This window comes from Halomonas cibimaris (assembly GCF_055379665.1).
Genome location: NZ_AP043828.1, coordinates 1,428,518 through 1,484,102 on the forward strand (window position 1 = coordinate 1,428,518; position 55,585 = coordinate 1,484,102).

Consider the following 55,585-nt stretch of genomic DNA (forward strand, 5'->3'; position numbering starts at 1 on the left):
GTAAAACGGTCCGCCGGATAAGGCGGCCGTTGTGCTGAAAAGCGTGGCTTAACGCGCTATCGACTGCCGCGCTGACTTAAGTGGTATGGCGGTCCGCGCGGTGCTCTTCTACCCTCGTTATCCTGCGCGTTTGGGCGATGTCCGCTCGCGCATCACACACGGATAATAACAAGGGGTTGCCCATGTACCGTTCTGAGCACAGTTCCGAGCAGCGATCTGCATCCATGCCGCCGTTACGGCTGACGCGTCTTTCCCAGGGCGTGCTGGCCGGCGCGTTGATGCTGTCGGCATCGCTTGCCGCGACTACCGCCACCGCCCAGGAGGCGATTCTGGAAGGCGAGCGTTTCCACCCGGTCGAAAGTGCCAAGGGCATGGTGTCTACCAGCCATACGCTGGCCTCCAAAGTCTCTCGGGACGTACTGGCCAACGGCGGCAACGCGGTAGACGCGGCGGTGACCGCGGGCTTTGCGCTGGCCGTGACCCAGCCGCGTTCGGGCAACATCGGCGGCGGCGGCTTTATGCTGATTTCTGATGAGGAAAGCGGCGAGGTGATCGCCATCGACTACCGCGAGACTGCGCCCAGCGGTGCCACCGAGACCATGTTCCAGGACGAGCAGGGCGACGCCGTGACCGAGCGTTCGCGCTACACGCATCTGGCCTCCGGCGTGCCGGGCACCGTGGCGGGCCTTGCGCTGGCGCTGGAAGAGTACGGCACCATGAGCCTTGCCGACGCGCTGGCGCCGGCCATTCGCCTGGCCGAAGAGGGCTTTGCCGTGCCGCCGCGCTTCGTTAAAGGCCTGAACGACACCCGAGAGCGCTTCGAGCCCTGGGATTCCAGCATGGCCAAGTTCTTCAAGGAAGATGGCTCTGCCTATCAGGCCGGCGAGATTTTCCGCCAGCCCGACCTTGCCGCCACGCTCAAGCGCATCGCCGAAAACGGTGCAAGCGAGTTCTACGAGGGCGAAACCGCCCGCCTGCTGGTGGCTGAAATGGACAAGCACGGCGGCCTGATGACCATGGAAGACCTGGCCGGCTACGAGCCCGCCATCCGCGAGCCCAGCCACGGCAGCTACCGCGGCCACGAGATCTACGCCATGAGCCCGCCTTCCTCCGGCGGCGCGCACATCGTGCAGATGCTCAACGTGCTGGAAGAGTACCCCATTGGCGAGATGGGCTTTGGCGCGGCGGACACCATGCACCTGATGGCCGAGGCCATGAAGCGTGCCTACGCCGACCGCTCGGAATACCTGGGCGATACCGACTTTGTCGACGTGCCGCTCGAGGGCATTACCTCGGAAGCCTACGCCGACAAGCTGCGCGAGCAGATCAGCATGGACAAGGCCACGCCCAGCGACGAGATCAGCGCGGGCCAGCCCTCGGCCTATGAGTCCAACGAGACCACGCACTTCTCAGTGGTAGATGATCAGGGCCTGGCGGTCTCCAACACCTACACCATCAACTTCAGCTACGGCTCGGGGATTGTGGTGGAAGGGGCGGGCTTTCTGCTCAACAACGAGATGGACGACTTCTCCGCCAAGCCCGGCGTGCCCAACGCCTACGGCCTGATCGGCGGCGAGGCCAACAAGGTGGAGCCCGGCAAGCGCATGCTGTCGTCGATGACGCCCACCATCGTCAAGAAAGACGGCAAGAACTTCCTGATCACCGGCAGCCCCGGCGGTTCGCGCATCATCACCACCACGCTGCAGGTGCTGATGAACGTGATCGACCACGACATGAACATCCAGTCCGCGGTCAGCGCTCCGCGCATGCACCACCAGTGGCTGCCGGATGAAATCCGCGTGGAAGCCGGCTTCAGCCCGGACACCCTGGAACTGCTGAAGGAGCGCGGCCACACTATCAGTCAGCAGTCGGCCATGGGCGCGGCCCAGTCGATTCTGATCGAAGACGGCATGTTCTACGGCGGTGCCGATCCGCGCCGTTCCACGTCATCGGCGATTGGGCTTTGATCTGAGCTTTACGTGCTTAAAACGGCCGCCCTTGGGCGGCCGCTTGATAAATTTAATCTAATTTTATCGTAACTATTTAGCTCATGCTGCCTGATCCAGCTCGTCCTCTCGCATGAAGGCAGGCACCTCACCGGCAAACAGTTGCTCCAGCGCCGTGTGCGCCGCCAGGCCCTGTTTAACGGCCGTCGAGAGGAAACTGCGCATCCGACAGAAGATCTCCGCCCCTTCCCACGAGCGGAAACAGCCCGAGATCTTCTGCTGGACCTTTGTCATCCGCAGGTCGCGCTCTCCCTGGTTGTTGGTGAAGGGAACGGCAGGATCCTCGAGGAAGCGCAGCACGTCATCCTCATACGCCCGGAGGCGTTCGAGCAGGTTGCGCGCTTTGGTGCGCCTGGTGCGCCCACGGGTTCCGGGGGGTGGCCTGGCCGGTGGCGGACATTCGGCCTCACCCTCCGCCAGGCAGTCCCGGTAGCGAACTCGCCAGCGCTGCGCCTCGTCTGCCGGGAGGCAGCCTCCCGCCTCATCGACGGCGCGATTCATGGCCAACAGCCGATCATGCAGCGACGTCGCCCAGGTTTGCTGGTCGTTGTCCCGGACGCCGGTCAGTTCGCGAAGGTGATGGGCATTGCACAGCGCGTGCCGGCAATCGTGGTAGCGGTAATAGGGCTTCCAATGATCATGCACCAGTACTCCCTGGACGTAAGGCAGGATGCCGATGGCGTCCATGGCCTCCTGGCCGCGCTTTGCATGAGGCGCCAGGTAGGTCAAGGCTTCATTCGAGGCGCAGTGCAGCCAGTAGCGCTTGCCACCGACCTGCATCCCGGTTTCATCGGCATGCACGGTAGCCGCTTCACGTAGCGCCGGGATCACCCACTCGGCAAAGGGCTCGGCTCGTCGGCAGGCCTCCTGGTTGAAGGCAAACAGGGTGCCGGTGCTCAGTGACAGGCCATACTGCGACGTCAGCAGCTCCCGAATGCGCGCATAAGGCAGCAGCTGGTATTGGGAGAGATAGACGGCATGCGCCTTGAGACGCGGGCCATACTGGATCGGGCGGGTCACGCCGTCGGGAAACGGCGCTACATGGCGTTGGCCCCGATCATCCTCCAGCACCTCGGCCTGGTACTCGGTCACCACCGACTGGATCACGATGTCCTGGACCTGACGCTTCTCAACGCCGACCGAGTGATACGCTCTCCCCTTGTTGGGCAGAGTGCGGCGATCGACGCGCAACGATACGACCTCATCCGGGTCGGTAACCGGCTCCAGCGTCCTGCCTTCGTGACCCGGTTGCCCGCCGGGGCGACGCTCGCCCTTTGCCCGGGAGCGGCGTTGGCGGTTGAGGTCCTGTGACGGCGGCTTGCTGCTATTGCGGCTGCTGGTCGCCAGCCGGTCCGCCATCAGCTTGACCAGCAGCATCAGGACGTCGATCGCGGCGCGCAGCGAAGGAGAGACCGTGCGGTCTTCCTTGAGCTGCTGCCGGACCCGCTCGAGGGCCTCGTCGACGTTGATATCTCTGATGGTCATGTTGCCTGCTGGGTGGGGGAGTCGAATGACGGTACTATGCCTGAAGGAACAGCGGGTTGGCGAGTCTCACCCGACGCCACCTGAATAGTTACATTTTATCTATGTTTATTCGGTTTCAGTTTTATAGCCGACCAGCTAAAGTTCTTTGTTCTTCATTTAAAGCGCCTCGCGCAATTATGTCTATAGACGTTGCAATAATATTGAGATTTCCAAATTCAAAATAAAATCCTTCCCATTTGTTCGTTCTTCCTCTTTCGAACATATATCTAAAAGTAATAAATATATCTCTGTTATTTTTCATGACTTGTGATATCTTTACTCCCCTTACTGGCAGTTTTTTTTCTTCTGTAGCGCTTGAGTTACTTAACCTTGCTTTTAAATAAAGGCAATCTTGTTTTTCGTTGCCACCTAAAGAGATATATTTTTTCTCAATTTCTTTCTGTGTTTTGAGGCTTACTTTCTCGTATAGATTATCCAAGTTATGCCCGTGAATATTTTTGTGGCCCTCCATTATTAAAATTGTTTTCAAGTAAAGCTCTATAGAAAGACCAAGGTTTGTAGCGGATGAAAAAATATCGGTCGGACATATTTTTCCAGTAGCGGTGTATTCTCTAATTAATTCTAGGCTGACGTCATGAAATTTTTTGGCAGAAGATAGTGATGTAATAAAATCAGAATTTATCTGATGGTTGTGCTTGCATTAATAGTACCTTTTATCTATTTTTATAGTTTATTGTTTTATGCTAATTTTGACATATACTTATAAAATTTAAAATAGTTAAAATTTATATATTTTTAATGAAAAAATCTGATAGAAGTTAGACTGCTAAGTTTTCAAGGAGTTTTCTTATCTAAGACAAATCTGAGCGGAAGCCCCACCCAAACACAAAAAAAGCCCGCCTTCTCAGGCGGGCTTTTGCTATCAGGCGTGCGCGGCGCGGTTAGCGCGCGGGCTTAACGCCAGCCGACGCGGTCAAAAATGCGCACGGCCTTGGGGTTGTTCTCGCCCAGCACGCTGACGTTGATGTCGTCTTTTTTGAAGTTGCCCCAGGATTCCAGCACCGGGTCTTTGTGAATGCCTTTCACCGCCGGAAACTCGTTGTTGCCGGTGGCGAAGATTTTCTGCGCTTTGTCCGATGCCAAAAACTCAAGGAAACGCACGGCGTTGTCGCGGTTCGGGGCGTTGTTGACTACGCCGGCGCCGCCAACGTTAACGTGGGTGCCGCGGCCGTTTTGGTTGGGGAAGATGATGCCCACTTTACGTGCCGCTTCGCGGTCGGCGTCGTCGTCGGACTTCAAAAGGCGCACGTAGTAGTAGTGGTTGGCCACGGCCAGGTCGCACTCGCCGCTGGCCACGCCGCGGATCTGGTCGGTGTCGCCGCCTTCAGGGTCGCGGGCCATGTTGTCGACCACGCCCTGGGCCCACTGTTCAGCGCCGTCTTCGCCGTGCTCGGCGACCATGGAAGCAAGCAGCGACTGGTTATAGATGTTGTTGGACGAGCGGATGCAGACCTCGCCTTTGAACCTGTCGTCGGCCAGGTCTGCGTAGCTTTCGATCTCGCTTGGGTCGATGTCTTCACGGTTGTAGAAAATCGCCCGGGCGCGCTGGCTAAAGCCGAACCACTGGCCGTCCGGGTGGCGCATGGATGCCGGCAGGCGCTCGTTGAGCACCTCGGACGCCACGTTCTGGAAGATGCCTTCTTCCTCGGCGCGCCACAGCCGGCCGGCGTCCACGGTGATCATCACATCGGCCGGGCTGGCGACGCCTTCGCGCTGAATGCGCTCGATGAGCTGGTCGGAGTCGCCTTCCAGCACGTTGACGTCAATGCCGGTCTCGTCGGTGAACGCCTGGTACAGGCGGTCGTCGGAGTCGTAATGGCGGGCTGAGTAGACGTTGACTTCATCGGCCAGGGCCTGGGTGGCGAAGGCGCTGCCGGCGACAGCGGCCGCCAGGGAAACGGCAATGCGTGCGGATTTCATCGTCGAGCATCCTTGTTGAGCTGAATGATAATAACTAGCATTAGTAATACAGGGCAATGTAAGCGCTTCGCCAAGGCGGCGTCAAGTGTTTCGCATGCCCGGTGCGGCAATCGGCATCGGTTTACCGGCAAGACAACGGATGCATTGCGCGGCGGGACAAAATAGAATGCGAATGGCTTTCAGTTATTTTAGCAGCGGAGCGGGTATCCGCTGCACCAACCACGGTGGGATACGATGATGGCAACCATGACAACGCCCACGGCAACCCGGCACACCACCGAGACTGCCGCCCCGGTCGCGGCGCTTTCACTGAGCGACGTGCACCATCACTTCGGCCGCCATCCGGTGGTCAAGGGGGTGAACCTAAGCGTCGAGCCCGGCGAGGTGGTCTGCCTGCTGGGGCCGTCGGGCTGCGGCAAGACGACGCTTCTGCGCATCGCGGCCGGCCTGGAAGTGCTGCAGGAAGGGCGCGTGGGGCTGGAAGGAGAGACCGTTGCCGCCCCCGAGCGCCGCCACGTACCGCCGGAAAAGCGCAGCGTGGGCCTGGCGTTTCAGGATTCAGCGCTGTTTCCGCACCTCTCGGTGCTGGAAAACGTCATGTTCGGCCTAAAGCCGCTGCCCGTGCCCCGGCGCCGGGCGTGCGCGCTTGAGCGTCTGGAGCAGCTGGGCATGGCCGACTACGCCGAGACCTACCCGCACATGCTTTCCGGCGGCCAGCAGCAGCGCGTGGCCCTGGCCCGGGCGCTGGCCCCGGAGCCGCGGCTGATGCTGCTCGACGAGCCGTTTTCCAGCCTGGACGCGCGCCTGCGCGACCGCATCCGCGACGACACCCTGCACGTGCTGAAAAACGTCGGCGCGGCCACGCTGCTGGTCACCCACGACCCCGAAGAAGCCATGTTCATGGCCGACCGCATTGCCCTGATGCGCGACGGCGCCATCGTCCAGACCGGCACCCCGCGCGAGCTTTACTGCGCGCCGTGCGATCCGTTTGTGGTGACGTTTTTCGGCGAGGTCAACGAGCTTTACGGCGTGGTGGAAAACGGCGAGGTAAAAACGCCGGTGGGCACCGTGGAAGCGGGCTGGCTGCCCGAAGGCAGCGACGCGATCGTGATGGTGCGCCCGGAAGCGCTGCGCGTAAGCGAGCTCGATGAGTGCGGCCTGGCCCACGCCCACAGCCATGTGGTCATGGCCAAGCTTTTGGGCCGCTCCAGCCTGATCCACCTGTGCGCCCACGGCCCCGAGGGCGACGAGGCCCACCTGCACGCCCGGGTGCCGGGCGTGTTTCTGCCCGCCGAGGGGCAGACGGTGGATATCCACCTGGATTTATCCCAGGTCTTCGTCTTCGCCGCGCCGGGAGGCGCTGCCGGGGCGTGAGCGGCGCATCGCCAGGCTCAGGAAAATCACCGGAATAATCCCCACCACCACAATCGCAAGCGAGGCCGTGGAGGCCTCGGCCAGACGCTCATCCGCTGCCAGATTGTGCGCCCGCACCGCCAGCGTATCGAAGTTGAACGGGCGCAAAATGATGGTGGCGGGCAGCTCTTTCATGGCGTCGACGAACACCAGAATGCCCGCGGCCAAAAGGCTTGAGCGCATCATCGGCGTGTGAATGCGCCGCAGGGTGCCGCCGGCGGTCTGGCCGAGCGTACGCGCGGCGGCGTCCATGCTTGGCGTTACCTTGCCAAGACTTGCCTCCACGGCGTTGAACGACACGGCGAGAAAGCGCGCCACATAGGCGTAAAGCAGGATAAACGCCGAGCCGCTGAAGACCAGCCCGATGATGCGGCCGTAGTGTTCGTTGAACCAGACGTTGAGGGCGTTATCCAGCCAGGCAAAAGGAATCAGAATGCCCACGGCCACCACCGAGCCGGGAATGGCGTAGCCCATGGCCGCCACTCTTGAGCTCACCCGGGCAAAGGGCGTGTTGTGAATGCGCACGCCGTAGCTTAAAAGCAGTGCCAGCCCCACGGCGAGCACCGCCGCCCCCACGGAAAGCCCCAGGCTGTTGGCGGCAAAGCCGATAAAGCGCGCGCCGAACAGCGAGTCACCCTCTTGAACGGCCATGTTGAGCAAAATGCCGCTGGGCAGTACAAAGCCCACCAGCACCGGCAGCAGGCAGGCCACCAGGGCAGCGCCGGCGCGCCAGCCGCCCAGGCGATATTCAGGCAGCTGCTGGTAGCGGCTGGTGGTATGAAAATAGCGCCGCTTGCCCCGTGACCAGCGCTCCAGCAGCACCAGCACAACGACAAACGTCAGCAGGCAGGCCGCCAGCTGTGCCGCCGCCACCGGCTCGCCCAGGCCAAACCAGGTGCGATAGATGCCGGTGGTAAACGTGTCCACGCCAAAAAACTGCACCGCGCCAAACTCGTTGAGGGTTTCCATCAGCACAAGCGACACCCCGCCCACCAGCGCCGGGCGGGAAAGCGGCACCGCCACGCTCATGAACAGGTGCCAGGGCCCGCGCCCCAGGGTGCGGCCGACATCCAGCACGCACACCGACTGCTCCAGAAACGACGCCCGGGCCAGCAGGTAGACGTAGGGGTAAAGCACCAGCGTGATCAGCGCGGCCGCCCCGCCCAGCGAGCGCACGTTGGGAAAGTAGTAGTCGCCGTATGCCCAGCCGGTCAGCTCGCGCAGCAGGCTTTGCAAAGGCCCCGCCACCTGAAGAAAGTCCGTATAGGCGTAGGCGATGACGTAGGTAGGCACCGCCAGCGGCAGCAGCAGCGCCCACTCGAAGACGCGCTTGCCGGGGAAGCGACACATCACCACCAGCCAGGCGGTACCGGTGCCGATCACAAGCGTCCCCACGCCGACGAACAGCACCATCCAGAAGGTGTTGGTCAAATAGCGCGGCAGCACCGTAGAGGCCAGGTGCTGCCAGACATCCCCGGCGGGGAAAAACACATGGCTGAACACCACGATCACCGGCAGCGCCACCACCAGCGCAATGGCAAAAAGAATGGCTGCCCAGAGGCTGAACCGCGGCTTGATGCCGGCACGTAGCCGGTGGGCGAGGGCGTGCAGCCCGCGACTGGCGGAATGAGACAAAACCAACCCTCCTTTGCGCCTGGGCTTGGGTAGCGAGACGGTAACAGGTGACAATGCGATAAACTCCCAGCGGCGAATAGTATCATTCGCATGCCGTCGCCTGCATCAATGCCCGCGAATACGCCGTGGCAAAAACACCGCCTGCAAGCTTTATCCAAGGAGACGCTATGCAACCGCCAATTTCGCCGGCGCGCGATGTGCGCGGCTTGCGCGCCCTGCTTGCCCATGCCACTCGGCTTGGCCGCCGCCGCGCCCGCTGTCTTGTTTGGCTAAGCGGCGGGCAAACCGCCGGCCGCCGTCGGGCGCTGGCGCTGTGGCGGGCCAAAGACTGGCACGCCCCGCTGTGGGTCGGCGCGCCGCTGGAAGGCACCACACATGCCCCGCCCGCGCTGCCTGCGGCCAAGGCCCGCACGCGGCTGGGCCAGGAGCACGAGCTGGTGGTGGTAGACGTGGCCGCCGGGCTGGACCCGAACGCGCTGGGGGCGCTGGGCGGCACGCTGACCGCCGGCGGCCTATTGGTGCTGATCACCCCGGAAGGCTTCGGCCGCGCGCCGGACGCCGACTATCGCCGCATCGCCGACTATCCGTATGCCTGGCAGGACCTCAGCGCGCACTATCTCGCCCGGCTGGCACGCCTTCTGGCCGACGATGCCGGCGTGTTGAGCTGGCCGGCCGATGGCGCTGTGCCCAGCGTGCCGGCGCTGGCCCGTACGGCGGCGCGCAGCCGAATGCCGCAGGATGCCGCCTGTATAACCGACGATCAGGCCCGGGCGGTGGCCAGGCTTGAACGCCTCAAGCGCCGCCGGCCGCTGGTGATCACCGCTGACCGCGGCCGGGGCAAAAGTGCGGCACTGGGCATCGCCTGCGCCCGATGGCTTAAGCGCGGCGTGGCGCGTATCGTTGTGACCGCCCCGCGCCCGGACGCCGCCGCGGCGCTGTTTGCCCACGCCGCCGGCGAAGCGGGCGCGAGCCGTGAAAGCCCCGCGCGGCTGACGCTGGAAAGCGGCGGGGTGCTTGAGTTTATCGCCCCGGACGCGCTGAGCGCGGCGGTACAGGCGGGAACACTGGGCGGCGACGGCAGCTATCTGGTGGTAGACGAGGCCGCCGCGATTCCCCCGGCGCTGTTGGGCGAGTGGCTCACTGCCTTTCCGCGCATTGCCTTTGCTACCACGGTGCACGGCTACGAAGGCTCCGGGCGCGGCTTTGCCCTGCGCTTTCGCGCGCGGCTTGATCGCCAAACCCCCGGCTGGCAGGCGCTGACGCTGGCAACGCCGGTGCGCTTTGCCCCAAACGATCCGCTGGAAGCCACGCTCAACCGGCTGCTGCTGTTAAAAGCGGGCGTCACCGATACGCCCGGCGCGGGCAAGCCAAAGGTGCGCTGGCTCAAGCGCCGGGTGCTGGCCCGCAGCGAAGCCGCGCTGGAGGCGCTTTTTGGCCTGCTGGTGCAGTCCCACTACCGCACCGCGCCGGACGACGTGCGCCAGCTGCTCGACGGCCCTGCCACCCGCATCGGCGTGCTGGGGGAGGAGCGAACGCCGGCCGGCGTGGTGGTACTGCGCGAAGAAGGCGGCTTTGACGCCGAGCTTGCCGAGCAGGTGGCACAGGGCGTGCGCCGCCCCCAGGGGCATCTGCTGGCCCAGTCGCTGGCCGCCCATGCCGGCAGCCGTGCCGCCCTCACCGCCCGCTGGCAGCGCATCACCCGGGTGGCCGTGCACCCGCACTGCCGCCGCCGGGGCGCAGGCCTTGAGCTGCTGAATGCAGCCGAGCAGGCAGCGCGCAAGAGCCGGGCGGATCTTGTGGGTGCCACCTTCGGCGCGGACGCCGAGCTGGTGGCGTTTTGGCAGGCGGCAGGCTTTACGCCGCTACGCTTAGGCATTGCCAAAGACACCGCCACCGGCGAGCATGCGCTGATGGTCGCCCGGGCGCTGACCCCGCGCGGCGAAGCCGTCATCGGCTCGCTCAACCGGCGCCTGGCCCGAGAGCTTCCCGGGCTTCTGGCCTTTGAGCTCGGCGGGCTTTCTGCCGGCGTGCTGGTGCCTTTGCTGGCGAGCCTTGCGCCCGTGGCGCTGACTGCCGAGCAGCGCTGCGATATTGCCGACGTGGCAAAGGCCAGACGCGACCCGCGGCTGGCACGGGATGCGCTTCAAACGCTGGCGCGCAGCGCCGCCCAACCGTCGCTGGACGCCCATGCCCGGGAGGCCTGCGCCGCGCTGGCCGGCTGGGCGTATCAAAACCGGCCCCTGGCCGACAGCCACAAGCGCCACGTAAGCGAGCTGCGCCGCGCGGCGGCGCTGCTGGCCGAGCGTGTCGTGTAAGAATCGACAGGTTCCATGGGCTTGCGCTTGGGCACTCAGATGCCCCCAGCCGGGACTCTTTCGCCGTCAGGCGTGGGGGAGTACAGTATTTGCACCTACGTAGAGATCCATTTTCATGAACGAACATCTTGATGCGCTAAGCCCCGCGCCGGTTTGGCGCCACTTTCGTACCCTGTGCAACACGCCGCGCCCCTCCGGCCACGAGGCCGCGCTGGTGGCCAAGCTGGAAGCCTGGGCGGACGATTTGGGCCTGGCCCACGACCGCGATGCCTTTGGCAATCTGCGGATCAAAAAGCCCGCCGCGCAGGGCTGTGAAAACGCCCCGGGCGTGATTGTGCAGGGCCATCTGGACATGGTGGCCCAGGCCAACGCCGAGTGCCCGCACGACTTCACCCGAGACCCGATCAGCACCCGCGTGCAAGACGGCTGGCTGCGCGCTGACGGCACCACGCTCGGCGCGGATAACGGCCTGGGCGTGGCCGCGGCGCTGGCGCTTCTGGAAAGCAGCGACGTGGCCCACGGCCCGCTGGAGGCGCTGTTCACCCTGGAAGAAGAAACCTCCATGGGTGGGGCACTCCACCTGGCCGAAAACTGGCTGGAAGGCAGCCTGCTGCTCAACCTCGACAGCGAAGCCCGCGGCGAGGCCTACATCGGCTGTGCCGGCGGCTGCGACGCGGTGGTTGACGCGCGCCTGCCGCAGACGTCGCTTCAGCCCTACGAGCGCTGCCTGGATATCGCCCTGACCGGCCTGGCAGGCGGCCACTCCGGCATGGATATCCACCGCCCGCTTGGCAACGCCAACCGCCTGTTGGCCCGCGTGCTGCGCCTGCTGGAGTTCGCCGACGCGCGGCTGGTGAGCTATCACGGCGGTACGCTGCGCAACGCGATTCCCCGGGAGGCGTTTGCGCGCATTGCGCTGCCGGCAGACGAGCTCGATGCGGTGACCGCCAAGGTGCAGTCGCTGGAAGCAACGCTGCGCGGCGAACTGGGCCGGGCAGACCGCGAGTTTGCGCTGAGCGTAACGCCTACCGCCGCCGGCGAAGTGCCCACCGAGGCGCTCAATCTGGACGCCAGCGCCATGCTGGTGGCAGCGCTGCATGCCGCGCCCTGCGGCGTGGAACGCATGAGTGCCGCGGTTGACGGCGTGGTGGAAACCTCCAACAACCTCGGCGTTGTGCAGCTGGAAAACGGCCGCTTTCATCTGTGTGCGCTGGTGCGCTCGCTGCACGACAGCGCCGTCAGCGCGCTGGTGGATCGCCTGCGGGCGCTGTTCGGCCTGATCGGCGCCCGGGCCAAGGCTGAACACGGCTACCCGGGCTGGGTGCCCAACGCGCAAAGCCCGCTGCTGGCGACGTTTATGGAAAGCCACGAAGCGCTGCTGGGGCGTGAGCCGGCGGTCAAGGTGATTCACGCAGGCCTTGAGTGCGGCATTCTGGGCAGCAAGTATCCGCACCTGGACATGATTTCTTTCGGCCCGACGATTCTTGGCGCACATTCCCCCGATGAGCGGGTGGATATCGGCTCGGTCGAAGAGTTCTGGGCGCTGCTCAAGGCGCTGGTTGAAGCGCTGGGGCGCAAGCAGGGCGATTGATCCGGCAGGCATGAAAAAACGGCACCCAAGGGTGCCGTTTTGCTTCGTAGGCTCGTTCGAGGTGCTTAGCGGCCGAGGTAGGCGTTGAGCATCCAGATGGTTTTTTCCTGCTCGCGGATGTACTGGCCGGCCTGATCGGCGGTGCCTTCATCGCCTGCGTCTTCGCTTAGCGTCAGCATTTCGCGCTGCAGTTCAATAATGGTCTGGAAGCCCTTGACGACGCCCTGCACGCACGCCGCGCCGTCGCTTACGTTTTTGTCTTCGCTGATGCGCGACAGCTTGACGTAGTCGCTGTAGGCGTGAACCGGCGTGTAGCCAAGGGTGAGAATACGCTCAGCCACTTCGTCTACCTTGGTCAGCAGGTCATCGTAGAACTCTTCGAACTTTTCGTGCAGCTGGAAGAAATCCTGGCCCTTTACGTTCCAGTGATAGCCGCGCACGTTCATGTAGAAAATCTGATAGTTGGCGAGCAGTTCGTTGAGCTTTTCGGCCAGCTGCTCGGCGCTGGTCTTTTGTAGGCCAATGCTGTTGATATCGGTCATGCTGCCTCCTTGGATAAGCCGCGTTGCGCGTTGGCATCCGTCGGCGTTAGCGGGCTTTTACGTACTATATAAGTCGTATCGCATTTGTAAAGCGCTGCGCCCGTTTTGGCAAGGCCGCACGGGCGCCTTCCTGTTTACATGCCGTCGGTGCCGCGTGATTTCAAGGGCGGTGCTGTTGTCTCAGCCGTTTTGGCCGCGCCGTGCCACAGCCGGGCAATGCTTTCGCAGCGGTCGGCAAGCAGCTCGGCGGTGCGAGCCACGGCGTTTTCCAGGGCAAGGGGGCCGTCGGCCAGGGCAAACGCGGCGGTTACGCCTTCGTCGTAGCAGGCCTGCCAGCCGTCGCCGAGCGCGCCGGCGAGCACCACCACGGGTTTACCGGCCGCCTTGCCGGCGCGGGATACGCCGATGGGCGTCTTGCCGGAAAGGCTCTGTCCGTCGAGTTTGCCCTCGCCGGTGATCACCAGATCCGCCGTTGCCAGGCGCTCGGCCATGCCCGCCTGCTCCATGATCATGTCGATGCCGGGTTTTAGTGTGGCCCCCATGAAGGCTCGGGCGGCAAAGCCCATGCCGCCGGCCGCACCTGCGCCGGCCATGTCGCGGTCGTCTTTGCCGAGTACGCTGGCGGCGATATCGGCAAAGTGGCCGAGTGCGGCGTCGAGCGCGTTGACGTCCTCGGGGGAGGCGCCTTTCTGGGGGCCGAACACGGCGCTGGCGCCGCGGCGGCCGAGCAGCGGGTTGTCCACGTCCACCGCCGCTTCTACTTGCAGCGTTTTCAGGCGCGGGTCAAGGCCGCTAAGGTCCAGGGTTTCAAGGTCGGCCAGGGCCGCGCCGCCCGGCGCCAGCTTTTGGCCGTGGGCGTCGAGCAGCTTGGCGCCCAGGGCGGTGAGCATGCCGGTGCCGGCGTCGTTGGTGGCGCTGCCGCCGAGCAGCAGCAGGACCTTTTCGGCGCCGGCATCCAGCGCGGCGCGAAACAGCTCTCCCACACCAAAGGTGGTGGTAATGCGCGCATCGCGCTCGGCAGGGCCAAGCGCCTGCAGGCCGCTGGCTTCGGCAAGCTCGATGTAGGCCGTGCGCGCATCGGCCAGCCAGCCCCAGCTAGCACAGGTCGAACGGCCCAGCGCATCCTGCACGGTGGCCTGGCGGCGCTCGGCGCCGGTGGCCATGATCAGCGCTTCAAGGCTGCCTTCGCCGCCGTCGGCCAGCGGGCAGATTTGCGTGCGGGCCTCGGGCAGGGCGCGCTGTATGCCGCAGGCCATGGCTGCGGCGGCGTCCCGGGCGCTCAGGGCGTCCTTGAAACTGTCAGGGCAGAGCAAAACGTGCATTGTGCCAACTCCTTAAGATCATCGGGTCATCGGGAACATAATACGCAAGGCCTGGCCGGTGCCCTGCGCGAATTGTTTGGCGCCGTTCGCGGCCGGTCATGCCCGTTAGCGTCCGACAGCCGATGATTTTGTCCATGGCGCGGGCAAACGCTGTTACGCTGAGGGTACGCCAAGGCGACGGCCTTGTGCGTTGCGACGTGTACGACCTGACACAAGGAGACGATCATGAAAGCCAATGCGACCTCCAGCGCCGTTCTCAAAGGGCTCGCCCTCAGCGCGGCCGCGCTGCTCATCGCCGGCCTGCTTGCCGGTTGCAACACGATGGCCGGCATCGGTCAGGATGTGGAAGAAGGGGGCGAAGCCGTGCAAGAGGCTGCCAGCTAGGCGCCGCGTCAGCCGGGCTTTTGGGCCCGGCTGGAGCACTTGCTGCCGGCGTCTGCCTGCTTGCCGGCGCTCTGTTTCTGGCGATTTTCAGCGCGTTTGTCGGTGCGTCGGATGTTTTCTGCAATCAGCGTTCGGCCGGGAGCTCCTGCTGGGCGCGCTCCTGGGCCTTTTCGGCTTTTTCGGCCTCTTTGCGCAGCTGCTTGCGCAGCGCGGCTTTCTCGAAGCGCAGCTTTTGCAGCGGCGTTTCCAGGGTCAGCGGCGGCACTCGGGCCGGTTTGCCGTTGTCGTCTACGGCGACCATGCTCAGATAGCAGCTGTTGGTATGGCGAATGAGCTGGCGGCGAATGTCTTCGGCCACCACCTTGATGCCTACCTCCATGGACGAGCGCCCGACGTGATTGACGCAGGCCAGAAACGTCACCAGTTCGCCTACGTGAATCGGCTGTTTAAACAATACCTGGTCGACCGACAGCGTGACCACGTAGTGGCCGGAGTAGCGGCTGGCGCAGGCGTAGGCGACTTCATCGAGACGCTTGAGAATGGCGCCGCCGTGCACCTTGCCGCTGAAGTTGGCCATGTCCGGCGTCATCAGCACGGTCATGGAAAGCTCGTGCTGGCCGCTGTGCATCGTAGAGTAAGAGTCCGCGTTATCGGTCATGGGGATCCTTTCGCTGAAGTTGAGCTACAAATCGGGAGGCCTCTGCCGGGTACGCTGCCTGCCGCAGGCTCACCATAGGCCAATGCCGGGGCGGCGTATAGCGCGGTGCTCTCAACGGCGGTCATGCCAGCGGGTTTGCCGGTAGCGCCGATAGTAGGCGGCCAGCGTCGCTGAGCGCACAAGCATAAAAGCCATAAAGGCAAGCCACAGCCCGTGGTTGCCAAGCGGGCGGGTGAGCCACCACACCGGCAGATACACCGCCAAGGCGATGAAAATGCTGTTGCGCATTTCTCTGACCGCCGTGGTGCCGATGAATACGCCGTCGAAAAAATAGCTCCATACCGCAATCAACGGCATGGCGACCATCCACGGCAGGTAGTCCGCGGCGGTGGCGCGTACTTCGGGCAGGCCGGTCAAAAGCGCGATCAGTGCGTTGCCGCCCAGTGCAAAGCACAGCGCAGCGCCCGTTGCGGTATACAGCGACAGTCGCGCGGTGGCGCCAACGGTGGCGGCAAAGTCTGTCCAGTCACGGCGGCCAAAGGCGCGCCCGATCAGCGATTCCGCGGCGTGGGCGAAGCCGTCCAGCGCATAGCTGATCAGCATGATGAACTGCAGCAGCACGGCGTTGGCGGCAAGCACAGTGTCGCCCTGGCGCGCCCCTTGAGCGGTGAAAAACGCCATGGCAAACAATAGCCCCAGCGTGCGAATAAAAAGGTTGGCGTTGACGCTGAACAGCGCCCGGTAGGCGCCAAGCGCCAGCAGGCGGCGGCGTAAAAACGGCCCCGGCAGGCGGCCCAGCTGGCGCAGCACCAGATAGCCGCCAAAGGCGATGGCCGAATAGTCGGCCAGCACGCTGGCCCAGGCCACGCCGTTGCTGTTCATCCCAAGGCCCACCACAAACCACAGATCGAACACGATATTGACCACGTTGGTCAAAAGCAGAATCCACAGCGTCACGCGGGAATTCTGCTGGCCCAGAAACCAGCCCAGAATGGCGTAGTTGGCCAGCACCGCCGGGGCCGAGAGCAGGCGGATTTCGGCATAGGCGCGGGCCAGCGGCGTGGCGGTGGGGCTGGCGTCCAGCAGCCACAGCCCCAGGGTGATCAGCGGCGAGGCAAACAGCGCAAGCCCCAGCCCGATGACCGCCGCCATGATCAGCGCCTGGCCCAGCAGATTTTTGACCGTCGTGCTGTCCTCGCGGCCGATGGCCTGGGCGGTCAGCCCCGTGGTGCCCATGCGCAAAAAGCCAAAGCCCCAGTATAAAAAGCTGAACAGCGTCGCCCCCAGCGTGACGGCGGCCAGGTAGCTTGCGTCCGGCAGGTGGCCAACCACGGCGGTATCCACCAGCCCCAAAAGCGGCACGGTGACGTTGGAGAGAATGATCGGCCACGCCAGCGCCCAGATGCGCCGGCGGGTGGGAGGCGTTGCGGGCACAGGGCGTCCTTCAGTGGGTCAGCGCGCGGTACTTGGCCATCAGCTGTTCGCGGGTTTCCGGCCGGGCGGGGTCGTCGGGAATGCAGTCCACCGGGCAAACTCGCCGGCAGCGGGGCGTGTCGTAGTGGCCCACGCACTCGGTGCAGCGGGCCGGGTCGATGTGATAGATCTCTTCGCCGTAGGTGATCGCCTCGTTGGGGCACTCGGGTTCACAGATGTCGCAGCTGATGCAGTCGTCGGTAATAAGCAGGGCCATGAAAAACCTCGCAGGCGCAGGGCGAACAAAGATCAGCCGTGATAGCGCGTCTTCAGCGCCTGGGCAACCCGGGGATGCACCAGCGGCGAAATATCGCCGCCGAGGCGTGCAATTTCGCGCACGATGGTCGAAGAGATGTAGGAGTTTTCTACCGCCGGGGTGAGAAACACGCTTTCAAGCTCCGGGTTCTGGGCGCGGTTCATGTTGGCCAGCTGCAGCTCGTATTCGAAATCGGAAACGGCGCGCAGCCCGCGCAGGATCACCGTGGCGTTTTGTTCATGCATCATCTGGGTGAGCAGGCCGGAAAAGCCGATCACCGAGACGTTGGCAAGCGAGGCGCAGGCGTGTTGAACCAGCGCGATGCGGGTGTCGAGCTTGAACGCCGGGTCTTTGCCGGAGCTTGCGGCCACGGCGACCACGACGCGGTCGAACAGGCGTGCGCCGCGTTCGATGATGTCGAAGTGGCCGTGGGTGATCGGGTCGAACGTGCCGGGGTATACCGCGGTGGTCATCACGCCTCCTCGCTGTCCGCGTCGTCGTCAAGCCGGCCGAAAGGGTTGGCCGGGCGCAGCGATACCGGCCGGGCATAGCCGGGGATCTCGATGCGATCGGCATGGATGGCAAGCTCCGGGCCTTCCAGTACCGCTTCACCGAACTGATAGCGCGGCTGGTAGTGGCCCTGGTCGGCCTGCTCAAGGTAGGCCGCGGCGGCGTCGCGCACGCCTTCCCGGCGCGCCCGCCAGGCGCTGACAGCGGCCGCACCGTGGCGTTTTTCCAGCAGCTTTTCGGTCACCCGGGGGGAAAGCACCACGCCGGTGGCGTTGTTGCCGCCAAAGCCCTTGGCGTTGAGAAAGCCGGCGTCGGCGTCAAAGGCTATGGGCGTGCGGGAAAAGCGCAGCCGCTCGCTGTAGACGTCGTCGGCGACGGCGTCAAGGGTGGGGATGCCGGGCAGCATACCGTGGGCAAAGCTGCCCAGGGCGCTGGCCAGCTGGTCACCGGCAGCCGAGCCCTGGGAATGGCCGACAAACGCCTTGATGGCTGCCACCGGCCAGGCGCTAATGCCGTGGGCCCGGGCGATTTCGTCGAACACGTGGGATTCGGTGGTGCGGTTTTTCGGCGTGCCGGTGCCGTGGGCGTGAAGAAAGCTGCGCTCTTTGAGCGCGGTTTCGCCGAGCATGTCGCGCACCAGCGCGGCCGCCTTGCCCAGGGTCACGTAGTTGCCGATGCCGGGGGCGGAGATCGAGCGCTTGAAGCCGTCGGCGTTGACGAACACGTCCGGCACCGCGCCGAGAATCTCGGCGCCTTCTTCAAGCGCCAGGGCGTCGTCCATGAGCATCACGAACTGGCTGGATTCCGCGATGGTGAAACCGCAGTTGCGGGCGAACGGCCGGCAGGCGCGCTGGTAGTCGGCGTCGGTGAGCAGCGTCAGCGCGTCCAGCGCCTTGAGCCCGGCATCGTCGGCCAGCGCTCCCATGGTGCGAAAGCCCTCGACGATCTCGGGGGTAATGGGGGCGTCGGCGGTGCCCACCATGACCACCCGGCGGCGGCCGGCGCGAATATCGTCAATCCCCAGGCGCAGGTTGTACAAAAAGCTGGCGCAGGCGCCAAGCGCTGCCCCGGTGCCGCCGACGCTGCCCAGCACGTAGGCGTTGATAAAGTCGGCGGGCATCTGGCCGTAGCCCAGCGGCATCTGCTTGGAGGTGGCGCGCTGGCCGGTGACCAGGCTTTTCAAAAGCCCGCCCCAGCCCTGGTCGTCGAGCTGGCCGATGGAGTTGCCGGCATACACCGCGATCTGGTCCGGATCGAGCCGGTCGCGCAGGTGCTCCCAGTCAAGGCCGCTTGCCTTCAGGCAGTCGCTGGCGCCGAAAATCGCCATGGAAAGCCCGCGCGGGTGGTGTACGCTGCGGTAGAGTGCGGCCGGCTCAAAGCCTCGCGGCAGCTGGCCGGCGGCTTTTACCCTGGGCGTTTGGGCGTCGGGCAAAAGCGCGTTGAAGTCGCCTTCGGGCACGTGCACCGTCACGGTCTTGGCGTCCCGCTCGCGCACTTCCCAGTGCGCCGGCAGGTGATCGGGCAGCTGGCGGCGGCGCAGGGTAAACGCAAGCGGCGCGTCAAGCGCGAGGGTGGCCTGGCGGTTGGCCGGCAGGCCCGGGGCACTAAAGGCGGCGGATTCGTTGCGGCGCACGAGGGTATGGTTGAGCACGGCGGCACGCAGCGATTCGGCATCTGGCGTATCGCCGGGCGCGACAAGGCGCATCAGGGCGGCCAGGCCCTGAACGGTTTGGCGTTGCTGGTCGGCGGGTAGCGCATCAAGCACGGTGCGGCGAAAGGCCTGATGGCCCGACGTTCTGCCGGCGGGATTGATGCCGCCCATGCCGACGATCACCGGTAAATGTGACAAGCCGGGTTCCTCGTGGTGCGGTAATGGAAAACGGGTGGCGCGCCGTGCGCGGGCGAGCGCCGAAAACGGAAATTTTGCTGGGCGTGATCATAGCACCGGCCGGGCAACGGCGTCATGCCGCAAGCGCTCAAGGCTGATAGAATCACGTCTTTTACCCGGAATCTGCCATGCAGCCGCCGTCACTGTCATTTTCAACGCCGCATCCGTCCTGCCGGATTGTGACCTCCCGCCAGACCGGCCCGCATCAGGATCTGGCGCGCCGCGTGGCGCGAGCGCTTGCCACGCCGCTGCAAAAGCCGGTGGCCGAGCACACCCGCACGGCCTTTGCCCGGGCCGATGCCTGGCGTGCCGAGCAGCAAAAACCGCTGATACTTGACGCCGGCTGCGGGGTAGGGCTTTCGACCCGGCGGCTGGCGGCTGCGTTTCCCGACTGCGCGGTGATCGGCGTGGACCGCAGCGCAAACCGCCTGCGCCGGGATCATGGCCCGCTGGCAGACAACGCCTTGCTGGTGCGCGCTGATCTGGTAGATTTCTGGCGGCTGGCCTGGCAGGCCGGCTGGGCGCCGGTGCGCCACTATCTGCTGTATCCCAATCCGTACCCCAAGGCCTCGCAGCTGAAAATGCGCTGGCACGGCCACCCGGTCCTGCCGTGGATTCTTGGCCTGGGCGGGCACCTGGAGCTGCGCAGCAACTGGCGCTTGTACGTCGAAGAGTTTGCCCTGGCCGTGGCGCAGGCCACCGGCCGCCGGGCGGCACTCGCCGCCTATACGCCGGCGGGGGCAAACGACTACCTGACCCCGTTTGAGGCCAAATACGCCGAGGGCGGCCAGCCGCTCTGGCAGCTAACGGTCGAACTGGAGCGACAATGGCATTTATTTACCTGATTTTAGCCATCGTGGCCGAAGTGGTCGCCACCAGCGCGCTGAAAGCCTCCGCCGGCTTTACCCGGCCGGTGCCCAGCGCGGTAGTAGTGCTCGGCTATGGCCTGGCGTTTTATCTGCTCAGCCTGGTGCTGCGTACGCTGCCGGTAGGCGTGGCCTATGCTATCTGGGCGGGGCTGGGCATTGTGCTGGTGACCCTGGTGGGCGTGGTGGCCTTCGGCGAGCGCCCGGACGTGCCCGCGGTTGTGGGCATTTCGCTGATTGTGGCCGGGGTGGTGGTGCTGCAGGTGTTTTCGCGAATCAGCGTTCATTAATCCACCAAAATAGGGAAAGTGCCATGAGACATGCCGTATTGAGCCGCGCGACAAGCCCGGGGCGGCTGCTTTTGCTGGCAGGTGCTTTTGTGCTGGCGTGTAGCGCAGGTGTTGCCCGGGCGGATTTCACCCGGCTAAGCGCGCTTGCCGACGACGGCTTTGCCATCAGCGCCGAGGCCCGGCTGTTGGACGGTGCGGAAGAAACCCTGGGCAGCATTACGCCGGACCGAGCGCTGACGCCGGCCTCGGTAACCAAGGTCTACATGGCGGCGGCGGCGCTCAACCGCTTTGGGCCCCAGTACCGCTTTACCACCCGGCTGAAAAGTGAAGGCGATGTGGACTCTGAAAGCGGCGTGCTTAACGGCGATGTATGGCTGGAAGGCGGCGGCGATCCGGGGCTGACCAGCGAAAACCTCTGGCGGCTGGTTCAGCGCCTGCATCAGGCCGGGGTGCGGCGCATCAACGGCGAGCTGGTGATCAGCCAGTGGCGCTTCGGCCCGGTGGCGTGTGTGACCACCGACCGCTGCGAGGCCAGAACGCGGGTAGACAACGCCTACAGCGCACCGCTGTCGTCCGCCGGGGTCAACTTTGGCAGCTGGTGCGTCAACGTCGCCCCGGCCGAGGCACCGGGCGAGCCGGCGCACATTACCCACTGTGACGGCCCCCAGGCGCTGACCGAGGTGGACAACCGCCTGACGACCCGGGCCGACGGCAGCGCCACGCGAATCAGCGCCGAACGGGTGACCGGCAAGCACGGCGACGTGGTACGCGTGCGCGGCCAGATCGCCGCGGACGCCTGGCCGCGGGACGTGTATCGCGGCGCCAGCGACGGCGCGGCGCAAACCGCAGATACCCTGCTGGCGATGCTGGGGCGCTTTGGCATTCCCCTTTCCGGCCCGCCGCGGGTCACCACGGCCAAGCCGCCCGAGGCCGCCGAAACCCTTGCCGCGGTGGACGGCAAGCCGCTCCAGGAGCTTTTACTGCGCACGCTGAACTATTCCAACAACTACATGGCCGATGTGCTGGCGCTGAACCTGGTGGAAACCCCCGGCGCTGAGCTGGCCGACGCCGGCGCCGCGCTTGAGGCCTACGCCGCCAGCCTGCCCGGCCACGGCGAGGTGCGGCTGGCAAGCGGCAGCGGCTTGACCCCCGAAAACCGCGCCACGGCTCACGGCATCAACGTCATGCTTGAGTCGATGTATCATCAAAGTGCGCTGTTCCCCAGCTTTGTGGCAGCGCTGCAGTCGCCGGAAAACGGCGTGATGCGCTTTATCCGCCGCGGGCCTGAGCGTTTTCAACGCAACGTCATGCTTAAAACCGGCACGCTCAACGAACCCCGCGCGGTACGTGCCGTGGCGGGCTATTTTCGCACCCAAAGCGGGCGCTGGGGGGTGTTCAGCGTGCTGGTCAACGGCGATCGCTCGACACCGTATCTGAACTGGAGCAAAGTGCTTGAGCCGCTGTCCGGGGATCTTGCCGAGATGATCGCTGACCGCTGAGCGGGCCTTTTCGCCACCCACTGAGGAGCGCACGATGAAACCGCAACGCACAGGGCTGGCGCACCTTTTGCATTCCACGCGCTACTCGCTCAACGGGCTGATCGCAGCGTTTCGCCACGAGGCGGCGTTTCGCCAGGAAGTGGCGCTGAGCGCAGTGCTCGTGCCCCTGGCCGTGTGGCTGGGCCAGAGCGCAGTTCAGGTGCTGCTGCTGATTGGCAGCTGCGCGCTGGTGCTGGTGGCAGAGCTTTTGAACAGTGCCGTGGAAAACGTGGTGGACCGCATCGGCACCGAGTACCACGAGCTGTCCGGCCGGGCCAAGGACATCGGCTCGGCGGCGGTGATGCTGGCGCTGGCCTACGCCGGGCTGACCTGGAGCGTTCTCCTCTGGCAGCGTTTCTGCACCTGACAGCGCCCACGAAAAAAGAGGGCATACAACGTGTTGGACGATGATGTTTTGCCGCGGGCAGGCCTGCCCGAAGCGCTCAAGGACACCGCAGCCCAGGCGTGCCAGCGCCTGAACCAGACGCTGGCGCACATGGCCTGTGACGATGCCGCGCTGGCCGCATGGCAGGCGCTGCCCGCAGCGCGCAGAGCGGCGCTTGTGCGCACGGTGACGATCTCAAGCTTTGCGCTGGACGTGCTGGTGCGCACCCCGGTCGTTTTGCACGAACTTTTGGCCACCGGCGAGCTGGACGCCGCGCCGGCCCGCGCCGCTCTGGCGCAGCGGCTGGAAAAGGCGCTGGCCCAGGCCGACGACGAGGAGTCTCTGTACCGCGCGGTGCGGCGCTTTCGCCAGGCGCGCATGCTGGGGATTATCTGGCGCGACCTGAACCGCGCGGACGGCTACGACGTCTGGGACACCACGGCAGCGATGACCGCGCTGGCCGAGGTCAGCCTTGAGGCCACGCTTGCCTGGCTGGAGGCGTTTTACGCCCCGCGCTGGGGACGCCCCGCCCCCTGCGAAGACGGCTCGGCCCAACGGCTGGTAGTGCTGGGCATGGGCAAGCTGGGGGCCGGCGAGCTCAATCTGTCGTCGGATATCGATTTGATTTTCGCCTACGCCGAAGACGGCGAAACCCGCGGCGGGCGCAAGGCGCTGGCCCACCAGGAATATTTCACCAAAATCGGCCAAAAGCTGATCGCCGCGCTGGACAGCGTGACCGCCGACGGCTTTGCCTTTCGCGTGGATATGCGCCTGCGCCCGCTGGGCGACGGCGGCCCGCTGGTGGGCAGCTTTGCCGCGCTTCTGGCCTACTATCAGGATCAGGGCCGCGAGTGGGAGCGCTACGCCATGCTCAAGGCGCGCCCGGTGGCCGGCGACGTGGTCGGCGGCGCTGAGCTGCTGCGCGGGCTGCGTCCGTTTGTGTATCGCAAATATCTGGACTTTGGCGCGATTGAATCCCTGCGCGGGCTGAAAACCATGATCCACCGCGAGGTCAAGCGCCGGGGCATGGAAACCAACGTCAAGCTCGGCCCCGGCGGCATTCGCGAGGTGGAGTTTGTGGTGCAGGCGTTTCAGCTGATTCGCGGCGGCCGCGACACCGAGCTGCAGCAGACCTCCCTGCGCGCCGCGCTCACCCGGCTGCCGGCGCTGGGCCTGCTGCCCCAGAAAGCGGTGGACGAGCTGCTGCCGGACTACGCCTTTCTGCGCGATCTGGAGCACGCCCTGCAGGCGCTGGACGACCGCCAGACCCAGCGCCTGCCCGACGACGCGGTGGTCCGAGCGCAGGTCGCGCTGGCGCTGGGCTTTGACGGCTGGGAAGGCGTGATGACGCGGCTGGGGGAAGGCCGCGAGCGCATCCAGCACTATTTTGACGACGTGATTGCCGAGCCCGAAGACGAAGTAGAGGACGACAGCGATACCCCGGGGCTTGAGCAGTGGCGGCGGCTGTGGCGCGGCGAGCTGAGCGCCGAAGACGCCCAGCGCCGTTTGGCTGAAGCAGGCTTTGATGACCCGGCCGAGGCGCGCAAGCGCCTTGAGCGACTGCACCATTCCCGCGCGGTGCAGGGCATGCAGGCCATCGGCTTTGAGCGCCTTGACGCGCTGATGCCGCTTTTGCTCGACGCGCTGGCGCAAAACCCCACCCCGGACGCCGCGCTGCCCCGGGTGCTGCCGCTGATCGAGGCGGTGCTGCGGCGCACGGCCTATCTCGCGCTGCTGCGAGAAAACCCCCAGGCGCTTGAGCACCTGATGCGCCTGTGCGCGGCAAGCCCGTGGATTGCCGATCAGCTGGCGCGCTACCCGATTTTGCTCGACGAGCTTTTGACCCCGGCGTCGCTGTATACCCCGGCGAGCAAGGCGCGCCTGGCCGACGAGCTGCGCCAGACCCTGAACCGCCTGCCCGAAGACGACGAGGAAGCCCAGCTGGAAGCGCTGCGCGTGTTCAAGCACGCCCAGACGCTCCACGTCGCGGCGTCGGATATCGCCGGCACCCGCCATCTGATGAACGTAAGCGACTATCTCACCTACATCGCCGAGGTGATTCTCGATGCGGTGCTGGCCATGGCCTGGAAGCATCTGGTGCGCAAGCACGGCGTACCGCCGGGCATCGGCCGCGACGTGCCGGACTTTCTGATCGTCGGCTACGGCAAGCTGGGCGGCATTGAGCTGGGGTACGGCTCGGATCTTGATCTGGTGTTTTTGCACCGTGCGACCAAAGGCGCCACGGACGGCCGCCGCCCGGTGGACGCCTCGGTGTTTTTCACCCGCCTGGGCCAGCGCATGATCCACCTGCTCACCGCGGTGACCCCGGCGGGCAGCCTGTACGATGTGGATATGCGCCTGCGCCCGTCGGGCAACGCCGGCCTTTTGGTGACCTCGCTTGACGCCTATGCCGACTACCAGCGCACCAGCGCCTGGACCTGGGAGCACCAGGCGCTGGTGCGCGCCCGGGTGGTGGCCGGCGATGCCGCTCTGGCCGAGGGGTTCAACGCCGTGCGCCGGGAGGTGCTGGGCCGCCCCCGAGACCGCCGTGCGCTGCGCGACGACGTGGTCAAGATGCGCCGCAAGATGCGCGCCCACCTGGGCAGCCGCACCCGGGCGACGTTTGACGTCAAACAAGACGCCGGCGGCATGGTGGACATCGAGTTTCTCTGCCAGTACGCGGTGCTGGCGCTAAGCGTTGAGGCGCCGGCGCTTTTGGCCTACAGCGACAGCGTACGCATTCTTGACACGCTGGCAAAAAGCGGCCATCTGCCCGACGACCAGGCGCAGGACCTGCGCGAGGCCTATCTGGCCTACCGCAGCACCACCCACCGGGCGGCGCTGACCGGCGACAGGGCGCGCGTTGCAGAAGGCACGTTTGACGCCCACCGCCGCGCTGTCAAGGCGCTCTGGGCGCGCTTTCTGGCGCCGCCGGCCGATTCCGACGGCCGGGACCGGGCTTAGCGCGCGCCGGGGTCGTCGTCCTTGACGTCAAAGCGGCCTTCCAGCGCGTCGTGGGGGCGGCGGGACTCGCGATAGGGGCCGCCGCCGATGTCGGTGGCCTGCTCGGCGCGCATGGCCTCCATGCGCTTTTTCATCCTGTGGCGGATAAAGGGCATCATCGCCCAGCCGATCAGTACCAGCACAAGGCCGAGCATCAGGGCGACGATCATCAGCGCGCCGAATAAAAGCCAAGTGAAAAACAGCTTGATGCTGCCCCCCAAGCCCGCCGGGCGCGACTGGGCGGCCCTGGCGCGCCACTGCTGGGCCGCCTGCCAGGCGGCGTTGCGCGTACTACGCTGTGTCATGAAGCTCTCCTGAAGGCGCGATAATAAGGCGTATGGGTCTGTCCAGTAGAACACTATACGGCGCGGGAGTTCACCCGCGGCGCCGCGCTCAGGCGCGGCCTGCGTGACAGGGGAGGCGTTTGCTGCATCCGGGATGGCTTATGCAGCGTGCAGTTTAGCTGGTAGAGTCCGCGGTATGATTACAGGCCGCGGTGGGTACAGGCCAACCGCGCCGCAGTGCGATGGGATTTAGCGCGATGGGATATAGCGCGATGGGATGTAGTGCGATGAGATATAGCGCGATGGGATAACGCAAAGCTAAGGAGACAAGATGGCAGACCACGGCGGGAGGACGGTGTTTATCGCCTCGGCGACGATTATCCTCGGGCTGGTGCTGGTCGGGGCGGCGTTTCCCGAAGATTTCGGCCGCGCCGCTCAGACGGCGCTGGGCAGCATTACGCGGCTGTTCGGCTGGTTTTATCTGTTCTCGGTGTTCGGTTTTGTGGTGTTTCTGCTGGGGCTTGCGTTTTCCAAGTACGGCAAGGTGCGCCTGGGCCCCCAGGACAGCACGCCCAACTACAGCTTTTTTTCCTGGGTGAGCATGCTGCTGGCGGCAGGCTTCGGCGTGGGGCTGGTGTTTTACGGCATGGCCGAGCCCATGTCGCACTATATGACGCCGCCCTACGGCGACGAAGCGCCGGAAAGCGTGGCCGCCGCGCGGCTGGCCATTCAGTACACCTACTTCAACTGGGGCATTCACCAGTGGGCGGCGTTTTCCGTAGTGGGGCTGATTATCGCCTACTTCCAGTTCCGCAAGGGGCAGGCGGGGCTGGTGTCGTCGGTGCTGTCCTCGGTGACGGCCAAATACCCGCGCGTGCGCCCGTATGCTTCCTGGCTGGACGTGTTTGCCGTGGTGGCCACGGTGATGGGCGTGGCCACCTCGCTGGGGCTTGGCGTTTTGCAGATGAACGGCGGGCTCAACGCGGTGTTCGGCCTGGCGGAAAACGGCTGGTGGCAGTTTATTATTCTGTTTGTGATGTTTTGCGCCTATATGGCCTCGACCTGGTCGGGGCTGGACAAGGGCATCAAGCGTCTGTCCAACCTCAACATGGCGCTGTGCATCGCTTTGATGTTCTACGTGCTGGTGAGCGGGCCCACGGTTGCCATTCTTGAAACCATTACCCTGGGCATCGGTGACTACCTGCAGAACTTTATCAGTATGAGTTTGCGCATCGCACCCTACGAGGACAGCAACTGGGGCAACGACTGGACGGTGTTCTACTGGGCCTGGGTGATTGCCTGGTCACCGTTTGTGGGCACCTTTGTGGCCCGGGTGTCCCGCGGGCGCACCATTAAAGAGTACGTGTTCGGCGTGCTGCTGGTGCCGCCGCTTTTGGCCTGCCTGTGGATCGGCGTGTTCGGCGGGGCGGCGCTGCACATGGAGCTTGGCGGCGCGGACGTGGGGCTTGCCCAGGCCACCCAGGACAATATCACCGTGGCACTTTTTGAAATGTTCGAGCTGATGCCGTTTTCCGGCGTGCTCTCGGTCATGGCGATGGGGCTGATCTTTATCTTTTTGGTGACCTCGGCGGATTCGGCCTCCTATATCGTCGCCCAGATGACCGACAACGGCTCGATCAACCCGCCGCTGTACAAGCGCGTGCTGTGGGGCGTGCTGATTGCGGCCATTTGCCTTACGCTGATCGTGGCCGGCGGGCTTGAAGGGCTGCAGGCCGCGTCTGTGCTTTCAGCGCTGCCGTTTACCTTCATTCTTTACATGATGGTGGTGGTGCTTTTGCGTGAGCTGCGCGCCGACCGCCGGGCGATGCTGACCCAGCTGTATCGCCGCCACGGCGAGACCCCGGTGGGGGCCGACGCCTTCGAGGCCGATCAGCTCGGCGAGGAAGAACGCCTGCGGCGCGCGCCCAGCGTGGTCAACCGGCGTATCAATCGCTAAGTGACCGGTCTTTGTCGCCACGGGCCGAATCAGCGGGCCATGTTAGCGGGGATGCGCTTTGCCAATACAACGTACGCGCCGCGGTGCGAGACGCCGCCGAGCCGGGCGCCGGCGGTTGGAGGCGTCCCGGCTGGACCGCTGGCTGAATACGGCGGTGACCGTAGCGGTCATCACCGCACTGGCGGTGGGCAGCGCGGCGGTGCTGGCACACTGGCTGCTGTAGCGCATTTTTGCCTTTACTCTGGGAGCGGCCATGCCTGAACGTTATGCCCGCCGCGCCGGGCCATGCTCGGCGCCCGCCCGCCAGGGCTATGCCCCGCGCCGGGAGATTGTCGGCTGGGCGATGTTCGATTTTGCCAATCAGGCCTATACGCTTTTGATCATCACCGTGGTGTTCGGCGAGCTTTTCACCACGGTGATCGTCGGCGAGCACGAAGGCAGCTACCGGCTGGCGAATTTTCTCTGGAGCCTGGCGCTTTCGCTGAGCTATCTGATGGTGGTGGTGAGCGCGCCGCTGTGCGGGGCGATCATGGACTGCCGCGCGGAAAAAAAGCGCTTTCTGCGGTGGAGCTATGTGGCCACCGTGATCTCGACTGCGATGCTGTACTTTGTCGCGCCGGGCTATGTGGCGCTGGGCTTTTTCCTGATTGTGGTTTCCAACTACGCCTATTCCATGGGCGAGTCGTTCATTGCCGCGTTCTTGCCCGGGCTGGGCCCGCCTTCGGCGTTGGGCAGGATTTCCGGCTTCGGCTGGGCGCTGGGCTATCTGGGCGGGCTTTTCGCCGCGGGTTTCACGCTTTTGGTGCTGGGCGAGGCCACCGCCGACAACTTTGCCCGCATCCGCTTTGTTGGCCCCTTTGCCGCCGGCTTTTTTTTGCTAGCGGCCATGCCGACCTTTGCTTGGCTGAAAGAACGCGCCGTGCCGCAGCCCGCTGCGGTTGGCTACGGGCGTCTGGCGCGCCGGCGCATGCTGGCGACCTGGCGTGATTTGCGCCACTTTAAAGACCTGAGCCGGTTTCTGGTGTCGCTTTTGTTTTCCATGGCCGGGGTGTACATCATCATTGCCTTTGCCTTTATCTACGGCGCTCAGGTGATCGGCTGGGACGCGCAGGTGCGCAACGGGATGTTTATCATCGTGCAGATCACCGCCGCCGGCGGGGCCGTGGGCTTCGGCGCCCTGCAGGATCGGCTGGGCGGCAAGCGTACCTACCAGCTGACGCTTGCCCTGTGGGTGGCCGCGATCGCTGCCATCTGGGCCACACCGGCGCTGACGGCGTGGCTCAACGGCACTTTTGGGCGCGCCTGGCAGGCGCAGCACGTGTTTTTGGTGGTGGGGTGTCTGGCCGGTGCCAGTCTGGGCTCCAGCCAGTCGGCCAGCCGTACCCTGGTGGGGCTTTTCTCGCCCCGGGAGAAAGCCGCCGAGCTTTTTGGCTTTTGGGGGCTGGCCAACAAGCTGGCCGGCGTTTTGGGTATCGTGCTGCTGGGCGTGTTGCAGATGCTGGTGGGGCTTGCCGGGTCCATCCTGCTTTGTGCGGCGCTGTTTATCGCCGCGATGCTGATCTGTACGCGCGTCGACGAAGCGCGGGGGCGTGCGGCTGCCCGGCAATGGTCGTCGCCCGGCGCGGCGGGCGTACAGGAGGCGACATGACAAGACGGGCAGGAACACAGCGCACCGGCCTGGTCATGATGCTGCTGTTTTGGGTGGTGCTGATGGTGGGCGGTACCTGGTGGCTGAAAGGCGGCCTGGAAGCGCTGCAAAACCCCAATGCCCGGGTGGTTACCTCGGCGGCGACGAGCACGCCGCTGACCCTTGAGCGCAACCGGGCCGGGCACTTTCGCGCGCCGGGGGAAATCAACGGCGTACCGGTCACCTTTTTGCTGGATACCGGCGCTACCTATGTGGCGGTGCCTGCCGGGCTTGTCGACAGCCTCGGGCTTGAGCGCGGCCGGCGCGTCTGGTTCAACACCGCCAACGGGCGCGTGCAGGGCGCGCTGGTGGATCTGGATTCGGTAAGCCTGGGCGGTATTCGCATGCGCAACGTGCAAGGCTCGGTCAGCCCCAACATGCAGGGCGACACGGTGCTGCTGGGCATGAGTTTCTTGCGCCATCTGGCCATTGAAATACGCGAAGGCAAGATGGTGCTGACGCTGCCCGAGCCGCGCGGTCAAGGCTGAGCGATCCGCCCGCCGTCTTGTGCGCAGGCCACGGCTGTGCTTAGCTTGGCCCACCGATAACGTCAACCCGCCAAGGAGCCGTCATGGGCATTGAAGTAGGTGGACTGCTGGGCCTTATCTGGCTGATCATCGTCGTCTGGGCCATCATCAAGGTGGCGAAAAGCCCGGCAGGCGGGCTGGCCAAGCTGCTGTGGATTTTGGTGCTGCTGTTCTTTCCGCTGTTTGGCCTGCTTATCTGGCTGCTGCTGGGCCCCAAGGGATAGCGACCAGCGCCAGGCGCTGAAAGGCAGGCTTTTTAGCCTGCCTTTTGCGTAGCGCCGGCCGGCACCGGTGTAACATCGGGGCCGTATAGCGGTAACATGGCGGGCGGCGTTTGTCAGCGATCGGTATCGTGGCCGCTGTCCGACAGGCGGGAATGGCCGGGAACGTAGTGCCCGGGAATCCTGCGCCGCTCTCCGTTGGGCAAATCCTGCACCTGGGCGGGCACGTAGACGCGTTTGATCACGCTTTTAGGTTTGCGCTGTGTCATACAGTTGTCCTTTCTATCAGCGGCTGAGCCGTCAACGATTGAACCGTCAGCGGTTGGCCGGCGAGCGCTGCTTGACGGCCACCGAGCGGACGCTACCATCATTTTGCGATATCCCATCGACGACGTCATCCCAAAGCGGTGATGCCGTCGCTGTTATTCCTATTGGCGGGTAGCCGCAACACACTTTTACCCGAGCAGAGTCAAGAGTACACATGGTCGATCATCTGGAAAAACAGTTTCAAACGCTTGGGTCTCAACACGCCAGCGGCGTGGACTATGCCGGGCGAGAGCACGTGCTGATCATCGAAGATGACCGGCGGCTTGCCGATTTGACCCGCGATTACCTGGAAACCAACGGCTTTCGGGTCACCCTGGAAGCCGACGGTGGCAAGGGCGTTGAGCGCATTACCGGCCTGCAGCCGGATCTGGTTATTCTCGATTTGATGCTGCCCGGCGAAGACGGCCTGGCCATCTGTCGCCGGGCGCGGCCCCATTACGCCGGCCCCATCATGATGCTGACCGCGCGCACCGATGATCTCGATCAGGTGCTGGGCCTGGAAATGGGCGCCGATGACTATATGCTCAAGCCGGTACAGCCGCGGGTGCTGCTGGCGCGGATGCGGGCTTTGCTGCGCCGCGCCGATGCCAGCGCCCCGGCCAGCGGTGAAGAGCGCCTGCGCTTTGAGAACCTGGACATCGACCACGCCACCCGAGAGGCCTGGCTGTCCGGCGAGCGTATCGACTTGACCAGCGCCGAGTTTGATCTGCTGTGGCTTCTGGCCAGCAATGCCGGCCGCGTGCTGACCCGGGAAGAGATTTTCCACGAGCTGCGCGGCATCAAGTACGACGGCCAGGATCGCTCCATTGACGTGCGCGTCTCGCGCATTCGCCCCAAGATCGGCGACGACCCCAACCAGCCGCACCGGATCAAGACCGTGCGCAGCAAAGGCTACCTGTTCGTCAAGGACGGTTGATCGCGCCGCTATATGCGCCATGCACCCCATACGGACGCCGCAGCCCGGCCCGGCTGTCGCGAGAAGCGCCCGCTGCGCTGGATGATCGACCGCGGCTCGTTTATCCGCTTTTATCTGCTGCTCGCCGCGGTGCTGCTGGCCGTTGTGCTGGTTGCCCTGGGCGGCCGGGCGCTGATCGAGCAGATTCGCCGAGAAGACTACCGCGAGCAGCTGGCCGCGCTGCCCATGTCGCTGGTTGCGGAACGGCTGGCCGCGCTGCCGCCCGAACAGCGCAGCCCGCGCCTGGCAACGCTCGGCGAGCGGCTGGGCATGACGCTGGAGCTGGCGCGACTGGACGCGGCCGCCCCGGGATATTTTGCCCGCGCCCGGCTGACACAGCGCAAAGTGCTGGCCAGCGAATCGCCCTGGGTGCTGCGCAAACGCCTGCCGGATTCGCCCTGGCTGCTGACGGCCCGGTTTGACGGCTGGAGCGAGCAACAGTGGCACGCCACCGCCGAGCTGCTGGGCGAGTGGCTGGCCGGGCTGCCGGCCGGCCAGCGCAGCCAGCGGCTTTCAGGGTTGGCGTCGGGCAGCTGGCCGGTATCGCTGCACAGGCGCCCGCCCCGGGGCCTGTCGTCTGCCCAGCGCGACGCGTTGGCGCGCGGACAGGTCGTCACCCGGCTGACGCACGAGCAGCTGGCGGTCACGTTCTGGGCGCCGCTGCCCGGCGAGGCGCGCTGGGTCAAGATGGGGCCGATGACCCGCGGCGGCTCGCTGGCGCTCAATCTTAATTTGCCGCTGCTCATGGGGCTTTTGCTGGCGTTTTCGCTGAGTATCTATCTGATCATGCGGCGTATCGAGCTGCGCCTGGCGCGCCTGGAGCTGGCCGCCGCGCGCATTGCCAGCGGGCGGCTGGAAACCCGGGTCAAGGTGGAAAGCGGCGATTTCATGGGCCGGCTGGGCATGGCGTTCAACGGGATGGCAAGCCAGGTACAGGCGCTTTTGCGCGGCCAGCAGGAAATGATCCGTGCGGTGTCTCACGAGCTGCGCACGCCGGTGGCGCGCATCCGCTTTGCCGCGCAGATGGTCGAGGACATGACCGCAGAGCCGGCGGTGCGCCGCCAGATTCAGGGTATCGATGCCGACATCGGCGAGCTTGACGAGCTGATTGACGAAATTCTCACCTTTGCCCGGCTGGGCGGCCAGACCGTGGGCGGCCCCGAGATGGAAACCGCCCGGGTGGAATGCCGGGCGCTTGCCGAGCGCGTGATCGATACCCTCGCGCCGCTGCATCCGGGCCTGACGCTGGAGCTGGCGGACGGGCCGGAGATGGCGGTGCAGGCCGAGCCGCGCTATTTGCAGCGGGCGCTGCAGAACCTGGTGAGCAACGCCTGTCGCTACGGCTATTCCCGTGTGGCCGTGACGCTGACCGGCGAGCCGGAGCTGGTCCGCATTGACGTTGAAGACGACGGCCCCGGCGTGCCCGCTGAGGTGCGCGAAGACGTGTTCAAGCCTTTCGCGCGGCTGGATACCAGCCGCACCCGCAGCTCCGGCGGCTACGGGCTGGGGCTTTCCATTGTGCAAAAGATCATGGCCGGCCACGGCGGCAGCGTCAGCGTCGATGCCAGCAGTGCTCTGGGCGGCGCGCGCTTTACGCTGATACTGCCGCGTCGCCATCCGCCGGCCTGATGCCTGACAGCACCGCAAAGGAAGTGTCCCGCGCGGTGCGTAAAAAATCCTGCATCCACGGCGCTTCGCGGGTGTTTTCGCGCAGGGCAGCGTAAAGCGTGCTCCACATGCCGCCTTCGCCCAGCGGTACGGCGCTGACGTAGTCGCGCTCCAGGTATTCGGTCAGCGCCCAGCTGGGCAGCGCGCACACGCCTCTCCCGCTTGCCACCAGCTGCATCATCATAATGGTCAGCTCTGCTGTGCGGATTTCCGCGGGGGCAACGCCTGCCGGCCGTAAAAACTGGGTAAAGACGTCAAGCCGGGACTGCTCGACCGGGTAGGTGATCAGGGTCTGGTCGCCCAGCATTTCGGGATGGACGCAACGCTGGCGCGCCAGCGCATGCTGGCGCGCCACGGCCAAAAGCCCCTCGTAGCGAAACAGCGGCGCGTAGTGAATGCCCTCAATGGGCTGGGGATCGGCGGTGATCACCAGATCCAGCTGCTCTCGGGCCAGCGCCGGCAGCGGGTCAAAATGGTGGCCGGTGGGAATATCAATCTCCACCTCCGGCCAGTGATCGCGAAAATGATCCACCGTGGGCATCAGCCACTGAAAGCAGCTGTGGCACTCGATGGCCATGTGCAGCCGGCCGTGCTCGGTGCCGGCAAGCCTTGCCACGTCGCGTTCAGCGGCGCGTACCTGGGGCAGCACCTGCTCGGCCAGCGCCAGCAGCCGGGTGCCCGTGCGGGTGAACGCTACCGGGCGGGATTTACGCACGAAAAGCGCGCTGTCGATGCGGTTTTCCAAATCCTTGAGCTGGTGCGACAGCGCCGACTGGGTCAGATGCACGCGCTCGGCGGCCTCCACCAGCGAGCCGGTATCGCGCAGGGCGAGCAGAGTACGAAGATGACGAAGCTCAATCATGGGGGCCATACGTATCCGGTGGAAAGACAAGGCTGAGTTTTATTCATAATTATTATTAAAAAGATTAGTTTGATTCACTTTTTAGCGGCACGCAAACTTGTCGGCAAGGTCAATTGGCAACGCATTCACGCTATAGGACATATTGCATGACAGTTTCTCATATTCTGGGCTATCCGCGCATCGGTGCCTTCCGCGAGCTGAAAAAAGCCACCGAAGCCTACTGGAAGGGCGATCTGGATCAGGCGGCGCTTGAGCAGCAGGCGCAAAAGCTGCGCGCCGCCCACTGGCAGGCGCAAAGCGACGCCGGGCTGGACTTCGCAAGCGTCGGCGACTTCGCCTTTTACGACCAGGTGCTCAACGTCTCTGTTTTGCTGGGCGCGGTGCCCGAGCGCTTTAACGCCGCCGCCGAGGTCGAGCAGGGCGAGGTGGCGCTGGACACCGCCTTTCGCATGGCCCGGGGCCGCGCACCCAGCGGCGAGCCGGCGGCCGCCTGCGAGATGACCAAATATTTTGATACCAACTATCACTACCTGGTTCCTGAGCTGCACCAGGGCCAGACGTTTACACTTGCCAGCACGCGGCTGTTCGACGAGGTCGCCGAGGCCCAGGCCGCCGGCTTTACCCCCAAGGTCGCGCTGACCGGGCCTGTGACCTGGCTGTGGCTGGGCAAGGAGAAGGGCGGCGCGTTCAACCGCCTGGAGCTGCTCGACGGCGTGGTCGATGTCTACGCCGCCGTGCTCACCCGGCTGGCCGAGCAGGGCGTGGCGTGGGTGCAGCTTGACGAGCCGGCGCTGGTGCAGGATCTGCCCGCCGAGTGGCAGCAGGCCTACGAGCGCGCCTATAACCGCCTGCAGGCCGCCGCGGTGAAGATTCTGCTGGCGACCTACTTTGGCGGGCTGGGCGATAATCTTTCGGTAGCCACGCGTCTGCCGGTGGCCGGCCTTCACGTGGACGCCGTGCGCGCCCCGGGCGAGCTGGACCATGTAGTCGATCGCATCGGCCCGCATCGGGTGCTGTCCGTTGGCGCAATCGACGGGCGCAACGTCTGGCGGGCCGATCTGGCCGCCCTGCGCGAGCGCCTTCAGCCGCTGAAAGCGCGCCTGGGCGATCGCCTGTGGCTGGCCCCCGGCTGTTCGCTTTTGCACGTGCCGGTGGACGTGGGTGCCGAAACCGACCTGGACGGCGAGCTCAAGAGCTGGCTGGCCTTTGCCCGCCAAAAGCTTGACGAGACGGTCACGCTTGCTCGCCTGCTCGACGGCCGCGCCACCGCCGACGACGAGCAGCGCCTGGCCGATGCCACCCGCGCTTTGGAGGCCCGCCGCGCATCCGCGCGCATTCACCGGCCGGCGGTGGCCGCGCGGCTGGCCGCCGTTACCTCTGCCGACAGCCGGCGCGGCGCGCCCTACGCCACGCGTGCCAAGGCCCAGCGCGAGGCGCTTTCGCTGCCGCTGTATCCGACGACGACCATCGGCTCTTTTCCCCAGACCGGGGATATTCGCGCCGACCGCCGCGCGCACAAAAACGGTGATTTGAGCACCGCCGAGTACGAAGCGCGGATGCGCGCCGAAATCGCCTACGCCGTGGCGCGCCAGGAAGCGCTGGGCATCGATATGCTGGTGCACGGCGAGGCCGAGCGCAACGACATGGTGGAATACTTCGGCGAGCAGCTCGACGGCTTTGCCTTCACCCGCTTTGGCTGGGTGCAAAGCTACGGCTCGCGCTGCGTGAAGCCGCCGGTGATCTTCGGCGACGTGGCGCGTCCGGCGCCGATGACCGTGCGCTGGAGCGAGTACGCCCAGTCGCTCACCGACCGGCCGATGAAGGGCATGCTCACAGGCCCCGTGACGATTCTGCAGTGGTCGTTTGTGCGCGATGACCAGCCGCGCGCGACCACCTGCCGCCAGATTGCCCTGGCGCTGCGCGACGAGGTGGTAGACCTTGAGCGCGCCGGCGTCCGGGCCATCCAGATCGATGAGCCGGCCCTGCGCGAAGGGCTGCCCCTGCGCCGGGCCGAGTGGCAGGCGTATCTTGACTGGGCAGTGGAGAGCTTTCGTTTGAGCGCGTCCAGCGTTGCCGACGCCACCCAGATCCACACGCACATGTGCTACTCGGAGTTCAACGACATCATCGGCGCGATTGCCGCGCTGGACGCCGATGTGATCACCATCGAGACCTCGCGCTCGGACATGGAACTGCTGGACGCCTTCCAGAACTTTGCCTACCCCAACGAGATCGGCCCCGGAGTTTACGATATCCACAGCCCCAACCTGCCCGATATAGACTGGATGGTGACGCTGATGGAGAAAGCCGCCGAGCGCATTCCCGCCGAGCGGCTGTGGGTCAACCCGGACTGCGGGCTGAAAACAAGGCGCTGGGAGGAAGTTGAGCCGGCGCTGGCCAACATGGTCAAGGCGGCCGAGACGCTGCGCCAGCGCGCCAAAGCACCAAGCGAGGAAGGCGCCGCCACGGTGTAACAAGCCCCGCTTCAATTACTAACAGCAAAGCCGGCCACGATATGGCCGGCTTTCTTGCTGCGGGCAGCCCGCGACAGGGTAGGCGCTGGCTTGAGTCGGCCTGCTACTTCGCCAGCAGCCTGGCGGCGTCCAGCGCGAAGTAGGTGAGAATACCGTCGGCGCCGGCGCGCTTGAAGCCGGCGAGCGATTCCAGAATCACCTTGTCGGCGTCGAGCCAGCCGTTGTCGAAGGCGGCGCGGTGCATGGCGTACTCGCCGCTGACCTGATAGGCAAAGGTGGGTACGGCAAGCTCGTCTTTCACCCGGCGCACCACGTCGAGATACGGCATGCCGGGCTTGACCATGACCATGTCGGCGCCTTCGCGAATGTCCATGGCGACTTCGTGCAGCGCTTCATCGGCGTTGGCCGGGTCCATCTGGTAGGTGCGCTTGTCGGCCTGGCCGAGGTTGCCCGCCGAGCCGATGGCGTCGCGGAAGGGGCCGTAGTAGCTCGACGCGTACTTGGCGCTGTAGGCCATGATGCGGGTGTGGATCAGCCCGTCCTGTTCGAGCGCCTGGCGGATCGAGCCGATGCGCCCGTCCATCATGTCCGACGGGGCGACCACGTCGGCGCCGGCCTCGGCGTGGGACAGCGCCTGCTTGATCAGTGCTTTGACCGTGGGCTCGTTTTGCACGTAGCCGGTATCGTCGAGAATGCCGTCCTGGCCGTGGCTGGTGTAGGGGTCCAGCGCCACGTCGGTGATGATGCCCAGCTCCGGCACGGCGGCCTTGAGCCCGCGCACGCTGCGCTGAACCAGCCCCTCGGGGTTGTAGGCCTCTTCGGCGTGCAGGGTTTTGCCGTCGGCTTCAATCACCGGAAACAGCGCCAGCGCCGGGATGCCCAGCGCGTGGGCCTCCCGGGCCTGCTCGATCAAAAGATCCAGCGTCAAACGCTCAACGCCGGGCATCGAGGGCACGGCCTGGCGCTGATTTTCGCCTTCCATGACAAACACCGGCAAAATCAGATCCGCTGCGGTAAGGGTATTTTCGCGCATCAGCCGGCGAGAGAAGTCGTCCCGGCGCATGCGGCGCATGCGAGTGGCAGGAAAATCGCGCGGGGTGAACGTAGTCAAGAAAGCCTCCAGCGGTAGGGTAAAAAAGCGTTTCACCGGCAGTATACCCGGCAAAAGCCGAGCAGTCGGCTGTTGCAAGGCGCTGTGAACCCTCGGCCGGGTATAAACCGCTGCCAACTTTTGCACGGCCGGGCGGGCATGCCCGGCGCGGCGTTTTAGTCAGCGTCTTGGCGGTTGGCCCGGCGGCGTACCTGGCGGTTGCCGAACAGGCGGCCGAACAGCAGGCCGATTTCGTAGAGCAGATACATGGGCACGGCCAGCAGGCTCTGGGAAACCACGTCCGGCGGGGTGAGCACCATGCCCACGATAAAGCAGCCCAGCAGAATATAGGGGCGCTTGCGGCCGAGGCTTTCGACCGTGGTGGCGCCTGAAAGAATCAGCAAAAAGGTGGCAATGGGAATCTCGAAGGCGACGCCAAAGGCAAAAAACAGTTTCAGCACGAAGTTGAGGTACTGATTGATGTCGGTCATCACCGTAATGTTGTCCGGCCCTGCCTGGGTAAAAAACGAAAACAGCAGCGGAAACACCACGTAGTAGGCAAACGCCGCGCCGGCGTAAAAAAGCCCGACGCTGGACAGCAGCAGCGGTATCGCCAGGGCCTTTTCATTGTCGTAAAGGCCCGGCGCGACAAAGGCCCAGGCCTGATGCAGCACCACGGGGATGGCAATGAACACTGCCACCACCAGCGTGAGCTTGAACGGGGCGAGAAACGGCGAGGCCACCTCGGTGGCGATCATCTGCGCGCCTTCGGGCAGCAGCGCCATCAGCGGCTCGGCGACAAAGCCGTAGATATCGTTGGCAAAGGCGTACAGGCTGAGAAAAATGACCACGATGGCAATAACGGCCCGCATCAGCCGCGAACGCAGCTCGACCAGGTGCTCGATCAGCGGGGCCTGGGCGGCGCCTGCCTGCCGGTTCGTTTCCTGCTTTTGCGAACCATCGCTCATGATGATGTTTCGTCCTTTTTCTCGTTTCCGCCGGTGTCGGCCGGCGTTTCGCGCAGGGTTTCCAGCGCGTCATCCAGCCGGGCCGAGGCGTCCGCGGCCTGGCGCTCTACCTGGCGGGCCTGCTTGCCGGGCGCATCGGCCAGGCTTTCCACGTCCTGTTTGGCCCGGGTGAGGCTGTCGTCGAGTTTTTTCTGCTGCTCGTCGAGTTTTTGCCGCAGGTCTTCGGCTTCCAGCTGGGCGCTGATCTCGCGCTGCATGCCGGACACCGTGCGCTTTATTTTGCCGACCCACATGCCCGTGGTTCGAGCCGCCCGGGGCAGCCGCTCGGGGCCGAGTACCAAAAGCCCCACCACGGCGATGATCAGCAGTTCGAGAAAGCCGATATCCAGCATGGGTTAGCTGCGCTCGTTGCTGTTTTCCGGTTTCTTTTCCTGAGCCTCGACGTCGTAGGTGTTGCCCGCTGTATCGTCGTCGTGGCGTACCTTGGCCTGGGGCGTGTCGGCGTCGTCCTCATCGGTTTTTTTCTCTTCTTCGTGCATCGCACTTTTAAAGCCCTTGACGGCGCCGCCGAGATCGGTGCCGACGTTGCGCAGCTTTTTGGTGCCGAAAATCAGAATAATGATGCCCAGCACAATGAGCAGCTGCCAAATACTGATACCGCCTAGCATATGCGTGTCCTCGTTAACGAATGCCCAAATAACCTTGGGCGGTGGCGAATGGCTACCCGCCCGTGCGAGCGGCTTTTTCGTCGTGCCCCGAGACGCCGAACCGGCGTGCCAGCTCGTCGAGCACGGAGCGGTGATCCAGCCCCAGATGCGAGAGCATGACCAGGCTATGAAACCATAGATCCGCCGTCTCGGCGACCAGTGCCTGCCGCGCCGCTGCGTCGTTGCTCTGTCCGGCATCCTTGGCCGCAAGCAGCGTTTCGGTGGCTTCCTCGCCGACTTTTTCCAGTATCTTGTTCAGCCCCTTGCAGTGCAAGGCGGCGACGTAGGAGTCGTCGGCGCTTGCATGGCGGCGCGCGTCGAGTACCGCAGTCAGGGCGTCGAGCACGGTGTCGGTGGCGAGACGGGAATCCGGGGTCGGCGTGGTGGTCATGGCGACGTATCCGTTGTGTAGCGTAAGAGAAATAGGCGCTGCGTTTCTTGATGCGCATCAGCTTGGCGGCTCGCCGGCTACCAGGCCAAAAGCAAAAGGCCGATGGCGGCGGCGGCAAGCACCGGCCAGTCCTGCCCGGCGGCCCAGCCCGCCAGCGGCTGCCAGGCAAGGGCCGCGGCGAGCATGATCAGCCCCAGGCGCAGCCGGTGCTGACGCTTGCCCTGGCGCTGCATGTGCCGGCGCATGTCGCTTACGGCCTGGCTTTGTCGCCTTTGCTGGCGGTCGCTGGCTTCCAGCCGGCTCAGTGTCTGGTGGGCCAGAGCCGGCAGCTCCGGCAGCTGGGTGGAAAGCTCCGGGGCCTGGCGCTTGAGCGAGTCCCACAGGCCGCGCACGCCGGCACGCTCTTTCATCCAGCGCTCAAGGTAGGGCTTGGCGGTGCTCCACAGATCAAGATCGGGGTAGAGCTGGCGGCCCAGCCCTTCGATGTTGAGCAGGGTTTTCTGCAGCAGCACCAGCTGGGGCTGGACTTCCATGTTGAAGCGCCGGGCGGTCTGGAAAAGCCCCAGCAGCACCTGGCCGAAGGAGATGTCTTTGAGCGGCTTTTCCAGAATCGGCTCGCACACGGTGCGAATGGCGGCGGCAAACTCGTTGGCCCGTGTGCCTTCGCCGACCCAGCCGGATTCGATGTGCAGCGCGGCGACTTCGTAATAGTCCTGGCGGAAAAACGCCAGCAGGTTGCGCGCCAGATAGTCCTGGTCTTCTCGGGTCAGGCTGCCGACGATGCCGCAGTCGATGGCCACGTACTGCGGGTTCTCGCCGTCGTCGCAGTTGACGAAGATGTTGCCCGGGTGCATATCGGCGTGAAAGAAGTTGTCGCGAAACACCTGGGTAAAAAAGATCTCCACGCCGCGCTCGGCCAGGGTCTTGAGGTGGGTGCCCCGGGCCAGCAGGGTGTCGGTATCCGCCACCGGGACGCCGCGAATGCGCTCTTGCACCATGACCTTGCGCCGGGTGAAGGCCCAGTAGATGGCGGGCACGAACAAAAGCGGCGAGTCTTTGAAGTTGCGCTTGAGCTGGGAGGTGTTGGCGGCTTCCTTGTACAGGTCAAGCTCGTCAAACAGCGTGGCCTCGTAGTCGCGAATGACTTCTACCGGACGCAGCCGCCGGGCCTCGGGCACCCGGGCGAGCAGCTTGGCGAGCTGATACATCAGCGCCATGTCCTGGCGCATCACGCGGTCGATGCCCGGGCGGATGATCTTGACCACCACGTCTTCGCCGCTGTGCAGCCGGGCGGCATGCACCTGGGCGATGGAGGCCGAGGCCAGCGGTTCACGCTCGAAGTGGGCAAAGGCCTCGGCCAGGGTCATTTCCAGCTCGGCCTCTACCCGGGCCGCGGCGGCCTCGCCGGGGAAGGGCGGCACCTGGTCCTGCAGGCGCTTGAGCTCGTCGGCAATATCCGGCGGCAGCAGATCGCGTCGGGTGGAGAGCATCTGGCCGAACTTGACAAAAATCGGCCCCAGCGCCTCCAGCGCCAGACGCAGACGCTCGCCGCGGCTGCGCGGGCCTACTGGAAAAAGCCGCAGCGGTGAAAGCCAGGTGAGCGCGCGCATCCACCAGGGCAGGCGCGCAAACGGCACCAGAGTGTCCAGCCGGTGGCGGGCGATGACCCAGCCGATACGTATCAGTCGCAGGCTCATACCCGGCCCTCGCGCTCGGCCAGCAGCCGCTGCAGCCGGGCAAAGCGGGCTTCCAGCCGGTCGGTGGCGACGTCCAGTTCGGTGAGGTGGTCGCGCAGCACTTCGCGCTGGCGGCGGCCGGGCAGAAGCCTGGCCTCTTCGAACACGTATTCGGCCACGTCGGCGAGCAGCTCGTCTTTGGCGCGCAGGCCAAAGCGTGCGACCCGGCGCAGCCCTTCGGCCAGCGAATGGGCGGGCGTGTCGCCGAGCAGCCCGGCAAGCTCGCCTTCCCAGTCGATGTCGAGATCGGTGAACAGCGCCTGGGCAGCTTCCAGCAGGTGGGTGCGCCCGCGCAGGGAAAGCCGGCCGGAAAACATCAGCCGCTCAAGGCTTTCGCCGCCGGCCCAGCGCGACAGGGTTTCCGGGGTCAGCTCCACCACGGCGTCGGCGGAGGCTTCGCAGTCGGCGTCATCGCTGGCGTGGGCAAGGTCGATCCCGGCGCGATGAAAGTGCAGCATCAGCGCCAGGCGCGGCTGCTCCAGACGAACGAGCAGGCGGCTGCCGGCCAGCGCTTCCAGGCGGCCGGGGGCGGCCGGGTCTCGGGCCAGCAGGGCGTTGATCGCGCGTTCAATGCCGGCCAGCATCAGCGCAGGCGTTGCCGTCATGTTGGAAGGGCGCGTCATAGCTTGATTCCGCGGTGGAGCGCGACAATGCCGCCGGTGAGGTTGGTGTATTCCACCCGTTCAAGGCCTGCGGTTTCCATCATGTCCTTGAGCGTTTTTTGATCCGGGTGCATGCGAATGGACTCGGCCAGATAGCGATAGCTGTCGGCGTCGCCGGCTACCAGCTGGCCCATCCGCGGCAGTACGCGAAAGGAGTATTCGTCGTAGGCCTTGGACAGCAGCTCGCTTTGGGGTTTGGAAAACTCCAGCACCAAAAGGCGTCCGCCGGGTTTTAGCACCCGCTGCATGGAGCGCAGGGCGGCGGCCTTGTCGGTGACGTTGCGCAGCCCAAAGGCGATGGTAATGCAGTCGAAGTGGTTGTCGGGAAACGGCAGGCACTCGGCGTTGGCCTGCACGTAGTCGACGTTGCCGCCCACGCCGCTGTCGATGAGCTTGTCGCGGCCCACGCCGAGCATCGAGGCGTTGATGTCGGCGAGTATCACCTGCCCCCGGGGGCCGACCATGCGCGAGAACTTCAGCGTTAAATCGCCGGTGCCGCCGGCGATATCCAGCACCCGATGGCCGGGGCGCACGCCCGAGCGCTCAAGGGTTAAACGCTTCCACAGGCGGTGAATGCCCATGGACATCAAATCGTTCATGACATCGTAGCGGGCGGCGACCGAGTGAAAGACGTCCGCGACGCGCGAGGCTTTTTCGTGGCGTGGCACGTCCTGAAAGCCAAAGTCCGTGGTTTGATCGCCGTCGCCCGGGGCGTGGTTGGCGGTGCGTTTTTCCGTGGGGCTCATGGAGTGGCTCCGGAAGTCGAGACGGTAAGGCGGCCTTGCCTGGCGGGCCGCCGCAGAAGAAACTGGCGCCATTGTAGCCTTGTCCGCCCCGGCTTGTCTGCGCCCCTTCGGGTCGTACGTGGCGAAGTGCCGGCGCCTCGGGGCTATACCTGCTTGATTTCGATGCCCAGCGGCGCGCGCGAGGCGCCGGCCTTGTGCATTCGGTCCAGGTAGTCCTGCCACCAGGCGTCCTGGCGGCTGGCCAGATCGTAAAGGTATTGCCAGGTGTAAAGCCCGCTTTCGTGGTCGTCGTCAAAGTGCAGCTTCAATGCGTAGTTGCCCACCGGGGTGATGTCTTTGAGGCCGACATCTTTTTTACCCACCTGCAGCACGGCTTCTTCATTGCTGTGGCCGCGCACCTCGGCCGACGGCGAGCAGACGCGCAAAAGCTCCACCGCCACGCGGTAGGTTTCGCCGCCGCGGTAGGCAAGCTCCAGCTGGCGGGCTTTTTTATGGTAGTGAACGTTAACGGGAACGGGGGGATTCATGACGTACCTCTTGCATGCAGTGGCCCAAAACATGATGCCCCGCGCCTGATGCGCGGGGCAAGGGGGCAAAAGAGCGGCGCAAAAACGCGCCGGCGGCGCTAGAGAATATACCGCGAGAGGTCTTCGTCTACCGCAAGCTCGCCGAGCTGGGCGTTGACGTAGTCGGCGTCAACGGTCAGCGGGCCGTCCATGTCGCCGCCCTTGAACGAGGCCTCTTCGAGCAGCCGCTCCATGACGGTGTGCAGCCGGCGCGCGCCGATGTTTTCGGTGCCTTCGTTGACCTGCCAGGAGATCTGGGCGATGCGCTCGATGCCGTCCGGGGTGAATTCGACCTCAAGCCCTTCGGTGGCCAGCAGCGCCTCGTACTGGGTGGTGAGCGAAGCCGAGGGCTCGGTGAGGATGCGCTTGAAGTCGTCCGGGGTCAGCGCGTCGAGCTCCACGCGGATGGGCAAACGGCCCTGCAGCTCAGGGATCAGATCCGACGGCCGCGAGAGGTGAAACGCCCCGGAGGCGATAAACAGGATATGGTCGGTTTTGACCATGCCGTGCTTGGTCGACACGCTGGAGCCTTCGATCAGCGGCAAAAGGTCGCGCTGCACGCCCTCGCGGGAGACATCGCCGCCGCTGGACTGGCCGCTGCCCTTGGCCACCTTGTCGATTTCGTCGAGAAACACGATGCCGTGCTGCTCGACCGCCTCAACGGCCCGTGTCTTGATGTCGTCTTCGTTGACCAGCTTGCCGGCTTCTTCGTCGCGCAGAAGGCTGAACGCTTCCTTGACCGTGACGCGGCGGGTTTCGCTTTTCTGCTGGCCCATGTTGGAAAACATGTTCTGCAGCTGGCTGGTCATTTCTTCCATGCCCGGCGGGGTCATGATGTCGACGTTTTGGCCCTGGGTGGAAAGCTCGATGTCGATTTCCTTGTCGTCGAGCTGGCCTTCGCGCAGCTTCTTGCGAAACGACTGGCGCGTGCCGCTGTCTTCCCGGGGCTTGTCTTCCTGGCCTCGGGGCGGCGGCAGCAGGGCATCGAGAATGCGGTCTTCGGCGGCGTCTTCGGCGCGGTTGCCGACTTCTTCCTTGGCCTGCTCGCGGACCATCTTGATCGAGGACTCCATCAGGTCGCGAATGATGGACTCCACGTCGCGGCCCACATAGCCCACCTCGGTGAACTTGGTGGCCTCGACCTTGATGAACGGGGCCCGGGCGAGTTTGGCCAGCCGGCGGGCGATTTCGGTTTTGCCCACGCCGGTAGGGCCGATCATGAGGATGTTTTTGGGCGTGACTTCCGGGCGCAGCTCGGCGTCAAGCTGCATGCGCCGCCAGCGGTTGCGCAGGGCCACGGCCACGGCGCGCTTGGCGTCTTTCTGGCCGATGATGTACTGGTCCAGCGCATGGACGATCTCGCGGGGTGTCATCTGAGTCATGGCTTAAAGCTCTTCCATAGTGACGTGGTGGTTGGTGAACACGCAGATGTCACCGGCAATGGCGAGGGATTTTTCGGTGATCTCGCGGGCGGACAGCTCGGTGTTTTCCAAAAGCGCCCGGGCGCTGGCCTCGGCAAAGTTGCCGCCGGAGCCCACGGCAATCACGCCGTGTTCGGGCTCGACGACGTCGCCGTTGCCGGTAATGACCAGCGAGGTGGTGTGGTCGGCCACGACCAGAAGCGCTTCCAGCCGGCGCAGAGCGCGCTCGGTGCGCCAGTCCTTGGCCAGCTCCACGGCGGCCTTGGTCAGATGCCCCTGGTATTTTTCCAGCTGGGCTTCAAAGCGTTCAAACAGGGTGAAGGCATCGGCGGTGCCGCCGGCAAAGCCAGCCAGAACGCGGCCGCGATACAGCCGGCGCACCTTGCTGGCGTTGCCTTTCATCACGGTGTTGCCAAGCGATACCTGGCCGTCGCCGGCCAGGGCGACCTGGTCACCGCGACGCACGGAAACGATAGTGGTCATGGAGAGTACTCCTTGTGGGAGGCGGGCTCCCGGTGACTGTCGATGCCGGCGCCCGGCACCTGTAAACAATGCGCGTTGGCATGAAATGCGGGCGGGGGCGGAAAAATCAACCGTCCGCCCGTGCCGGCCGGGTCAGTCCTGCAGCTGGATCAGCAGCGGCTCAATGCCCTGGGTGCTCATCAGATCCCGGGCGCGGGTCAGCTCCCGGGTGTCTTCATAGGGGCCGACCTGCACCCGATGCCAGGTCGCCCCGCCGGCCTTGACCTCGCTGACCTTGGCCAGAAGGCTCAGGTTTTGCAGCCGTGAACGCAGCGCCCGGGCGTCGGCCACTTCGCGAAACGACGCCGCCTGCAGCATGTAGCGCCCGGGCGCGGTGGGCGCTTGGCGTTGGGCCGCCGGCTTGTCGTCGGTGCCGCTTCGGGCGGCAATGACCTGGGCGATGGGGTCATCGCCTGTGTCGTCTGACGGTGCAGGCTCCGGTGCGCTCACCTGGGTAGGCACCGCGCCGCCCGGGGCAATTACCTCGGTTTCCGGCAGCAGCGTGTAAAACTCAAAGGTGGGCATGCCGTCGTCGTCGGCGTTTTTTGCGTCGTTGACCGGCGCGGGGCTGTCAGGCGTTTGCGGTGTTTTGCCCTGCCAGGGCGCGGTGCCGTTGAGGTGCTGGGCAAACATGAAGCCGGCCACCAGCCCGCCAAGCGCCCACAGCCAGCCGGGCAGGCGCAGGCGGCGGCGCTGCTTTGCCGGGGCCTTGCGCTGGGCGGTAGCCCCGCGGCGGACGGGCTTTTTGCGCTGGGCGGCCATGGGCTACATCTCCTCGGGTGCGCTGACGCCCATCAGGTCAAGGCCGTTGCGCAGGGTCTGGCGGGCGGCCAGGCCCAGCGCCAGCCGGGCGTTGCGCGTGGCGTCGTCGTCGACCATGACCTTGATGGCGTTGTAGCAGGTGTGAAAATCCGCCGCCAGATCCAGCAGGTACTGGGCGATTTGCTGGGGTTCGCGATTTTTAGCGGCGTTTTCCACCGCTTCCGGATATAAAGCCAGCCGTTTGAGCACGGCGTTTTCCTGATCGCTGTCCAGCAGGGCCAGGTTATCCAGCGCCTGGGCGTGGTCGAACGGTTTGCCGTCGGCCTCGGCCCGGCGCTGCATGCTGCATACCCGGGCGTGGGCGTACTGCACGTAGTACACGGGGTTATCGTTGGACTGCGAGCGGGCCAGATCGATATCGAAGGTGAGCTGGGAGTCCGCCCGGCGCGCGGCGAGGAAAAACCGCGTGGCGTCGCGGCCTACCTCGTCGATCAAATCGCGCACGGTGACGTAGCTGCCGGCGCGCTTGGAAAGTTTTACCTCCACGCCGGAGCGGGTGACCATGACCATCTGGTGGAGCACGTAGTCGGGAAAGCCCCGGGGAATGCCGGCGTCAAGCGCCTGCAGCCCGGCGCGCACCCGGGTAATGGTGGAGTGGTGGTCGGCGCCCTGCTCGTTGATCACGGTGGTAAAGCCGCGCCGCCATTTGTCCAGATGGTAGGCCACGTCGGGCAGAAAGTAGGTGTAGCCGCCGTCGCGCTTGCGCATGACGCGATCCTTGTCGTCGCCGAAATCGGTGGTGCGTAGCCAGGTCGCGCCGTCCTGCTCATAGGTGTGGCCGTTGGCGATCAGCGTGTTGACCGCATCCTCGACCTTGCCGTCCTCGTAGAGTGAGGATTCCAAAAAGTAGACGTCAAACTCGACGCCGAAGGCCTTGAGGTCCAGATCCTGCTCCCGGCGCAGCCAGGCCACGGCGAACGCTTGAATCGCTGCCAGGTCGTCGGCGTCGCCTTTGGCGGTTACTTCCCGATCGTCGGCGATCACCGTGTGGCAGGCCAGATAGTCGCCCGCTACGTCGGCAATGTAGTCGCCGCGATAGCCGTTCTGGGGCCAGTCGGCGTCGTCGGGCGTGAGGTTTTTGGCCCGGGCCTGCACCGACAGCGCCAGGTTGTGAATCTGCGCGCCGGCGTCGTTGTAGTAAAACTCCCGGGTGACGTCAAAGCCGGTGGCTTCCAGAAGCCGGCACAGGCTGTCGCCGATCGCCGCGCCGCGGCCGTGGCCTACGTGCAAAGGGCCGGTGGGGTTGGCGGAGACAAACTCCACCTGCACTTTTTTGCCCTGGCCGATCATGCTGCGCCCGAAGGTGTCACCGGCGTCCAGCACCTGGGCGACGATCTGCGCGGCGGCGTCGGTGGCGGCAAAAAAGTTGATAAAGCCGGGGCCGGCGATGTCGGTCTTTTGCACCGCGTCGCTTTCCGGCAGCGCTGCAATAATGGCACAGGCCAGCTCGCGCGGCTTCATGCCGGCGGGTTTGGCCGCGGCCAGTGCAAGGTTGGTGGCGTAGTCGCCGTGGGCCTTGTCTTTGGTGGCGTCAACCTTGATGGCCGGCTGGAAATCGTCAGGCAGCACGCCCTGTTGCTTGAGGGCGCTGACGGCGCTTTCCAGCAGGGAGATAATCGTGTCTTTCATGTAAGCATCCGGAATTCGGTGGCGGCGTGGGCAAGCGCCGGTCGGGGCGCACGGCAACGGGGTGAGCGCGTCGCCATCAGGGCGCTCATTATCAGCATTTCGCAATGAGTTTCAAAGCGTCGGTTCAGGCCAGCGTCTGCGGGTCGATGTCCAGCGACCAGCGCACCCGGCGGGCCTGGGCGCTGGTTTCCAGCCAGTGGGTCAAAAAGCGGGCGGCGGCGTGCAGGCGGCTGCGCTTCTCGGCGCTTAGCATGACGTGCAGATGGTAGCGGTTCTGGCGGCGCTCCATGGGCGCGGGCACAGGCCCCAGGCAGTACGCCTGGGTCGCGGTTTGGTCAAGCCAGTCGGTAAGTGCTGCGCCGGCGGCTTGGGCAAGGGCGGTGGCGGCGTCCACGTGGGGGCTTTCTACCCGCAAAAGCGCCATGAAGCCGTAGGGCGGAAGCCCGGCGGCGCGGCGCTCTTCCAGCAGCTCGCGCGCCAGCGCCCCGTAGCCGCGCGCGGCCAAAAGCGTCAGGTGCGGGTCGTCCGGGTGCAGGGTCTGCACCAGCACCCGGCCCGGATCGTTGGCGCGTCCGGCCCGGCCGGCGACCTGTTCGAGCAGCTGGGCGCTGTGCTCCATGGCGCGAAAGTCCGCAGCGTAGAGCCCGCCGTCGGCGTTGACCACCACCACCAGCGTGACGTGGGGCAGGTGGTGGCCCTTGGCCAGCATCTGGGTGCCCACCAGCAGGCAGGGCTCGCCGCGCTGGATTTCTCTTAGCGCCTGCTCGAAGCTGTCCTTGCGCCGGGTGCTGTCGCGGTCGATGCGGTGGATCGTGGTCTCCGGGAACAGCGTCTGCAGGGTTTCTTCGCTGCGTTCGGTGCCGCTGCCCAGCGCGCGTAGATCACCGCTTTGGCACTCCGGGCAGGCATCGGGCAGGGCGCGGCGGCTGTCGCAGTGGTGGCAGGCCAAAAGCGGCGGGGCGCGGTGTAGCGTCATGCGCGCATCGCACCGGTCGCATTCGGCCTGCCAGCCGCAGGCGTGGCAGGCAAGAGTCGGCGCAAAGCCCCGGCGGTTGATGAACACCAGCACCTGTTTGCCGGCGTCGAGCGTGGCCTTCACCGCCTTGATCGCGTCGGGCAAAAGCCCGCCCTGGCGGCGCCGATGGCGCAGGTCGAGCAGTTCCAGCCGGGCCGGCGGGTGGCGGCTGGCGCGCTGGGTTAAAAACAGATGGCGGTACTGGCCGTCGAGCGCGCGGTGCAGGCTTTCCAGCGACGGCGTGGCACTGCCCAGCACTACGGGAATGCCGTGGTAGTGGGCCCGGGCCACGGCCAGATCCCGGGCGTGGTAGCGCAGCCGGTCTTGCTGTTTGTACGAGCCGTCGTGCTCTTCGTCGACGATGATCGCGCCGGGACGAGCCAGCGGGGTGAAAATGGCCGAGCGGGTGCCGATAATGATTTTGGCCCGGCCGCTGGCGGCGGCCTCCCAGACGTCCAGGCGCTCGGCGTCGGTGAGCCCGGAATGCAGCGCCAGCACCGCTACGTTGAAGCGCTGGCGAAAGCGGGCAAGCGTTTGCGGCGTAAGGCCGATTTCGGGCACGAGCACCAGCGCCTGGCGGCCCTTGGCGGCGATGGCTTCGATGAGCTGCAGATACACTTCGGTTTTGCCGCTGCCGGTCACGCCTTCCAGCAGGCACGGGTGAAAGGCGTCCAGCTTTTCGTGGAGTGCGGCAAGCACCGCAGACTGTTCACGGTGAAGCGGCAGGGCCGGCGTTGCCAGCAGCGAGCCGCCGGCGGGAACGGGGGCGGCGGTTTCCACCTCGCAGCGCTCGATCAGGCCTTTGTGTAAAAGCCGGTTGAGCACGTCGTGGGTCAGGCCGTGGGCGGTGATCGCTCGGGTGGCCAAACCGCCGGGATGCTGGCCCAAAAGCGCCCAGAGCTCGGCCTGGCGGGCGGCGCGGCCGAAGTTCGGCGCCTCGGGAGCGTTCGGGGCGCGGCGCCAGCGCGTGTGGGTGCGCCCGGCCATGGGAAAGCCTTGGCGCAGCCGCGCGGGCAGGGCGTGGTGCAGCGTGTCGCCCAGGCTGTGCTGGTAGTAGCGCGCGGCAAAGCGGCACAGCCAGCGCCAGTCCGCCGGCAGCGGGGTGTCGTCGAGTGCCTCGCTTACCGCGCGCAGTTTCTGGCGGGGCAGCTCGCTTGTGTCGGCAAGTTCGATGACCACGCCGACGACGTCGCGGTGGCCGAAGGGCACGCGCACGCGAAGCCCCGGCTGCCAGCCGCAGGCCGGCGCCCGGGCGGCGGGAAGATAGTCGAACAGCCGGCGCAGCGGCGAGGGCAGGGCCACGCGCAGTATGGGCGCAGGCGATGCGGCACAAGTGGGCAATTGGCCTCCGGCGTCAGGTTTGCTAGAATGCGCGACCGCTTGGCGCCACGCCGCCTTTTATCAGCGATAACGGCGCGGCGCAACGGCTAACCGGTTAGCACGTTTTTCAACCCGTATGCGGTGCCTGGCAGGCGATCAGGTGGCGGCATACAGCTTTGTGAGGCTCACGATGAAACAAGGTATTCACCCGGATTACAACAAGGTCACCGCGACGTGTTCCTGCGGCGAGAGCTTTACCGTCGGCTCGACCTCCGGTCATGACTTTTCTCTGGACGTCTGCTCCAACTGCCACCCGTTCTACACCGGCAAGCAAAAGCAGGCGACCACCGGCGGACGCATCGAGCGCTTCAACAAGCGCTTCGGTGTCGCGACGAAGCGCAGCTAAAAAGCCCCGGAAAACCCGGCGTAAAGCCCACGCTTTTGGCGTGGGCTTTTTTTTGCTTTCGCGTGCCGTGCGGGCAGGCTTTGGCCGGCCTGTGGCCTGCGTGCCCACCCGAAGCGGGGTCTATGCTATGCCGTTTGTCGTATTGACGGTAGAATCCAACGTGCTGCAAGACGGAAGGCATGCGCCCGATGCTATTTTGTGGAATAATTTTCCATAAAAACAGGCATAAACGGACTTCCACGCGCGCTGTCAACGAGCCCCGGATCATCCCGGGGCGAAGAAAACTGCCGGGCTACGTTGAACATTTGTAGCGAAAAGTCGCAAAAAATAGGCTAAAAGGAAAGAAGGTACGCCTTTCTTTTTAGATCGGGCAGCACGCTTGAGGCGCCGGGCGTTTTTTTTATACGCTAAGACGCCTTTCCATTTTCAACGCTGAACTGGACTCTGACCATGACGGATGCATTCAAGCAGGCGGCTCTGGACTACCATGCCAAGCCGATTCCCGGAAAACTTTCGGTAGAACTCACCAAGCCGACCGCCACCGCACGCGATCTGGCGCTGGCCTACAGCCCGGGCGTGGCAGAGCCGGTACGCGAGATTGCCAAGGATCCGGAAAATGTCTATCGCTACACCGGCAAGGGGAACCTGGTCGCTGTCATCTCCAACGGTACGGCCATTCTGGGCCTGGGCAACCAGGGAGCCCTTGCCAGCAAGCCGGTCATGGAAGGCAAGGGCGTGCTGTTCAAGCGCTTTGCCGGTATCAACTCGGTGGATATCGAAGTCGACACCGAAGATGCCCGGACGTTTATCGATACGGTCGCCCACATTGCCGATACCTGGGGCGGAATCAACCTGGAAGACATCAAGGCCCCGGAGTGCTTTGAAGTTGAGCGCGAGCTGAAAAAGCGCTGCAACATTCCGGTGTTCCACGATGACCAGCACGGCACCGCCATTGTTACCGCAGCGGGGATGATCAACGCGCTGGGTATCGCCGGCAAGACGCTTGAAGACGCAAGGGTTGTCTGCCTGGGCGCCGGGTCGGCGGCGATTGCCTGCATGAACCTGCTGATCTCCTGCGGCATGCGCCGGGAAAACATCTTCATGCTCGACAGCAAAGGCGTGATTCATACCGGGCGGGACAACCTCAACGAGTACAAGGCGCTGTTTGCCAACGAGACCGACAAGCGCACCCTGGACGACGTGATCGAAGGGGCGGACGTGTTCGTCGGGCTGTCCGGGCCCAATCTGCTGTCCAAAGAGCAGCTGGCGAAAATGGCCCACGATCCGGTGGTTTTTGCCTGCTCCAACCCGGACCCGGAAATTCACCCGTACGATGCCCGCGACGCGCGTCCGGACGTGATCATGGCCACCGGCCGTTCGGACTATCCCAACCAGGTCAACAACGTGCTGGGCTTTCCGTTCATCTTCCGCGGGGCGCTGGACGTGCGCGCCACCTCGATCAACGAGGAAATGAAGGTGGCCGCCGTTCACGCCATTGCCGATCTGGCCCGGGAGCCGGTACCCCAGGAAGTGCTGGACGCCTACGAGCGCGACGAAATGCGCTTTGGCCGCGACTACATCATTCCCACGCCGGTGGATATTCGCCTGTTGGATCGCGTGTCTTCCGCCGTGGCCCGGGCCGCGGTGGACTCGGGCGTGGCGCGCAAGCCGTTTCCCGCGCACTATCCGCTGACGTCCATCGGACAGGTATACGGCGAATAAGTCACGGTGAACGAGCTCGGCTGATTCGCTCGCCCAGCGCCGGCGCCCGCACCCAGCGGGCGCCGGCTTTTTTATGCCGGGTGCTTCGCGGCGTCGTGCAGGCGGGTCAGGCCCTCTTGGGCGGTTGAGGCGACCAGCGTGCCGTCGCGGCGATAGATATGCCCCTGGGCAAGCCCGCGGGCGTTTCCGCTCCAGGGTGATTCGATAACGTACAAAAGCCATTCGTCCAGCCGGGCATCGGCGTGCAGCCAGATGGCGTGGTCCAGGCTTGCGATCTGCAGGGCGGGGTCGGTGAAGCCGACGCCGTGGGGCACCAGCGCGGTGGTCAGCAGGTTGAAGTCCGAGGCGTAGGACAATAGATGGCGATGCAGGGCCGGGGTGTCGGGCAGCGTGCCGTCAAAGCGAAACCATAAACAGCGCCGGGCCGGGTGGGTGTCACCCGGCTGGCGGGGCACCGGCAGAAACTGGCTGGGGTGGTTTTGCGTCTGGGCATGCCGGGCAGCACGGCTTTTTTGCAGCAGCGTGTCCGGGTCGGGCACCTCGGGCATGGGCCGCTGGTGGCGCAGCCGGCTGTCTTCGGCGATCTGAAACGAGGCGCTGCAGAAAAAGATCGGCCGGCCCTTTTGTATCGCCGTGACCCGGCGGGTGGTAAAACTGCCGCCGTCGCGCACCTTGTCGACCTGATACACCACCGGGCGGTGCGGATCCCCCGGGCGTAGAAAATAGCCGTGCTGGGAGTGCGGCTGACGCTCTTCGGGCACGGTGCGCGTAGCGGCGGCCAGTGCCTGGCCCAGCACCTGGCCGCCGTAGAGCTGAGGCAGGCCCAGGTCCTGGCTTTGGCCGCGAAACAGCGTATCTTCCAGCGCTTCGACGTCAAGTAGCGCCACCAGCTGGCCGAGGGCGCCGGTGTCGGGCTCATGGTTCATGCAGCAACTCCTTGCGTATCATGCAAACGTTTCGGCCACTTTAACGGAGTTTACGCCCATGCGCAGCGATGAATACTACATGCACCGAGCGCTGGATCAGGCGCATCTGGCGGCCGGGGCCGGCGAAGTGCCGGTGGGGGCGGTGGTCGTGGACGCCGCCGGTGACATCATGGCCGCGGCCCATAACGCACCGCTCGCCGAGTGTGACCCCTGCGCCCATGCCGAGGTGGCCGCGCTGCGTGCGGCGGGCCGCGCGCTGGGTAACTACCGGCTCGACGGCTGCACGCTGTACGTCACCCTGGAGCCCTGCATGATGTGCGCCGGCGCGGCGGTGAACGCGCGCCTGGCGCGGCTGGTATACGCCGCCGCCGAGCCGCGTACCGGGATGCTGGAATCCCGGGCCAACCTGCTGGCGCAGCCGTGGTTCAACCACCGCGTCGCGGTGACGCCGGGCGTTTTGGCGCCGGCGTCGAAGCGGCTGCTCAAGCAGTTTTTTGCCGCCCGGCGCCCGGTGGCATAGCCGCGCGTCACTCGGCCAGCGGCGCGGCGCTTTCGGTTCGGTTGCGCCCCTGGCGCTTGGCCCGATACAGCGCGTCGTCGGCGGCCTGCATCATGTGCGGCAGATCAAACCGGCCGCCGCGATAGGTCACCACGCCGGCGCTCAAGCTCACGCGGCTGCCGTCTGCCTGGCGCAGGGCGCGCTGGAAAAGCCGCTGGCGCAGGGTATCGGCTGCGTGGCAGGCGCGCGCGTGGTGGGCACCGGGCAAACAGCCGATGAATTCCTCGCCGCCGTAGCGGGCAAAAAAGCCGCCGTACTCGGCCATCACCGCCTGGCCGATGCCGGCGACGGCCTTCAGGTATTCATCCCCGGTCAAATGGCCCAGCTGATCGTTGACCCGTTTGAAATGATCGATATCGCACAGCACAAGGCTCAGCGGCGGGGCGTCGCGCAGGCTGTCCACCTGCTCCAGAAAACGGCGCCGATTGGCGAGACCGGTCAGCTCGTCGTGGTGGGCCAGCCATTCCACGGCTTGCTGCAAACGGCGGCGCTCGTCGATCTCTTCCTGGAGCTGGGCGTTGCTGCGCTGAAAAGCGACGTTTTGCTCGCCCAGCCGGCGCAGGGTGTAGAGCACCATGTACAGCAGATAGGCCAGCACCAGGCCGATGGTCAGCGTGATGGCGGGCAGCCGTGAACGGCGGGCGAGCAGATAGTCGCGGAGCGGGCGCTGCACGATCTCCAGCGTCTGGCCGGAAAGATCCAGCCGGTACCGATGGCGCCAGGGCCCGGGGCGCGACGGGCTGCCAAAGCGGGCCAGCACGCGCCTGGGGCCGTGCCAGGTCCACAGGGCGCGGTCCGGCCGTAGCGCATCGAACAGCGTATCGGCCAGCAGCGGCAGGCTGATGACCATGGCCGCCGCTCCTGTCAGGGTGTCGTCGGCGTCGCGCATGGGCAGGTAGTAGATAATCCCCGGCCCGCCCTGCAGCAGCTCGATGATGCCGGTGCTGGTTTGCCCCCGGCCTGACAGGGCCGCCTCGATAACCGGGCGGCTTTGGGGCTGCGCGGCGAACAGGTGCTGGCCGCGCACGCTAGTGTTGAGCCGGCTGTGCGGGTAGACGTGAATAATGCGGCTGTCCGGGTGGATAAAGGCGATATTGACCAGGTAGCGAAAATCGTCGTCGTACAGCCGGGCGGCCTGGCGGCGCCACTGCCGGGCGCTGGGCGACGTATGCAGCAGCTGCCAGGCGTGGGCAAAGCGGCGCATGGCGTCGAGCTGGCGGTGTACGTCATCGGCAAGCCGGCCTGCCAGCACGTCTCCCTCCTGGCGCGTGGCGTCGTGCAGGCGGGTTTCAACATGGCGGTACTGATACTGCCACAGCACCAGCGCCGCGCAGAGCAGCGCGCTTGCCGGCACCAGTGCGCGGTTGAGCCGGGGTTTGCCCTGCCACCGGGCCCGAGCGAGCAGCAGCTGGCTCAGCGTTAATCCGGCCAGCGGCGCCAGCCACACGCCGAACCCGGGGGCGAGCAGCGGCGCTATCGGCAGCGGCCAAAGCCGGCATGCCAGCTGGGCGGCCACCAGCAGCCCGGCGCCGGCCAGCAGCAGCGGGGCGCCCAGGCGGGCGCGCTGGCGCAGCAGCGGGATCAGTGCCAGCAGCATCAGCGCAAGGGTTGCCAGCAGCGGCGGACGTACCTGAGTCAGCGCTGCCTCGGGGGCGACGGCCGACACCGCGGCCAGCCATTGGCCGGTGCTGATCAGCGCCTCGGGCGTGACGTAGCTGAAAAAGCCGGGCAGCAGGGCGATAAACACCAGGGCCGAGAACCCTTGAGCGGTTTTTGTGCGCCCGCTTGCCGCCGCCCACTGGGCCAGCGCTATCCCGAAAAGTGCCGCAGGCGCGGTGCCGGCCCACAGCAAGGCGGTCACAGCAGCAGTGCCAA

51 protein-coding genes (1 of these 51 only partly in view) are annotated in these 55,585 nt (G+C 65.2%); 21 read left to right on the forward strand and 30 right to left on the reverse strand.

The genetic code is table 11. The annotated features are described in order from the left end of the window. The first annotated feature begins 224 nt into the window (after positions 1 to 224). A complete protein-coding gene (gene ggt, locus ACZ415_RS06640; protein WP_464387712.1) occupies positions 225 to 1,967 on the forward strand; it encodes a gamma-glutamyltransferase in 1,743 nt (580 codons plus the stop codon). Positions 1,968 to 2,048: 81 nt separating this feature from the next. Here ggt and tnpC read toward each other — a convergent pair whose 3' ends face one another. From tnpC to ACZ415_RS06655, 3 genes are all read right to left on the reverse strand, one after another. Beyond that, positions 2,049 to 3,491, reverse strand: coding sequence for an IS66 family transposase (tnpC, locus tag ACZ415_RS06645; protein WP_464387713.1), 1,443 nt, complete (start codon positions 3,489 to 3,491; stop codon positions 2,049 to 2,051). 121 nt (positions 3,492 to 3,612) lie between these two features. Further along, on the reverse strand, positions 3,613 to 4,020 hold the full coding sequence (locus ACZ415_RS06650) for a hypothetical protein (RefSeq protein WP_344704313.1): 408 nt from the start codon (positions 4,018 to 4,020) through the stop codon (positions 3,613 to 3,615). A gap of 425 nt (positions 4,021 to 4,445) precedes the next feature. Beyond that, positions 4,446 to 5,471, reverse strand: coding sequence for a Fe(3+) ABC transporter substrate-binding protein (locus ACZ415_RS06655; RefSeq protein ID WP_344704315.1), 1,026 nt, complete (start codon positions 5,469 to 5,471; stop codon positions 4,446 to 4,448). 237 nt (positions 5,472 to 5,708) lie between these two features. On the opposite strand from ACZ415_RS06655, the gene ACZ415_RS06660 reads away from it, so the two are divergent. After that, positions 5,709 to 6,845: an ABC transporter ATP-binding protein gene (locus tag ACZ415_RS06660; RefSeq protein ID WP_425552750.1), complete on the forward strand. Its 1,137-nt coding sequence runs from the start codon at positions 5,709 to 5,711 to the stop codon at positions 6,843 to 6,845. Here ACZ415_RS06660 and ACZ415_RS06665 read toward each other — a convergent pair. Further along, entirely contained in the window at positions 6,795 to 8,519 is a 1,725-nt protein-coding gene (locus tag ACZ415_RS06665; RefSeq protein ID WP_425552751.1) for an ABC transporter permease, read from the reverse strand. The two genes, ACZ415_RS06660 and ACZ415_RS06665, sit on opposite strands and share 51 nt — an antisense overlap. Positions 8,520 to 8,686: 167 nt before the next feature. On the opposite strand from ACZ415_RS06665, the gene ACZ415_RS06670 reads away from it, so the two are divergent. Together ACZ415_RS06670 and pepD are read left to right on the forward strand one after the other, a co-directional pair. Further along, positions 8,687 to 10,834 carry a tRNA(Met) cytidine acetyltransferase TmcA gene (locus ACZ415_RS06670; RefSeq protein WP_344704317.1) on the forward strand — a complete coding sequence of 716 codons (2,148 nt, stop codon included), beginning with the start codon at positions 8,687 to 8,689 and terminating at the stop codon, positions 10,832 to 10,834. A 115-nt stretch (positions 10,835 to 10,949) separates the two neighbouring features. Further along, entirely contained in the window at positions 10,950 to 12,425 is a 1,476-nt protein-coding gene (gene pepD, locus ACZ415_RS06675) for a beta-Ala-His dipeptidase (RefSeq protein ID WP_344704319.1), read from the forward strand. A 65-nt stretch (positions 12,426 to 12,490) separates the two neighbouring features. Here the strand turns inward: pepD and ACZ415_RS06680 are convergent, their stop codons facing one another. Continuing rightward, positions 12,491 to 12,967, reverse strand: a complete 477-nt coding sequence (locus ACZ415_RS06680; protein WP_344704321.1) for a Dps family protein — start codon at positions 12,965 to 12,967, stop codon at positions 12,491 to 12,493. A gap of 134 nt (positions 12,968 to 13,101) precedes the next feature. Continuing rightward, positions 13,102 to 14,289, reverse strand: a complete 1,188-nt coding sequence (locus ACZ415_RS06685) for a glycerate kinase (protein ID WP_344704323.1) — start codon at positions 14,287 to 14,289, stop codon at positions 13,102 to 13,104. Positions 14,290 to 14,514: 225 nt separating this feature from the next. Here ACZ415_RS06685 and ACZ415_RS06690 point away from each other — a divergent pair, with 225 nt between their 5' ends. Then, positions 14,515 to 14,673 carry an entericidin A/B family lipoprotein gene (locus ACZ415_RS06690; RefSeq protein WP_344704325.1) on the forward strand — a complete coding sequence of 53 codons (159 nt, stop codon included), beginning with the start codon at positions 14,515 to 14,517 and terminating at the stop codon, positions 14,671 to 14,673. Positions 14,674 to 14,797: 124 nt separating this feature from the next. On the opposite strand, the gene ACZ415_RS06695 is transcribed toward ACZ415_RS06690, so the two are convergent. The 5 genes from ACZ415_RS06695 to ACZ415_RS06715 form a co-directional block, all read right to left on the reverse strand. After that, positions 14,798 to 15,331 (reverse strand): acyl-CoA thioesterase, encoded by a 534-nt coding sequence (locus ACZ415_RS06695; RefSeq protein WP_344704327.1) that lies wholly within the window; start codon positions 15,329 to 15,331, stop codon positions 14,798 to 14,800. A 111-nt stretch (positions 15,332 to 15,442) separates the two neighbouring features. Further along, a complete protein-coding gene (locus ACZ415_RS06700; RefSeq protein WP_344704329.1) occupies positions 15,443 to 16,765 on the reverse strand; it encodes an MATE family efflux transporter in 1,323 nt (440 codons plus the stop codon). Positions 16,766 to 16,775: 10 nt separating this feature from the next. After that, complete coding sequence (locus tag ACZ415_RS06705; protein ID WP_344704331.1) at positions 16,776 to 17,021, reverse strand: YfhL family 4Fe-4S dicluster ferredoxin; 246 nt, start codon at positions 17,019 to 17,021, stop codon at positions 16,776 to 16,778. A 32-nt stretch (positions 17,022 to 17,053) separates the two neighbouring features. Beyond that, positions 17,054 to 17,533 (reverse strand): pantetheine-phosphate adenylyltransferase, encoded by a 480-nt coding sequence (gene coaD / locus ACZ415_RS06710; protein WP_344704333.1) that lies wholly within the window; start codon positions 17,531 to 17,533, stop codon positions 17,054 to 17,056. Further along, positions 17,533 to 19,392 carry a beta-ketoacyl synthase gene (locus ACZ415_RS06715; RefSeq protein WP_344704451.1) on the reverse strand — a complete coding sequence of 620 codons (1,860 nt, stop codon included), beginning with the start codon at positions 19,390 to 19,392 and terminating at the stop codon, positions 17,533 to 17,535. Before ACZ415_RS06715 ends, coaD begins: the two co-directional genes overlap by 1 nt. Positions 19,393 to 19,586: 194 nt before the next feature. On the opposite strand from ACZ415_RS06715, the gene trmB reads away from it, so the two are divergent. Genes trmB through glnE form a run of 5 tightly spaced genes read left to right on the forward strand, consistent with a single transcriptional unit; the run spans position 19,587 to position 25,501 of the window. After that, positions 19,587 to 20,303, forward strand: a complete 717-nt coding sequence (gene trmB, locus ACZ415_RS06720; protein WP_344704335.1) for a tRNA (guanine(46)-N(7))-methyltransferase TrmB — start codon at positions 19,587 to 19,589, stop codon at positions 20,301 to 20,303. Next, positions 20,285 to 20,614, forward strand: coding sequence for a DMT family transporter (locus ACZ415_RS06725; RefSeq protein WP_344704337.1), 330 nt, complete (start codon positions 20,285 to 20,287; stop codon positions 20,612 to 20,614). Before trmB ends, ACZ415_RS06725 begins: the two co-directional genes overlap by 19 nt. A 23-nt stretch (positions 20,615 to 20,637) precedes the next feature. Beyond that, positions 20,638 to 22,113 carry a D-alanyl-D-alanine carboxypeptidase/D-alanyl-D-alanine endopeptidase gene (gene dacB / locus ACZ415_RS06730; RefSeq protein WP_344704339.1) on the forward strand — a complete coding sequence of 492 codons (1,476 nt, stop codon included), beginning with the start codon at positions 20,638 to 20,640 and terminating at the stop codon, positions 22,111 to 22,113. 34 nt (positions 22,114 to 22,147) lie between these two features. Further along, the gene (locus tag ACZ415_RS06735) at positions 22,148 to 22,519 is read left to right on the forward strand and encodes a diacylglycerol kinase (RefSeq protein WP_344704341.1); all 372 of its coding nucleotides are present in this window, start codon (positions 22,148 to 22,150) and stop codon (positions 22,517 to 22,519) included. A 30-nt stretch (positions 22,520 to 22,549) separates the two neighbouring features. Next, entirely contained in the window at positions 22,550 to 25,501 is a 2,952-nt protein-coding gene (glnE, locus tag ACZ415_RS06740; protein ID WP_344704343.1) for a bifunctional [glutamate--ammonia ligase]-adenylyl-L-tyrosine phosphorylase/[glutamate--ammonia-ligase] adenylyltransferase, read from the forward strand. Here the strand turns inward: glnE and ACZ415_RS06745 are convergent. Beyond that, positions 25,498 to 25,845: a hypothetical protein gene (locus ACZ415_RS06745; protein WP_344704345.1), complete on the reverse strand. Its 348-nt coding sequence runs from the start codon at positions 25,843 to 25,845 to the stop codon at positions 25,498 to 25,500. The two genes, glnE and ACZ415_RS06745, sit on opposite strands and share 4 nt — an antisense overlap. 310 nt (positions 25,846 to 26,155) lie before the next feature. Here ACZ415_RS06745 and ACZ415_RS06750 point away from each other — a divergent pair, with 310 nt between their 5' ends. From ACZ415_RS06750 to ACZ415_RS06770, 5 genes are all read left to right on the forward strand, one after another. Then, positions 26,156 to 27,781 (forward strand): BCCT family transporter, encoded by a 1,626-nt coding sequence (locus tag ACZ415_RS06750; protein WP_344704347.1) that lies wholly within the window; start codon positions 26,156 to 26,158, stop codon positions 27,779 to 27,781. A gap of 58 nt (positions 27,782 to 27,839) precedes the next feature. Continuing rightward, positions 27,840 to 28,004, forward strand: a complete 165-nt coding sequence (locus ACZ415_RS06755; protein ID WP_344704349.1) for a hypothetical protein — start codon at positions 27,840 to 27,842, stop codon at positions 28,002 to 28,004. Positions 28,005 to 28,034: 30 nt separating this feature from the next. Next, on the forward strand, positions 28,035 to 29,429 hold the full coding sequence (locus ACZ415_RS06760; protein WP_344704351.1) for an MFS transporter: 1,395 nt from the start codon (positions 28,035 to 28,037) through the stop codon (positions 29,427 to 29,429). Further along, positions 29,426 to 29,956, forward strand: coding sequence for a retropepsin-like aspartic protease family protein (locus ACZ415_RS06765; RefSeq protein WP_344704353.1), 531 nt, complete (start codon positions 29,426 to 29,428; stop codon positions 29,954 to 29,956). The genes ACZ415_RS06760 and ACZ415_RS06765 overlap by 4 nt, the downstream gene beginning before the upstream one ends. A gap of 83 nt (positions 29,957 to 30,039) precedes the next feature. After that, positions 30,040 to 30,219, forward strand: coding sequence for a PLDc N-terminal domain-containing protein (locus ACZ415_RS06770; RefSeq protein WP_344704355.1), 180 nt, complete (start codon positions 30,040 to 30,042; stop codon positions 30,217 to 30,219). A gap of 113 nt (positions 30,220 to 30,332) precedes the next feature. Here ACZ415_RS06770 and ACZ415_RS06775 read toward each other — a convergent pair whose 3' ends face one another. Next, a complete protein-coding gene (locus tag ACZ415_RS06775) occupies positions 30,333 to 30,485 on the reverse strand; it encodes a hypothetical protein (protein WP_344704357.1) in 153 nt (50 codons plus the stop codon). Positions 30,486 to 30,697: 212 nt separating this feature from the next. On the opposite strand from ACZ415_RS06775, the gene ACZ415_RS06780 reads away from it, so the two are divergent. Together ACZ415_RS06780 and ACZ415_RS06785 are read left to right on the forward strand one after the other, a co-directional pair. Further along, entirely contained in the window at positions 30,698 to 31,459 is a 762-nt protein-coding gene (locus tag ACZ415_RS06780) for a winged helix-turn-helix domain-containing protein (RefSeq protein WP_344704359.1), read from the forward strand. A gap of 12 nt (positions 31,460 to 31,471) precedes the next feature. Then, positions 31,472 to 33,127 carry an ATP-binding protein gene (locus ACZ415_RS06785; protein WP_344704361.1) on the forward strand — a complete coding sequence of 552 codons (1,656 nt, stop codon included), beginning with the start codon at positions 31,472 to 31,474 and terminating at the stop codon, positions 33,125 to 33,127. On the opposite strand, the gene ACZ415_RS06790 is transcribed toward ACZ415_RS06785, so the two are convergent. Then, a complete protein-coding gene (locus ACZ415_RS06790; RefSeq protein ID WP_344704363.1) occupies positions 33,090 to 34,028 on the reverse strand; it encodes a LysR family transcriptional regulator in 939 nt (312 codons plus the stop codon). The genes ACZ415_RS06785 and ACZ415_RS06790 overlap by 38 nt on opposite strands. Before the next feature lie 146 nt (positions 34,029 to 34,174). Here ACZ415_RS06790 and metE point away from each other — a divergent pair, with 146 nt between their 5' ends. Continuing rightward, a complete protein-coding gene (metE, locus tag ACZ415_RS06795) occupies positions 34,175 to 36,502 on the forward strand; it encodes a 5-methyltetrahydropteroyltriglutamate--homocysteine S-methyltransferase (RefSeq protein WP_344704365.1) in 2,328 nt (775 codons plus the stop codon). A 103-nt stretch (positions 36,503 to 36,605) separates the two neighbouring features. Here the strand turns inward: metE and hemB are convergent, their stop codons facing one another. The 14 genes from hemB to ACZ415_RS06865 all read right to left on the reverse strand — a co-directional run bounded on the left by hemB (position 36,606) and on the right by ACZ415_RS06865 (position 50,118). After that, the gene (hemB, locus tag ACZ415_RS06800) at positions 36,606 to 37,613 is read right to left on the reverse strand and encodes a porphobilinogen synthase (RefSeq protein ID WP_344704367.1); all 1,008 of its coding nucleotides are present in this window, start codon (positions 37,611 to 37,613) and stop codon (positions 36,606 to 36,608) included. Positions 37,614 to 37,768: 155 nt separating this feature from the next. Then, complete coding sequence (gene tatC / locus ACZ415_RS06805) at positions 37,769 to 38,560, reverse strand: twin-arginine translocase subunit TatC (RefSeq protein WP_344704369.1); 792 nt, start codon at positions 38,558 to 38,560, stop codon at positions 37,769 to 37,771. Then, a complete protein-coding gene (gene tatB, locus ACZ415_RS06810; protein ID WP_344704373.1) occupies positions 38,557 to 38,952 on the reverse strand; it encodes a Sec-independent protein translocase protein TatB in 396 nt (131 codons plus the stop codon). The genes tatC and tatB overlap by 4 nt, the downstream gene beginning before the upstream one ends. Positions 38,953 to 38,955: 3 nt before the next feature. Beyond that, complete coding sequence (gene tatA, locus ACZ415_RS06815; protein WP_344704375.1) at positions 38,956 to 39,228, reverse strand: Sec-independent protein translocase subunit TatA; 273 nt, start codon at positions 39,226 to 39,228, stop codon at positions 38,956 to 38,958. 52 nt (positions 39,229 to 39,280) lie between these two features. After that, a complete protein-coding gene (locus ACZ415_RS06820) occupies positions 39,281 to 39,658 on the reverse strand; it encodes a phosphoribosyl-ATP diphosphatase (protein ID WP_344704377.1) in 378 nt (125 codons plus the stop codon). Positions 39,659 to 39,735: 77 nt separating this feature from the next. After that, positions 39,736 to 41,355, reverse strand: a complete 1,620-nt coding sequence (gene ubiB / locus ACZ415_RS06825; protein WP_344704379.1) for a ubiquinone biosynthesis regulatory protein kinase UbiB — start codon at positions 41,353 to 41,355, stop codon at positions 39,736 to 39,738. Next, positions 41,352 to 41,999, reverse strand: a complete 648-nt coding sequence (locus ACZ415_RS06830) for a ubiquinone biosynthesis accessory factor UbiJ (RefSeq protein ID WP_344704453.1) — start codon at positions 41,997 to 41,999, stop codon at positions 41,352 to 41,354. The genes ubiB and ACZ415_RS06830 overlap by 4 nt, the downstream gene beginning before the upstream one ends. Before the next feature lie 14 nt (positions 42,000 to 42,013). Then, positions 42,014 to 42,802: a bifunctional demethylmenaquinone methyltransferase/2-methoxy-6-polyprenyl-1,4-benzoquinol methylase UbiE gene (gene ubiE / locus ACZ415_RS06835; RefSeq protein WP_344704381.1), complete on the reverse strand. Its 789-nt coding sequence runs from the start codon at positions 42,800 to 42,802 to the stop codon at positions 42,014 to 42,016. A 143-nt stretch (positions 42,803 to 42,945) separates the two neighbouring features. Further along, entirely contained in the window at positions 42,946 to 43,329 is a 384-nt protein-coding gene (locus ACZ415_RS06840; RefSeq protein WP_344704383.1) for a gamma-butyrobetaine hydroxylase family protein, read from the reverse strand. A gap of 98 nt (positions 43,330 to 43,427) precedes the next feature. Next, complete coding sequence (gene hslU, locus ACZ415_RS06845) at positions 43,428 to 44,750, reverse strand: ATP-dependent protease ATPase subunit HslU (RefSeq protein WP_344704385.1); 1,323 nt, start codon at positions 44,748 to 44,750, stop codon at positions 43,428 to 43,430. 3 nt (positions 44,751 to 44,753) lie between these two features. Continuing rightward, the gene (gene hslV, locus ACZ415_RS06850; RefSeq protein WP_344704387.1) at positions 44,754 to 45,272 is read right to left on the reverse strand and encodes an ATP-dependent protease subunit HslV; all 519 of its coding nucleotides are present in this window, start codon (positions 45,270 to 45,272) and stop codon (positions 44,754 to 44,756) included. Positions 45,273 to 45,404: 132 nt separating this feature from the next. Continuing rightward, the gene (locus ACZ415_RS06855) at positions 45,405 to 46,073 is read right to left on the reverse strand and encodes an SPOR domain-containing protein (protein ID WP_344704389.1); all 669 of its coding nucleotides are present in this window, start codon (positions 46,071 to 46,073) and stop codon (positions 45,405 to 45,407) included. A gap of 3 nt (positions 46,074 to 46,076) precedes the next feature. Then, complete coding sequence (argS, locus tag ACZ415_RS06860) at positions 46,077 to 47,762, reverse strand: arginine--tRNA ligase (RefSeq protein ID WP_344704391.1); 1,686 nt, start codon at positions 47,760 to 47,762, stop codon at positions 46,077 to 46,079. 124 nt (positions 47,763 to 47,886) lie between these two features. Continuing rightward, positions 47,887 to 50,118, reverse strand: a complete 2,232-nt coding sequence (locus tag ACZ415_RS06865; RefSeq protein ID WP_344704393.1) for a primosomal protein N' — start codon at positions 50,116 to 50,118, stop codon at positions 47,887 to 47,889. 169 nt (positions 50,119 to 50,287) lie between these two features. On the opposite strand from ACZ415_RS06865, the gene rpmE reads away from it, so the two are divergent. Together rpmE and ACZ415_RS06875 are read left to right on the forward strand one after the other, a co-directional pair. Next, positions 50,288 to 50,503, forward strand: coding sequence for a 50S ribosomal protein L31 (gene rpmE / locus ACZ415_RS06870; RefSeq protein ID WP_344704395.1), 216 nt, complete (start codon positions 50,288 to 50,290; stop codon positions 50,501 to 50,503). Positions 50,504 to 50,953: 450 nt separating this feature from the next. After that, positions 50,954 to 52,225, forward strand: a complete 1,272-nt coding sequence (locus ACZ415_RS06875) for a malic enzyme-like NAD(P)-binding protein (RefSeq protein ID WP_344704397.1) — start codon at positions 50,954 to 50,956, stop codon at positions 52,223 to 52,225. A gap of 71 nt (positions 52,226 to 52,296) precedes the next feature. Here the strand turns inward: ACZ415_RS06875 and ACZ415_RS06880 are convergent, their stop codons facing one another. After that, positions 52,297 to 53,151 (reverse strand): acyl-CoA thioesterase II, encoded by an 855-nt coding sequence (locus tag ACZ415_RS06880; protein WP_344704399.1) that lies wholly within the window; start codon positions 53,149 to 53,151, stop codon positions 52,297 to 52,299. Between the two features lie 58 nt (positions 53,152 to 53,209). On the opposite strand from ACZ415_RS06880, the gene tadA reads away from it, so the two are divergent. After that, complete coding sequence (gene tadA / locus ACZ415_RS06885; protein ID WP_344704401.1) at positions 53,210 to 53,671, forward strand: tRNA adenosine(34) deaminase TadA; 462 nt, start codon at positions 53,210 to 53,212, stop codon at positions 53,669 to 53,671. A gap of 7 nt (positions 53,672 to 53,678) precedes the next feature. On the opposite strand, the gene ACZ415_RS06890 is transcribed toward tadA, so the two are convergent. Next, positions 53,679 to 55,585, reverse strand: partial view of a sensor domain-containing diguanylate cyclase gene (locus ACZ415_RS06890; protein ID WP_344704403.1) — the 3' portion only. Its footprint extends 46 nt past the window's final position; the window shows 1,907 of its 1,953 coding nt (coding positions 47–1,953); its start codon lies off the right edge, out of view; it ends in the stop codon at positions 53,679 to 53,681.

Bases quoted from the DNA above. Each gene is read 5' to 3' on its own strand.
- ggt (WP_464387712.1), top strand. From the start codon at position 225: ATGCCGCCGTTACGGCTGACGCGTCTTTCCCAGGGCGTGCTGGCCGGC.
- tnpC (WP_464387713.1), bottom strand. From the start codon at position 3,491: ATGACCATCAGAGATATCAACGTCGACGAGGCCCTCGAGCGGGTCCGG.
- ACZ415_RS06655 (WP_344704315.1), bottom strand. From the start codon at position 5,471: ATGAAATCCGCACGCATTGCCGTTTCCCTGGCGGCCGCTGTCGCCGGC.
- ACZ415_RS06660 (WP_425552750.1), top strand. From the start codon at position 5,709: ATGGCAACCATGACAACGCCCACGGCAACCCGGCACACCACCGAGACT.
- ACZ415_RS06670 (WP_344704317.1), top strand. From the start codon at position 8,687: ATGCAACCGCCAATTTCGCCGGCGCGCGATGTGCGCGGCTTGCGCGCC.
- pepD (WP_344704319.1), top strand. From the start codon at position 10,950: ATGAACGAACATCTTGATGCGCTAAGCCCCGCGCCGGTTTGGCGCCAC.
- ACZ415_RS06680 (WP_344704321.1), bottom strand. From the start codon at position 12,967: ATGACCGATATCAACAGCATTGGCCTACAAAAGACCAGCGCCGAGCAG.
- ACZ415_RS06685 (WP_344704323.1), bottom strand. From the start codon at position 14,289: ATGCACGTTTTGCTCTGCCCTGACAGTTTCAAGGACGCCCTGAGCGCC.
- ACZ415_RS06690 (WP_344704325.1), top strand. From the start codon at position 14,515: ATGAAAGCCAATGCGACCTCCAGCGCCGTTCTCAAAGGGCTCGCCCTC.
- ACZ415_RS06695 (WP_344704327.1), bottom strand. From the start codon at position 15,331: ATGACCGATAACGCGGACTCTTACTCTACGATGCACAGCGGCCAGCAC.
- ACZ415_RS06705 (WP_344704331.1), bottom strand. From the start codon at position 17,021: ATGGCCCTGCTTATTACCGACGACTGCATCAGCTGCGACATCTGTGAA.
- coaD (WP_344704333.1), bottom strand. From the start codon at position 17,533: ATGACCACCGCGGTATACCCCGGCACGTTCGACCCGATCACCCACGGC.
- ACZ415_RS06715 (WP_344704451.1), bottom strand. From the start codon at position 19,392: ATGGGCGGCATCAATCCCGCCGGCAGAACGTCGGGCCATCAGGCCTTT.
- trmB (WP_344704335.1), top strand. From the start codon at position 19,587: ATGCAGCCGCCGTCACTGTCATTTTCAACGCCGCATCCGTCCTGCCGG.
- ACZ415_RS06725 (WP_344704337.1), top strand. From the start codon at position 20,285: ATGGCATTTATTTACCTGATTTTAGCCATCGTGGCCGAAGTGGTCGCC.
- dacB (WP_344704339.1), top strand. From the start codon at position 20,638: ATGAGACATGCCGTATTGAGCCGCGCGACAAGCCCGGGGCGGCTGCTT.
- ACZ415_RS06735 (WP_344704341.1), top strand. From the start codon at position 22,148: ATGAAACCGCAACGCACAGGGCTGGCGCACCTTTTGCATTCCACGCGC.
- ACZ415_RS06745 (WP_344704345.1), bottom strand. From the start codon at position 25,845: ATGACACAGCGTAGTACGCGCAACGCCGCCTGGCAGGCGGCCCAGCAG.
- ACZ415_RS06750 (WP_344704347.1), top strand. From the start codon at position 26,156: ATGGCAGACCACGGCGGGAGGACGGTGTTTATCGCCTCGGCGACGATT.
- ACZ415_RS06760 (WP_344704351.1), top strand. From the start codon at position 28,035: ATGCCTGAACGTTATGCCCGCCGCGCCGGGCCATGCTCGGCGCCCGCC.
- ACZ415_RS06765 (WP_344704353.1), top strand. From the start codon at position 29,426: ATGACAAGACGGGCAGGAACACAGCGCACCGGCCTGGTCATGATGCTG.
- ACZ415_RS06770 (WP_344704355.1), top strand. From the start codon at position 30,040: ATGGGCATTGAAGTAGGTGGACTGCTGGGCCTTATCTGGCTGATCATC.
- ACZ415_RS06775 (WP_344704357.1), bottom strand. From the start codon at position 30,485: ATGACACAGCGCAAACCTAAAAGCGTGATCAAACGCGTCTACGTGCCC.
- ACZ415_RS06780 (WP_344704359.1), top strand. From the start codon at position 30,698: ATGGTCGATCATCTGGAAAAACAGTTTCAAACGCTTGGGTCTCAACAC.
- ACZ415_RS06785 (WP_344704361.1), top strand. From the start codon at position 31,472: ATGCGCCATGCACCCCATACGGACGCCGCAGCCCGGCCCGGCTGTCGC.
- ACZ415_RS06790 (WP_344704363.1), bottom strand. From the start codon at position 34,028: ATGATTGAGCTTCGTCATCTTCGTACTCTGCTCGCCCTGCGCGATACC.
- metE (WP_344704365.1), top strand. From the start codon at position 34,175: ATGACAGTTTCTCATATTCTGGGCTATCCGCGCATCGGTGCCTTCCGC.
- tatC (WP_344704369.1), bottom strand. From the start codon at position 38,560: ATGAGCGATGGTTCGCAAAAGCAGGAAACGAACCGGCAGGCAGGCGCC.
- tatB (WP_344704373.1), bottom strand. From the start codon at position 38,952: ATGCTGGATATCGGCTTTCTCGAACTGCTGATCATCGCCGTGGTGGGG.
- tatA (WP_344704375.1), bottom strand. From the start codon at position 39,228: ATGCTAGGCGGTATCAGTATTTGGCAGCTGCTCATTGTGCTGGGCATC.
- ACZ415_RS06820 (WP_344704377.1), bottom strand. From the start codon at position 39,658: ATGACCACCACGCCGACCCCGGATTCCCGTCTCGCCACCGACACCGTG.
- ubiB (WP_344704379.1), bottom strand. From the start codon at position 41,355: ATGAGCCTGCGACTGATACGTATCGGCTGGGTCATCGCCCGCCACCGG.
- ACZ415_RS06830 (WP_344704453.1), bottom strand. From the start codon at position 41,999: ATGACGGCAACGCCTGCGCTGATGCTGGCCGGCATTGAACGCGCGATC.
- ubiE (WP_344704381.1), bottom strand. From the start codon at position 42,802: ATGAGCCCCACGGAAAAACGCACCGCCAACCACGCCCCGGGCGACGGC.
- ACZ415_RS06840 (WP_344704383.1), bottom strand. From the start codon at position 43,329: ATGAATCCCCCCGTTCCCGTTAACGTTCACTACCATAAAAAAGCCCGC.
- hslU (WP_344704385.1), bottom strand. From the start codon at position 44,750: ATGACTCAGATGACACCCCGCGAGATCGTCCATGCGCTGGACCAGTAC.
- hslV (WP_344704387.1), bottom strand. From the start codon at position 45,272: ATGACCACTATCGTTTCCGTGCGTCGCGGTGACCAGGTCGCCCTGGCC.
- ACZ415_RS06855 (WP_344704389.1), bottom strand. From the start codon at position 46,073: ATGGCCGCCCAGCGCAAAAAGCCCGTCCGCCGCGGGGCTACCGCCCAG.
- argS (WP_344704391.1), bottom strand. From the start codon at position 47,762: ATGAAAGACACGATTATCTCCCTGCTGGAAAGCGCCGTCAGCGCCCTC.
- rpmE (WP_344704395.1), top strand. From the start codon at position 50,288: ATGAAACAAGGTATTCACCCGGATTACAACAAGGTCACCGCGACGTGT.
- ACZ415_RS06875 (WP_344704397.1), top strand. From the start codon at position 50,954: ATGACGGATGCATTCAAGCAGGCGGCTCTGGACTACCATGCCAAGCCG.
- ACZ415_RS06880 (WP_344704399.1), bottom strand. From the start codon at position 53,151: ATGAACCATGAGCCCGACACCGGCGCCCTCGGCCAGCTGGTGGCGCTA.
- tadA (WP_344704401.1), top strand. From the start codon at position 53,210: ATGCGCAGCGATGAATACTACATGCACCGAGCGCTGGATCAGGCGCAT.